Origin of the sequence: Enterococcus malodoratus ATCC 43197, assembly GCF_000407185.1 — a bacterium.
GTDB lineage: Bacteria > Bacillota > Bacilli > Lactobacillales > Enterococcaceae > Enterococcus_A > Enterococcus_A malodoratus.
The window spans coordinates 1854850-1911889 of record NZ_KE136481.1 but is presented as its reverse complement, the minus strand read 5'-3'; the positions used below and the strand labels follow the sequence as shown (position 1 = coordinate 1911889).

Here is a 57040-nt window from a genome sequence, read left to right as displayed (position 1 = left end):
CCAAACAATTGGGCATCTCTCGTTCGCTGGTTTCAAAGTATTTGAATGACGCAAAAAATGAAGGCGTTGTTGATATTTTTATAAAGAGTGAGAGCGCTTATTCAATCGAATTAGAACTGGCCTTAGAAGAGCTATTCGGGTTAAAAAAGGCCGCAGTTTTAGATACCAGCAGTTTACGAAAAGATGAAATCGAACGTTTATTGGTTCAAACGGCGATCACGGCCTTTCAAAAAGAAATTGCTAAGGCTAAAACGATTGGACTTTCTTGGGGCAAAATGCTGCGAGGAATCGTTGATGAGTATCCTTATGAAAATCATGCAGATGCCACCATTATTCCATTGATTGGCGGACTAGGATCAGAAATGGTCGATGTCCATTCCAATCAGCTGGCCTATGATCTTTCAAAAAAATTACGGGCTAAGTGTAAGTATTTGTATGCACCAGCATTGGTGGATAATGCCTTTATCAAGAAAAGTCTGGTCGAAAATGAAGGGATTCGGGATGTCTTAGAGGCGGGGAAAAATGTTGATTTCGCTTTAGTCGGAATCGCTAGTCCTTTTTCTAAAAATAATACGATGACCGAGATCGGATATGTCGATCAGCAGGATATCGACGAACTGGAAAAGCTCAATGTGATCGGGGATGTCAACTCGAAATTTATCGATTCGGCGGGTCAGGAAGTGACTTGTGAGATCAATGAAAATGTCATTGGATTAGGTGTTGAGGATGTGCGTAAAATTTCCAATGTAGCTGTTGCCTGCTATGAAGATAGTAAAAAAGATGTTCTGTACGTGGGAACGAAAACGAAAATTTTTACTCATATAACAGTGACGGATACCTTAGCTGAGTATTTATTAGAACAAGCAAAAAACGAGGCACTTTAAGTGTCTCGTTTTTTGTATAGTAGTTAACTAAAAAGATTAGTGGACATATTTCTGTACAAATTCAGTAACCTTTTTCTGATACATGTCAGGGTCTTTACTTAGTGCTTCGGCATGTTTGGCACCGTGGACCACATACTTTTCTTTCGGTCCTTTAGTTGCGTTATAAACTTCGTCCAACATTGAATAAGGCACGAAATCATCTTTGTCACCATGAATAAACAACATTGGACGATGGTTTTTATTTAGCTGTTTGATAGCATCGGCCTCACCAAAAAAGTATCCTGCGCGAACTTTTGTTACCAGACTAGTGACAGGAATCAATGGAAATGATGGCAGATTGAACATTTCTTTTAATTGGTAATTCAATTCCCCTTTGGCTGAGCTGTAGCCGCAATCTTCGACAAAGGCTTTGACATTGTCCGGCAATTTTTCACCGCTAGTCATCATAACGGTTGCTCCCCCCATACTGACACCGTGAAGGACGATTTCAGCTTGAGAATCTTTTTCGATGATGCGATCAATCCATTGCAGATAGTCTTTTCGTTCAGGCCAGCCAAAACCGATATAGTCTCCTTCACTTTTTCCGTGACCGCGAGCGTCCGGCATCAAGACATTGTAGCCAAGGTCGTGATATATTTTTGCATATTGAGGCATATCAGAAGCCTGTCCCATGTAGCCATGTGCGAGGATAGCCGTTTTATGTTGATTTTTTTCTGCCGGCAGATAATAAGCTGATAATTTCAAGCCGTCGTCTGATGTAAGTTTCCAGTCGCTGCGATTGTCTTTATTGTTGAACCAGCTTTCGGCAGTAATCAATTCGGTTGATTTTTTTGCCGAGCCATCTGCCAGAAAATCTTTTTTTGCCGGAACGACGGCATAAGAATAGAAATAATTTCCTGCCGCAATCAGTACAATAACTAAAACTAGGACGATTCCTAAAATAATTTTTGTTGTTTTGTTCATTTTGTTACTCCTTTTTTTATAGTAAGGAATTTATTTTTAAGCCGTATGCCTTTAACTATCTATTCCAATTAAACCTATTAGGTAACTGAAAAGGGCTAGCCGGCAAAACGCTATCCTACGAACGTACCCTTAAGCAGTATAAAAAAAAATTTAGTTCATAGCAAGTTCGCCAGCTGGTGTATTTACAGGGCAAGTCATTCATGAGAAAATGTAGCAGAGTTTGAAGCAGGAGAGATCAGATGAAAAATAAGAAAATTACTATTAAGGATGTTGCTAAACAATCTGGGGTTTCGATCGCCACGGTCTCCCAAATTTTAAACGGCAATGAGCAGAAATTCAGTCCGAAAACAGTCGAGAAGGTGCTGGCGGCTAAGGCTGCATTGAACTATGAGCCGGACTATTTTGCCCGCCGGATGGTCATGAAAAAAAGCAAGACGATTGGCGTGCTAGTACCTGATATCACGAATCCCTTTTTTAGCACGTTGGTTCGTGGAATCGAAGGTGTTTTGTATCGCGAAAATTTTGTAACGATGTTATGCAATGCTGATCTGGATACGAAAAAAGAGACCGATTATTTAGAAGAGTTGAGCCGCCGAGGAGTTGACGGCTATATCATCGCTAGTTCTGCGATCTCCAATCAAGCTATCAATGACAGTTTACGGAAAAAGAACCTTCCTTATATCGTATTGGATCAAAAGAAGGCAGAAGGGTATAGCGATGCTGTTTTGACCGATGACCTTTCGGGCGGGAAACTGGCTGGTGAGCATCTGAATCAATTAGGGCATCAAAAAGTAGCGGTCGTTTTACCGGAAAATGCGACAGAGAATATTCAGACGCGTCTGACTGGTTTTCAAAAGATTTATCCCAATGCTGTATTGGTTCATGCGGAGCTGTCCAAAGATGGAGGGCGTCAAGCAGCCAAAGAAATAGTTAAGGCAGATGTAACTGCGATTTTTGCCATTAATGATGAATTAGCTTTTGGTTTGTATCTTGGATTAGCGGATGTAGAGAAAAGAATTCCGCAGGATTACAGCGTGATTGGTTACGATAATATTGATATGTGTGAATATGTCACACCGCAATTGACGACGATCGCACAACCAATCTATGAATTGGGCCAAACGACAGCGAATTTATTATTAGAAAGAGTAGAGCAACCTGAGAAAAATTGGGAAGAAAAGACTCTGCCGGTTCAATTGATCAAACGATTTTCAACTGCACGCTTGAAATAGCTTTCAAGCTGTGCTATATTTTTGGTGTCGAGTTAAAACGTTTTAATAAAACGTTTTAACTTAAATCAAATGAACGAATCTGACAACTATGAATGGAGTGAATAAAATGAATACGATTACAATCATTGGGAGTATCAACCTTGATCGCACGATTCGGGTGAAGCAAATGCCAAAACCAGGTGAAACGATGCACACGAAGGAGATCTTCTCTGCTGGCGGAGGTAAGGGTGCGAATCAGGCCGTTGCAGCGAAACGTTCTGAAACAGTCACCAATTTTATTGGAGCAGTCGGAAATGATGCCGCTGGTGATATGATGCGTGAACTTTTATCAGAAGAAGGCATCGACTTATCTGGTGTGCAAACGTTAGAAAAGCAAGCCACAGGACAAGCCTACATCATTGTTGACGATCAAGGCGAAAACAGCATCATGATTCATTCAGGTGCCAACAACGCTTTCACACCGCAACAAGTAAAAGAGCATGCTGAATTGATCAAAGCCAGCGATTTTGTTATTGCGCAATTTGAAAGCACTTTAGAAAGTACGATCGAAGCTTTTACCATCGCCCGACAAGCCGGTGTAAAAACGATTTTAAATCCAGCTCCAGCATTAGAAGAAGTGCCAGAAGACTTGTTAAAAGTTACGGATATGATTATTCCGAATGAAACCGAAACAGAAATTTTAACTGGGATCAAAGTCACGGATGAAGCAAGTCTAAAAACTGCGTCAGATCATCTGCATCAATTAGGAATCGAAGCGGTAATCATTACGATCGGCAGTAAAGGGGCCTTCTATGATGTGAACGGTCGAAGCGGAATCATACCGGCATTCAAAGTAAACGCGGTGGATACAACTGCTGCGGGAGATACGTTTATCGGTGCGATGAGCAGTATCCTAGCGAAGGATTTCAGCAACTTAGAACAAGCCATCGAATATGGAAACAAAGCGTCTTCTCTTACGGTACAACGATTTGGTGCTCAACCATCTATTCCATACAAAAACGAATTGAAGTAATGAAAGGATTTTTAGCATGAAAAAAAGTAAAGTCATCAACTCAGATATTTCTCGCGTAATCGCACAAATGGGTCACTTTGATCAATTAAGTATTGGCGATGCCGGTATGCCAGTGCCAATGACAACTGAAAAAATTGATTTAGCAGTCGATAATGGTATTCCGAGTTTCATGGATGTTTTGAATAATGTGTTAGAAGAACTAGCTGTTCAACGGATTTATTTAGCAGAAGAAATCAACACGGAAAACCCTGAAATGCTGACAAAGATTCAAGAACGATTACCTGAAACCCCAGTGACATTTCTTCCTCATAGCGAGATGAAGTCGGCTCTGCACGATAGTCGAGCATTCATCCGGACAGGCGAAATGACCCCTTATGCCAATATTTTATTGGAGAGCGGCGTCGTATTTTAAGCATTTTTACGAGGAGGAAATAATATGAATACAACAGCGATCTTGATTGGATTAGGACCGTTACTTGGTTGGGGACTATACCCAACCATCGCATCAAAAATTGGCGGCCGTCCAGTAAATCAAATCTTAGGCTCGACTTTAGGCACCTTGATCTTTGCATTAGTTTTTGCCGTGTTCAACGGAATGGGTCTTCCAACAGGAATGGATTTAGTCTTTTCGATTCTTTCTGGAGTAGGCTGGGCGATTGCTCAAATCATTACCTTTCAATCATTCACATTGATTGGTTCATCTCGAGCAATGCCGATAACGACGGCGTTCCAATTGCTGGGTGCCTCGTTATGGGGTGTTTTTGCGCTAGGTGATTGGCCGGGGATGAATGCCAAATTATTGGGTGGTTTAGCCTTAGTATTAATTATTTTAGGAGCATGGATGACGGTTTGGACAGAAGAAAAAACCAAAGAAAAAGCAAGTATCCTAAAAAAAGCGGTGCTTTTACTAGCTGTTGGTGAGATCGGTTATTGGGCGTATTCAGCTGCACCGCAGGCAACCAGCATTGATGGAATGCACGCATTTCTGCCTCAAGCGATTGGCATGCTTATAGTTGCGCTGGTTTATTCAGTAATTTTAAGTGTGAAAGATAAAGAGAAATCGGCTCTTGCAGAACCTGTTTCTTATAAACATATTTTTTCTGGTTTCTTTTTCGCTTTTGCTGCGTTGACTTACTTGATCTCTGCACAACCGGATATGAACGGTTTAGCCACTGGTTTTATCCTGTCTCAAACTTCAGTAGTTTTGGCAACCTTAACGGGTATCTGGTTCTTAGGTCAAAAGAAAACTAAAAAAGAAATGACCATTACGATCGTTGGTTTGTTGCTGATTCTAGCAGCGGCTGCGATGACGGTGATGATCTAAAGCTGTCGATTTTTGACAGCTTTTTTTGTTTGAGATAAACCAAAGTAAAATTTTGTCGGTCAATGCTATAATCAAACATGGAAAGAGAATTCTGATTGAACCATAGAAGGAGTTTTCGACTTTTGAGAAAATATATTCATTAGTAGGAAGAAGGCAAAATAATGAAACTAACAATCTCATTGGATATTTTAGAAGAGGCCTTTTATTATGTGTCGCCAGTTAAGCCGGTCTCTACTGTGCCGCTGATTTATGCGACTTTTTCAGTAGAAAAAGGACAAGTGGCTTATACAACAAATAATGAGATGAAATTCGCACGAAAAGTTGAACGAGCCTTCAAATCGGCATTTCACAAAATCGTTCAAGAAAATCGAGCCTATCGTGAAATACTGGATCAAGACAAGATCTTATCGCCGCAGGAGCATTTAGCTCTGCAAAACAAATTACTCGATTCTTTAATTATGGCGATTCAAGAATATCCTGAGTTGACTTTGATTCGTGTAGAACTCACTGGGAGTTGGCCAGTATTTCAAACAGAAGCTGGACACTTGGATCTGACAGAATAAGCGAGTTGTTTTTGGAAAATGGCTGTAGATGGTACAGTTAAGTTGAAAGGGTGAAGAAAATGGATATGATTTATTTTGAAGGACAGTCAGCATTTTTAGAAGATTATAAAAAAGTCGCAAAGGCAGCAACGATCGATCAGCAGCAAGTGATCGATGAAGTAATGGAGCAATTGAATAAACCAACACCGGATGATAAACTATCGTACATTTTACCCGGTGGAGATACGATTAAAGGGCATGCAGTCAGATTCCCGTTTCGTAAAGAGTTGATCGCAATGGACAATGAGGCGACCGTTTCAACTCAATTTTTTTATGAAGGTTCACCATATGAATATGAAGTTGTGGAAGATGAACAACTATAGCGCTAAGGGACTTTCAAGTTATTAAAAACTTGAAAGTCTTTTTCTATTTGCTTTAAAATAGGTAAGCTGTTATGATGGATGTTCTACTATTTGTTATTTTTTTGAAAGAATGGGAGGTGATGGTCTTGTATGATTTGCCAGCCGCAGGGCTATTTCCTGCATATGACAATTTAAATTTGAAAGGAAGATAATAAATTGTTTATTCTTGAAAAGAAAGCGAATACAACACAGAGGGTTTGGGAACATATGAAACGAAATTATCAAGGAGAGAAAATAGCAGTTGTTGGTGTGGAAAAGCAGCTTCCGCAAACTTTTTTACGCAACAAGCAGGTTATTTTTTATGAAAGTCTGACTGAAGATGCCGTGCTAGAAGAAGGTCGGCAATTCTTAAAAAATTTCGCAAAAGATTATACGGCTTTGGTGTTCTATTTGAATTGTTCATCAGAAATCGCTGAACAGCTGATCGAAGAAGGTCGTACTTTAGGTGTCAGAGTCACTGTTACTGTGGATGAAAAGGCCGCATAGAGTTTATGTGGAAAAAAGTTATTCGACAAACGACTGTTCAAAATACTATTTTGCGGAATGGCTTACGTTTGTTTCAAGAACATTCTTGGCATCAAAATAAGGACAGCCGAACATTGCTGGAGATTTCGGGACAGCTGCACAAAGTTATGCAGCTGCATCTAAATACCAAAAATTTAGTTGTCGGCGTCCCAGGCTATGGAAAAGAAGTCACCCTATTAGAAGTATCAGAACAAGATTTTGTCCCTCATTATCATCAAATTGAGCAGGTGCATGAGTCTAATGAAGGGTATTTTATTCGATTGAAATCAATTTAAAAAGGATCGCACAGTTGTGCGGTCCTTTTATGTTAAAAAATCAAACCTGTGATGATTGCACTTAGAAAGCTGACTAGACTCGCGCTTAATAAGATTTTTAAGCCATGTTTGGCAACTAGATTGCCTTTTTCTTCGTTTAGACCTTTCATTGCACCAGAGATAATTCCAATGGAAGAGAAGTTTGCAAAAGAAACTAAGAAAACAGAGAGAATCGCTGTTGTTCGAGCTGAGAAATCCCAGCCGCCTTTAGCCAATTCAGTCATAGCAACAAATTCGTTGGTTACTAGTTTGGTAGCCATCAAGCTTCCAGCATCAACAGCCTCTTTCCAAGGAATACCGGTGATGAAGGCTAATGGTGCGAAAACATAACCTAAAATTTCTTGGAAGGTCAGACCGGTGATTTTAGCAAAAATAAAATTGATCATGGCAATCAATGCTACAAACCCGATCAGCATTGCGGCTACAGTGACCGCAACATGGAACCCGTCCAAGATATACTCTCCCAACATTTGGAAGAAGGTCTGGTCTTTATCTTCCTCGATCACTAAGTTATCATTTTCCAAGTGGTAAGGATTAACGATTGAGGCAATGATGAAGCCGCCGAATAAGTTCAGTACAAGTGCAGTAATTACATATCGCGGTTGGATCAAAGCCATATAGGAACCAACGATCGACATGGAAACGGTGGACATTGCTGAAATACTCATGGAAGTCAAACGTTGTTCCGACAAAGTAGGCAGCTCCTTTTTAATGGAGATGAATACTTCTGATTGTCCCAGAATCGCTGAAGCAATCCCATTATAAGACTCCAGCTTGCCCATCCCGTTGATCTTGCTAAGAGCTAGACCAACACCTTTCATGAAGAGCGGCAAAATTTTAACGTAACGCAAGATTCCGATGATCGCGGAAATAAAGACGATCGGCATCAAGACGTTCAGAAAAAATGGGAAGCTCTCTTTGTTAGCAATACCGCCAAAAACAAAGTCCACACCCGAACCGGCAAAGCGCAACAATGCGTCGAACACGCCAGCCAAACCGCCAACGATGGTTGTGCCTACCGTTGTACGCAATAAAATGAAACCCAATAGAAATTGCAATACTAGCATGATCACAATCGGAGAATACCGAATGTGTTTCCGGTCGCTGCTGATCAAGAAACCTAAAACTAAGACAATTATCAACCCAATAATACCTATCACAAAATGCAAAAAATCACTCCTAATTTATATATTGTTGATTTTGATTTTCATCAAGCCGATCATTCCTAAAAACGTGCGTGAATAAACAATTGGATAAAGCAGAGTCAAGGAAATGACCGTTTAAAAATAATCTGAATTAGCGTAGCTTTTTTTGGGAGGATTTGCGAAGAATAACCATTAAAATATTTCCTCTATGAACAAATTCTAAACACGAAAACACTAACAAATTCATTTTCGGCGACTTGCAATGATTACAGCTTTTCTAAAAAAAATATGCTATGCTTGAAAAGAATTCTGCAGAAAAAGAGGGATCGAAATGGAAGGGGAAAACAAGAAGCGGATCTTACTTCCGCGTTATCAGCAAGTTGCGGTAGAGATTGCTGAACGAATTGCCGACAAACGTTATCAGGTAGGAGAAAAAATCCATGCACGCTCTACTTTAGCGAGTAACTTCAATGTTTCCCCTGAGACGGCCCGTAAAGCGATCAATGTTTTGGTCGATCTAGGTATTATGGAGGTTCGGCACGGCAGCGGAGCATATGTACTTTCGCGAGAAAAAGCGCAGGTCTATTTTGAAAAATATCAAGATGTGCAAACTGTTCAAGAAATCAAAAATGAGATTCAGGCCAGTGTTGAAAAACAAAAGCAGGAATTGGACAATGTCAGTGTACTGCTGAATCAGCTATTAGCTCAAACGAAGCGTGTTCATAACGTTGCGCCTTTTGTACCTTATGAATTGACGCTGACCGAAGAGGCGGTTCATTTAGAGAGTACGGTCAATGACTTGAATATTTGGCATGAGACGGGTGCAACGATCGTGGCTATTCAACAAAAAAATGAATTGCTGCTGTCTCCTGGACCGTATGCCAAAATTTGTGCTGGTGATACTCTGTTTTTCGTCGGAAACGAGCTAGTATTACAACGAATGCAGCATTTGTTTTACCCAGATAAATAAATGTCGAAAAAAGAGAAGCTGCGGCTTTTCTTTTTTTGTTTACTGAAAATTTTCAGCATCTTTTTTGACAAAAGTGACCACATGATGTTAAGGTTGTATGGTCACTTTTTTAAGAGGAGGATATTTTTTGAGTAAAGTTAAGGTAGAACATCTGACTAAAATATTTGGTAAGAAACAGCAACAGGCCCTTGCGATGATTCAAGAGAATCGCGACAAGAATGAAATTGTAGAGCAAACAGGTGCAACTGTTGGTGTATATGATGCAAGTTTTGAAGTCAATGAAGGAGAAATTTTTGTTATCATGGGACTTTCCGGCAGCGGAAAATCTACAATGATTCGTTTATTAAATCGATTGATTGATCCAACATCTGGTGAGATTTATATTGATGGAGAAAATATTGCCCAAATGGATAAAGAAGCACTGCGGGAAGTGCGCCGCCATAAAATCAATATGGTTTTCCAAAACTTTGGACTATTTCCTCATCGTACGATTTTAGAGAATACAGAATATGGTCTTGAAGTGCGCGGTGTACCGAAAGCGGAACGTCAAGCCAAAGCAGAACAAGCATTAGACAACTCAGGATTACTGACCTTTAAGGATCAATATCCGAATCAACTATCCGGTGGGATGCAGCAGCGGGTCGGTTTGGCGCGTGCACTGGCCAATGATCCAGAAATATTATTGATGGATGAGGCATTCTCAGCATTAGATCCATTGATTCGCCGCGAGATGCAAGATGAACTGTTGGATTTGCAGTCCAATGTACAAAAAACGATTATCTTCATCACTCATGATTTGAATGAAGCCTTGCGGATCGGTGATCGGATTGCTTTGATGAAGGATGGTCAAATCATGCAGATCGGTACAGGTGAAGAGATTCTAACGCACCCAGCCAATCAATATGTTCGAGACTTTGTCGAAGACGTTGACCGTTCGAAAGTCTTGACCGCACAAAATATTATGGTCCCAGCGTTGACTACGAATATTGAAGTTGATGGCCCGAGTGTGGCCTTGAACCGGATGCGTAAAGAAGAAGTCAGCATGCTTTTAGCTGTTGACCGCAAACGTAAATTGAAAGGGAGTCTGACTGCGGATAAAGCGTTAGAGGCTCGTAAAAATAATTTAACACTGAAAGAAGTCATTGATAAAAATGTCCGCCGCATTCCTAAAGATATGCTGGTCACCGATATTTTCAATCTGATTTTTGATTCACCTGCTCCGCTGGCTGTAGTAGAAGGCGACCGTTTAGTCGGCGTCGTCATTCGCGGCAGTGTATTAGAGGCGTTGGCAGATACAGAAGCAGAAGAGGTGAAAGCACATGTCTAATATTTTACAGCAAGCATTACCCGTAGCAGATTGGGTTGAAGGATTTACTGATTGGCTGACCGGAACCTTTGCAGGATTATTCTCAGTCTTGCAGCACAGCGGCCAATTTTTGATGGATGGGATGACTAATCTCATGGCATCGATTCCGCCATTATTATTCATTCTTGTCTTAACTGTTGCCGCATTTTTCATTTCTAATAAAAAATGGGGATTGACGAGCTTTACCTTGATTGGGTTACTGTTTATTTACAATCAAGGATTGTGGCTCGATCTAATGAGCACTGTTACGCTAGTAATTTTATCTAGTGTCCTTTCGATCATCATTGGAGTACCATTAGGTATTTTAATGGCAAAAAGCGAGATAGCAAAGAAAATTATTACACCAATCTTGGACTTTATGCAGACGATGCCAGGTTTCGTGTACCTGATTCCTGCGGTTGCCTTCTTTGGTATCGGGATGGTACCGGGTGTTTTCGCATCAGTAATTTTTGCGTTGCCGCCAACGGTTCGTTTTACGAATCTTGGAATTCGCCAAATACCAAAAGAGTTGGTGGAAGCCTCTGATTCATTTGGCGGAACAGGTCGGCAAAAACTCTTTAAACTGGAATTGCCGTTAGCGAAAAGTACGATCTTAGCAGGGATTAACCAAACAACGATGCTGGCCTTATCAATGGTCGTAATCGCATCAATGATTGGTGCACCTGGTCTTGGTCGTGGTGTGTTGTCAGCCTTGCAGCGGGCACAAGTCGGGAATGGTTTTGTGAACGGGTTGGCGCTCGTTATCTTAGCAATCATCATTGACCGCTTTACACAAAACATTAACAAGCCGAAACAACAAGCGGCTGAAAAAATGCCGAAGTCGAAAAAGAAAAAAATCGGGATTGCTGCCGGTGTTGTCGCCGCAGTGGTTTTACTCGCTTCATTTGGTTTTGGCGGCAGCTCTGAAGAGAACAAAGGAACGATCAATCTTTCCTATGTGGAATGGGATACCGAAGTCGCTTCAACACACGTAGTCGGTGAAATTCTAAAAGAGATGGGCTACAACGTCAATATGACGCCGTTAGACAATGCCATCATGTGGGAATCTGTTGCAAAAGGCGAGTCTGATGCGATGGTAGCTGCTTGGCTGCCGAATACGCATAAGTCGCAATTTGCTCAGTACAAAGATCAAGTAGATGATCTTGGGGTCAATTTGAAAGGCGCAAAAGTTGGGATCGTCGTACCGGACTATATGGATGTAAATTCCATCGAAGATCTAACCGATCAAGCCAACAAAACGATCACAGGGATCGAACCTGGTGCCGGTGTAGTCAATGCTGCTGAAAATACCTTGAAGGCTTATCCGAACTTAGCAGATTGGAAAGTTTCAACGTCATCTTCTGGAGCAATGACAGTAGCACTTGGTCAAGCAATCAAAAAGAAAGAGCCGATCGTTATTACCGGTTGGTCACCGCATTGGATGTTTGCTAAATATGGATTGAAATATTTGGAAGATCCAAAGGGTGCCATGGGAACAGAGGAAGCTATCCATACGATGGCACGCAAAGGGTTGAAAAAAGATCAGCCGGAAGCATACAAAGTATTGGATAACTTTAATTGGAACCAAAAAGATATGGAAAGTGTCATGCTGGCTATTAATGAAGGTACCGATCCTTCTCAAGCAGCTAAAGATTGGATCAAAGATCATCAAAAAGAAGTTGATCAGTGGAAAAAATAGAATATAAGAAAAATTGCTGGTCATTATTGACCAGCAATTTTTTTATGTATTGGAGGCTTGTTTATTGAGATAGAATAATTTCATAAATACTTTCAAAAAAGAATAGTTACTATTAATTAGTAGTTTCATGATTAATGATGAAAAAAGGATGCCTTTAAACAATCAGGAAAATTTACTATGATGAGTATAAGAGATAGTGAAGTTGCCAGTTCAACTTTGTCAGTTCTACTAATCTTACTTTAGCAAGAGTAGTAGAAGGGTATGCGTACGAAAATCATTGGAACTTTTATGTTAGAAAAATTCTATCATTCATTTGTGAGCTAGCTTCATAATGTTGAATTGAAAAAGGAGGTGTGAAGATGGAAAAAAGTATGCGGCGGCGAAACCAGCTATTGTCCCTACTTCTTTCTGAAAGCGATTACAAAGCGACGGATTATTTTAGTGAGAAGTTAGAGGTCTCTACAAGAACAATTTTGAATGACGTCAATTTTTTAAATAAGGAACTGACCAAAAAAGAGATAGAGATTGTCAAAGTACCGCGTCATGGCATTAAGCTAGTAGGAACTGAAAAAAACGTTAGCAGAATCGGTGAACTTTCGTTGGAGAGCGATGGAGATGCCTATGATGTGTTAGGCAGAAGAGAAGCGTTGTTTCGTAAATTATTTATGTCTCCAGCAGGCCAATTACAAGAGGAACTTGAAAAGGAATTTTTTATTTCGGACTCGACTCTAAAAAAGGATCTGGATTATCTGCAACGTTATCTCCGTCATTTTGATGTCAAGATTTGTCAGAACAAGCGAAATGTCGTTCTTAAAGGAACCGAAGTCGATGTGCAGCAGTCCTATCAAAATTTTTTGATAACGAAGTTTCCGGACGCCTTGTTCGTCAATAATGAAGAGCTGCTTATCCAATTGAGTAATTACTTTCCGAAGAAGCTGATTCAGTTAGTCAAAGAGACGTTAGAGAGGTTTTCGGATATGTTTTACAGCGATATTTCTAATAAATATTTTTCAGCAATTTTTCTTACCTTTTTATGTTTGCTTACTCGAGCGGAAAACGGCTGTCATATGACGATCAAAGAAAAGAAGAAAAGTGAGTTAGAAGACCTGGCGCTCTACACTCAAACATATGAAATTTGTGCCTTTATTTCGGCTAATAGTACGATCGAACTTTGGTATCCTGACATTTATCATCTATCGGAAACGTTGTATGCCATGAATGTAAAACCATATTATAAATCAACTAAAAGCTACAGCGGCTGCTATCAAGAGGCAGTAGAAGAATTGATGGCTGACTTAGGGAATCTGTTGAATATCGATTTTTCGAGGGACCAAGAATTACATGATTCGTTAATGAGCCATATCGTGCCGATGATTTATCGTCTGCGTCGCAATATCTTGATCAAGAATCCATTTATGGAAGAAATCAAAAACCGCTATTTATTATTATATTCTATGATGTGTTATGCCACGAGTAGTTTAGCGCAGCGTTTTTCGATCGAAATTACTGGTGATGAGATTTCTTTTTTAGTGATTTATTTCCAAGTTTCATTAGAACGCAAGTATGGAGTAAGTTTCCGCAATATTTATGTTGTGCTGTCTCGAGGGTTGATCACCAGCGACTTGATCTATACAAAAATTCGGCGAATCATCCCTCATACAGATAAGGTCATTCAGTTAACGACCAAAGAATTTGAGCAGGTAACGTTAAATTCTCGGGATGTTGTTGTTACTACCGATCCGCATTTAAAGGCGCGGAATGTCGTTTATATTTCTCCGATGATCAAGGATGAAGAAATCAGCCGGATCGTCCATACCTACTACAAACGGTATTACGCAACAGCAAAAGAAAAATCACAAGTTGAACACCAATGGATCAATCCAGATCTTATTTTCCTTCAGCAGCATGTGGAGAACAAACAAGAGTGTTTGAATTTCATGATCAAAAAATATCAGGCGTTGGGGATCGCTAAAGAAAATTTTGGCGAGTCAGTTTGGGTTCGTGAAAAGTTAGGGGATACTAGTTTTTCTGTGAGTGTTGCTATTCCCCATGCGGATCCCAGCGAGGTCAATCAAACCTCGATCGGGATCATGACCTTAGATAAGAAGATAAATTGGGGAATCAATAATGTGAATGTCATTCTATTTTTTGCCATTTCAGATACGGACATTGATGCTGCGAAGAGTAAGATCACGGGATTACTTGAATTTATCGAGAGGGAGGAGAATGTTGAGCAGTTGATTCAAGTAACGGATAAACAGACGCTATTAGAATTAGTGATGGGGGAAAGGAGTGCAATCTAAGTGGCTGACTTTTGGGACGATATGTATTTAGATGAATTTTTAGTAGATTTAGAAATGGATGAACCGGACAATTTTTCGGCATTGGCGGCATTAGCCGGTTGTCTTGAGAAAAACAAATGTGTGAATGGAGAGTTTAGTCAAGCGATTCAAGAACGAGAAAAAGAATTTGCGACAGGCTTACCGCTAGAGCACATCGGGGTTGCGATCCCCCACACAGATTCAGAGTACGTTTTCAAGCAATCGATGGCGATCGGTATTCTAAAGAATCCAGTGATGTTTGAAATGATGGGCTCGCCGGAAGTTTTAGTTCCGGTAAAAATCATGTTTATGCTGGCGATCAAAGAACCTAAGAAACAATTGGATTTTCTACAGGCATTAATCGATATGTTTCAAAAAGACGAAAAGGTCTTAGCAATTATTCAAGCGAAAACGGCAACGGAGGCCGTGCAAAAAATGAAACAGAATTTAAACTAGGGACGTGGAAAAAATGAAAAATATTTTATTGGCATGTGGTTCAGGAATTGCAACATCAACGGCGGTTAACGGAAAAATCTCTAAGGTTTTAGATGATAACGGTTATAAAGGGAAGTACAAAATTACGCAATGCAAGATTTCAGAAACACCAAACAAAGCATCGAACTATGACTTTTTGATTTCTACGACGGTGATACCTAAGGATTTAGATTGCGAGTCTGTTTCGGGCGTATGTTTCTTAACAGGAGTTAACACGAAGCCTACGATCGATCGAATTTTAGAGCTGATGGAAAAGTAGCCTGCTGTAAATAGTACGAGGAATGAGGGGGAATAATCATGGATGCTATTATCAAAGTGTTTCAATTTATTCAGGGTTTAGGTGTTTCCGTTGTAATGCCAATTGTTATCTTTATCATTGGTTGTGCCTTCAGAACAGGTGTCGGGAAAAGTCTTCGAGCAGGGTTAACAGTAGGGGTCGGTTTTATCGGCTTGAACTTGGTCATTAACTCGTTATTGGGAACCAGTCTCTCGCCAGCGGTACAAGCGATGGTTGATCGCTATGGATTGAGTTTATCAACGATTGATGTGGGATGGCCGGCTTCTGCAGCAATTGCGATGGGTTCGACGGTTGGATTGATCATCATTCCGTTAGGATTATTGGTAAATATCGTGATGCTGCTGACGAATACGACGCAAACAGTGGACGTAGATATTTGGGATTACTGGCACTTTGCTTTTACCGGAGCTTTGGTAGCTATCATCACCGATACTCTATGGTTGGGAATTATTGCGGCGGTCGTTAACATGGTCATCATTATGGTTCTGGGAGACGTTACCGCTCCAGAGGTAGAAAAATCACTGGATCTGCCGGGGGTCTCACTCCCCCACGGGTTTACAACAGCTTATGCGCCGATCGCGATGGTGATTAATAAATTAATCGATATGATCCCAGGGGTAAGAGATATCAATATTAATATGGATACGGTTCAAAGACGTTTTGGTGTTTTTGGCGAACCGATTCTAGTAGGAACGTTCTTGGGAATAATTATTGGGATTATCGCAGGGTATGACGTGACAGAAGTATTGACTCTAGGGATTTCACTGGGAGCAGTTTTAGTCTTAATTCCTAAAATGGCTGCTTTGCTGATGGAAGGGTTGATTCCGATTAGTGACGCTGCCAGCGAGTTTATTCAAGGAAGATTCCAAAATCGCGGAAAAATATATATTGGCCTAGATTCTGCGGTAGGGGTTGGACATCCAGTAACATTAGCAATCTCATTCATTTTAGTTCCATTATTGATTTTCTTGGCGGTTGTCTTGCCGGGAAATACAGTGATGCCATTTGCTGATTTGGCTGTTATTCCGTGGATGTTCGTTCTGATCACGCCAATCGTAAAAGAGAATGGCTTTAGAGGCCTGATCGTAGGATTGATCGTTCTTGTTTTCGGACTATGGATCGCGACAGACTTAGCGCCGATGATCACGACGGCCGCGAACAACGTGAATTTCCAAATGCCGGAGGGGGCATCGCAAATTTCTTCTATTTGTGACGGTGCGAACCCGCTGACTTGGGCATTGGTTCGCTTAAATGGCCTCGGATATATTGGTACTGGAGTTGGTGCGTTTGTTGCTGCGGCAATGGCGATCTGGAACCGTAATCGAATCAAAAAAGAAGCGTCTCAGCTGCATGATGGAGGAGAAGCAGCTTAATTCTTTCGTATGAAAAGGGGGAAGAACAAATGAAACGGTTTGAGTACGATAAAACATTGTATTTTATAGATGTCCCTGTTACAGGAGTAGTCTCATTGATTGTTTTCCTCATAGCGCTTGTCTCAATTATTACCAATCGAATACCAGCGTTGATGTTTCTTGTTGGGATCGTCGCTTTTTACAGCTTTTGGAACGCGCTTGTAGCGAAAGTCACACCGAAAGAAATCGATGTGGATGGGGACACACTGACTTTACGTTCATTTAACCGTAGAGATGCTTACAGCCTAACGCAGCTGAAAAGTTTTAAAATTCGTGAGTTCCCGAGTGCAGGAAAAATGTTTTTGCGTATGAATGGCGGCGGAGTGCTTAAAGGACGTTATTGGTTGAACACGAAAAATTATAATGATGGTCACGAGCTGTTTCGCTTACTGCTGGATATGGAATATGAAAAGCATCCAGAGTCACTGAAGGCTCGTGCTAGAAGAGTGAATACCGAGTATAACGCTCGTGCCAAAAAGAAAAAAGAGGCCAGCTGATGTTAGAAAAAGAAAAGACAGAGATTATCGCCGCAGGAATCAAATTGGATCGTTATGGATTGATTTCCTTATCCGGCGGAAATGTCAGTGTGCGGGTGGATCAGGAAACATTATTGGTTACCCCTAGCGGCATGATGTATGAAGAGATGGTTCCAGCAGATGTTCTCGTAATGAATAGTGATGGAAAGGTCATCGAAGGTGCGCGTCGTCCGAGTGTTGATACGATCGCGATACGTTATATTTTTCAGCAGATGCCTGAAGTTAATGCAGTCATTCATACGCATCAACCCTATGCTACGGGGATTGGCTTAGTGGTTGATCGGATCGATTGCGATGTTACTACGCTTGCTAATACAGCTAAAGGACCGGTCAATGTAGCACCGTATAGTTCGGCGGCTAGTATCGACATGGGCTATGCAGTGGTCGACCATATTGGTGATCAGTTAGCGGTCGTGTTGAAAAATCATGGGGTTGTGACGATAGGCAAAAATTTAAAAGAGGCGTTGTATGCAGCTGTCTATTTAGAAGAAGCCGCTAAAACACTTTATGTCGCACATTCCTATGGAGGCGATATCGCTAAACTAAATGACGAACAGATCCGGACAGCTGTTGAAGTATTTAAGGATTATGGTCAGGTCAAACAGTAAGTTGTTTATTTAAATACTAGAAGTACTACACAAAGACCGTCTGCTAGTTTTGGCAGGCGGTCTTTGTGTTTATTCAGGTTTCAGCAATACTTTCAGTTCGTCGCCGTTCATCGCCAAGTTGAAGGCTTCCTCCCATTGAGCTAAAGGGAGAATTTTTGTAACCACGGGAGCTAAATCGATCGTGGAGGTCTGCAGCCAGTCAATTGTTTTAAGCCAAGAACTTGTTTTTTGGGTTCGCGAGCCGATGAGCTGGATCTCTTTGTTTAGGAGCAAACTCATGTCGACGGGCACAGGATTTTTTGCGAACAGTCCTTCTTGAATGACTGTTCCTTTTTTCCTAACGATCTCTAGCGCTTGCTGCAAAGCTTGCGGACTGCCGGAGCATTCAAAGACTTGATCAAAGCCTAATTGATTGGTTGCCTCGCTGAGAAATGCGGACCAATCAGTTGTTTGACTATCAATAACTTGAGAGATACCCAGTTCCTTTGCTTTGGTCAAGCGATGAGCGTCTTTAGTGATGCCGATAAGTGTGACATCTGCCTTTAATGATTTTGCGACTAACGCCAGTAAGACACCGATAGGACCAGGACCGAATACGGCGATTTTCTCATCAGGCTGAATATGAGTTTTTTCCATCGCGGCATGAATACAGCATGCGAGAGGTTCGATTAAAGCGGCGACCTCATTTGATATGGAGTCTGGTAGTTTATGACAGCGAGCAGCTTTAGCGGCAACGAAAGTCGCAAAGCTTCCATCTACCTGCGTACCCAGTCCTTTTCGCTGACTGCATAAATTAAATTCTTGTGCCAAACAGTGAACGCATTTTTCACAAACTTCATAAGTTGTCTCACTGACAACCCGCTCTCCGATCGTGAAGTTTGTTACTTTATCCCCTATCTCATAAACTATACCAATGAACTCATGCCCAAGCGTTAAGGGTATTTTTTTGTTATATTCTCCTTTTAAGGCATGAATGTCTGATCCACAAATCCCGCTGAAGACTACTTTAATTATTATTTCATCATTTTTAGGAAATGGCTTGTTTATGTCACATAATTCCATGTTACCAAAACCGCTTGCTATCTTTCTTAATGCTTCCAATGCAATGACCTCCTCAAATGTTATATATGTAAGTGTTATTAAAAATGAACCTTTTATAGTATGCCAAGCGTAGCATAGAAGCTTATTCGCTAACTAGCACAATTCTTTTGAGAAGTGAACAAAAAGGATTGGTCTTGTGAAATAATAGGGGCAAGATACAATTAAATGTGTAGAGGTGATAGTGATGAACAGAAGGATCAATAAAATTTTATTGGATATTTTGCATGAGAAAGAAGATTCATTGGCCAATTATGCAAAATTATTTAAGGTCTCCGAACAAACGATTCGCAATGACGTCAAAGAAATCAACTTTCAATTGGAAAGCAGTAATGGCAATAGAGGAATCTATTTAGAAGATGGGTGTTTACAAATACCGGAGGAGGTTGATTTAAAGGAGTTATTCAAAACCTACGCATCATTTCAACACTATCATTTAACTCTCGATGAACGGCGAACCATACTAGCTTTGCTTCTGATCACCAGTCATGATTATGTGACAACGTACTATCTCTCTGAATACCTCTTAGTTAGCCGCAATACGCTAGTCAGTGATATCGAGGAATTAAAAAAATGGTTTGCCAAAAATGATTTGATTCTGTTGTCCCACATTGGAAAAGGCTACAAAGTCGCTGGCGATGAAATAAAGATTCGAAAGGCCATGACGAAACTAATCATTTTCAATGGGCTGTTTGATTACGGCTATGATTATGCTCTAGGCTGGGAAAACAATATTTTTCAAAATCTCTTATTGGACATTATTGATTCAGACAATCGTTATCAAATGGTCAGCCAGCTGCTGATGGAGGCGGAAAAGGAAGAGAACCTGCAATTATCTGATTTCTCTTATCAAGAGATGATCTGCTACTTGATCATTTTGATCGAACGAATCAAATTTAATCACTATATTGAATTCTCTGAAAGTTTAAATAAAATGCTGGAGAGTTCAAAATCGAGCTTTGCTAAAACGATCATCAAAAAAATTGAAGAAGCTTATTCTATTGAGGCCGCCGAAGGAGAATTAGGCTACTTGACCTCGATTTTACGCAGAAAAAGCTACATCAAAAATAATGGACGCAAAATCGATTCCATCGAAATTCAAATCTTGATCAATGAGTTTATTTTTAACTTGGCGAAAGAGATGGATATCAAATATTACTTGAACAGCGATTTATTTGATCTGTTGGAAAATCATTTGAAATTGTTGATTTATCGTCTTTCTTTAAACGACAGTGTCGTCAATGTTTTGTTTGATGAAATTTATCAGTCGTATCCGGAAATGTTTGAAATAGTAAAACGAAATTTGCGGGAGATCGAAGCCTGCTTGGGACTTGAGATTCAACCGAATGAGCTATCCTTTATCGTCATGTACGCGATGGCCATTCTGGAAAACAGAAGCAATACCCAGTCAAAAGGTCAGGTCCGCTTGCGAATTGTTTGCAATTCAGGCAGCGGGACCGCTCAACTGATCAAAGTGAAACTACTATCGGCGTTTCCTCAGATCTCGGTGATTTCTGTTGACTCCTCTCACGCGCTGCAAAAGGTGCGGCCAGCTGATCAAGATTTAATCGTCAGCACGGTTCCTTTGAAGTTTGATCAGTCGCCGGTGGTTTTAGTAAATCCGATCTTAACAGAGCAAGATATTGTGCGAATTCAAAAAGCGTTGTACAAGATCAAGCCGCGCCACTTCATTGATCAGGAATACTTGATCACTAAAGAAGAATCGATGATTGAAAATTTCTTGCCGATCATTCAGAAATATATCGATGAAGGCGAATATCAAAATTTTTTAAGCGATATCGAATCGTTTAATCGCTTGAATGAGCGCTTAACAGTCGAGGCACAAGAAGTGAGTCGTTTGACGTCGATCTTGACTGTCGAACGAATTAAATTGGACCAGCCTTGTGAGAATTGGCAAGCAGCAATTGAAGAGGCGGGACAATTATTGCTGATGGATGATTTGATTACAGCTGAATATATCCAAGGAATGATCCAAATGGTCGTCGAAAATGATTCGTATATCGTTATTTCACCAGGAGTGGCGATTCCACATGCGGAATTTTCGCATGGTGCAAAAAAGATCGGGGCTAGTTTTGTTCGTTTAGCCCAGCCGATAAATTTCAATCATCAGAAAAATGATCCAGTAAAATATGTAATCGCTTTCTCTTTGCCGGAGGGTGTTTCGATCGGGACCTGTCTATATTATTTTACTGAAATCTTAGCAACGGAGAATTTTTTAGAAATAATGGATCAGTGTCGTTCCGAACAAGCGGTAATGGTTCAGTTAAGAAAATTAGAAGATAAAGTGATGGGGTTTCCTTATGAATAAACTACTGAGTAATGAAAATCAAAAATTTCTGTATTATGCATTTGATGAACAGGAGCAAGAAACACTGCTGGCTAAGATGAGCGAAGTGCTGATTGAAGCGGGTTTTGTTCACGAAAGCTACAAAAATGCGGTGATTGAGCGGGAACGAGTCTTTCCGACGGGATTGCCGACCCAAGGGATTCATGTAGCGATCCCGCATACGGATTCGATCCATGTAAAAAAAGAAGGGTTTTTAGTGGGGGTGTTAGAACGGCCGATTGCGTTTGAGATGATGGCCAGTAAGGATGTTTTCCTTGATGTCGAACTTATTTTTATGTTGGCAATTAAACGGCCGGAGGATCAATTGGTCATGCTGCAGAAATTGATGCTCTTGTGTCAGGATGAAAAAAATTTACAGTTACTAAAATCAAAAGAGAAGGTTGTTGAGGTGGAGGCGCTGCTGAAAACCATACATTAAAGGTTGGCGGTTCCTCTTGTTCCAAAAATTAGGATCAGAAAAACGTGAGAGACAGCAATAAAAATGTTAGGGATCATAAAGGAAGGTCAGACAGATGGACATAAGAGAATTTTCTCGTTTTGGGGAAATTCATTCATACAAAAAAAGGAGAAAAAACTATGTTAGATATACTTAAAGCAGGGGTAAATTATATCTTGGATCTAGGTGCGGCGGCAATGCTGCCAATTATTTTGACCGTCTTTGGTTTAGTTTTAGGGCAAAAGTTAAGTAAATCTTTTCGAGCTGGTTTAACTGTCGGGATCGGTTTTACTGGTTTGAATCTAGTGATTGGCTTGCTTTCGGATTCGATTGGGGCATCCTCTCAGGCAATGATTGAACGCTTAGGTTTGCAATTAGATATTTTAGACGTGGGTTGGCCGATTGGAGCGGCAATTACGTTCGCAACACCGATCGCAGTTATTTTGATTCCAGTCATTTTTATTTTTAATATGATCTTGCTGCGATTTAACTTAACGAAAACGATGGACGTGGATCTGTGGAATTATTGGCATCTGATTTTTCCAGGAGCGATGATCTATTATGCGACAAATTCGATTTGGATCGCCATCATTTGTTCTTTGATCAACACCTTCGTCATTTTCAAACTGGCAGATTGGACAGCGCCAGCAGTAGAACACTTCTTTGGATTGCCGGGCATTTCGCTGCCGCATGGAGAGACGGTAAACTTCGCGCCGCTGACCTATGCGCTGAATCGTGTCTGGGATAAAGTTCCAGGTATCAACAAAATCGATATTAATGCGAAGAATTTAAAGGAACGATTGGGAATTTTTGGCGAGCCAATGATGATCGGGCTGGTATTAGGGGTCGGAATGGGCTTGCTGGCCGGTTATGATTCTCAGGCAATTATTCAATTAGGGGTTCAAACCTCAGCGGTCATGATCTTGATGCCGAGAATGGTTGCGTTATTGATGGAAGGGTTATCTCCGATTGCCGAAGGCGCTAAAGCATTTATCCAAAAACGTTTCCCAGGAAAAGAGGTGTACATTGGTTTAGATGCGGCGGTCGTAACGGCACATCCAGCGATTATCACGGTAGCGTTGCTGATGGTACCAATCACGATTTTATTGGCAGCAATTCTACCATTTAACCGTCTGTTGCCATTTGCCGATTTAGCCGTATTGCCGTTTACAGTTATTTGGTCAGTAGCGGCATCGAAGGGCAATATTTTTAGAGGCTTGCTGAATTCGATTGTATCCGTTTGTATTGTTTTCTTCATCGCAACGAATTTGGGGGCACTGACAACAACAATGGCTCATGCAGTAGGTTTCGCCTTTCCTGAAGGGGCAACGATGATTTCAGGAATCGACATGAGCAGCCACATTACGTTATGGATCATGCTCAAACTGATTGATCCATCGAATCTACCGGCCTTTATGGCAGGAGCTATTGCTTTAGTTATGTACGGCGCATTGTGGTTCTGGACGCGGAATGACATTAAAAAGCAATATGGATTGCCTACCGGGAAAGGTGATTCCGACAACACAATCAAGGGAGCTGAGATGAATGAATAAAAAACATATTTTGATTGCTTGCGGAACAGGTGTGGCGACATCAACGGTCGTTTGCATGCGAGTAAAAGAAGAACTGGAAAAAAATAATATTCCAGCAACAGTGGAACAGTGCAAGGTGGCCGAGCTGCCATCAAAAATTCATGGTGCCGATTTGGTTGTGACCACAACGGCGTATGAAAGTGATGATATTCCCGTGATTCGCGCACTATCTTTTTTGACGGGAATTGGGATTGAAGAAGATGTGCAAAAGATTGTTGATATTTTGAGTTAAAGGAGCAGACCCATGAAAGGAAAAGTTGCAGTAGTTACTGGTGCGGCTAAAGGGATCGGCAAAGCGATTGCGAAGAAATTTGCAATCGCAGGAGCTCATACAGTAATTTTAGATTTCGACGAAAAAAGTGGGAAACAAACGGCCGCGAAGCTTTCCGCTGATTTCTCAGAATCAGTCTTCATTAAAACAGATGTTTCAGATCCGGAGTCATTAAAGCGGGCAAGCGAACAAGTTTTAGAAAAGTTTCAACGAGTGGATATTCTGGTGATCAACGCGGGAATCAGCTATTTGCATTCTATCGATGAGATTTCGATTGAGGAATGGCAGCGCGTATTGCATATCAACCTGGATGGTTCCTTTTATGCGTTAAAGGCTTTTTGTGATCATTTTGCCGATAATGCAGGAAAGGTCATCTTTATTACTTCCGGTTCAGCGATTACTGGAACGGGGGGCGGTATGCATTATGCTTCTTCGAAAGCTGGGCAGCACGGACTGATGCGAGCGGCTTCGAAAGAATTTGGCCCGCGAGGTATCAATGTCAACGCGATTGCTCCACGGGTCATTCAAACCGATATATTAGATACCCTTTACCCAGATGAGGCGAGTCGTGAGGAATTATTGAAAAAAATTCCGCTGCGGCGAATCGGTCAACCAGAAGACATAGCGAATCTCGCATTGTTTTTAGCAGGCCCGGAAAGCTCTTATATTCATGGACAGATTATTTTAGCGGATGGCGGACGAACTTATTAAAGGAGAAGCTATGAAGAAAATTTTAGTCGTTACCGGAACTTCAGACAACAAGCGGAAGTTTGCGGTGAATTATATTGAAACGTTTATGCGAGACAATGACGTGGAGGTCGCGGTGGTTGGTGAAAGTATCTATGACGTAACGGAAGTAGCTGAGGATATCTCAGCGATCGTCGCCATTGGGCAGCCCCAATTTACTACGGAGCGGCCGATTATCGATGGGACACCCTTCATTACGAAATTTAACATGGATGCATGCTGCCAACAGCTAATGGAGAAAATCTAAGAATGCATAAGAGCCACTGATTGAATGCTTTTGCTTCGTGCAGAGGGAAAAAATCAATGGCCTTATGCTTGCTCAAAATTTTATCCTCTATGTAAAAAAAGGCATCGCTCGATTCGTTCTTTCATGATTAATGATGAAAAAAGGATGCCTTTAAACAGGGGCTGGAATTGCTTATGATGGGTATAAGAAATAGGGAGAGACTGTGAGTTTCTGCAAGGATAAGTCCTACTAAAGAGTAGAGAAAAAAGAGTATTGCCGCAAAATAAAATTTGGATATACTCCGGCTTCTAACAGAAATTGTATAGAACTTGGAAACGTCATAGTGAAAATCCTCCTTATTGGTCTGTTAGTAAGATCCCAATAATAAATGATTTTTACTATGATATTTTTTTCGCGGGTAAATCAAAGAGATATTTTAGAGTATGTGAAACGGCGTAATATTTGTTACGGGAATCGCGTGGTTGGAACATTCTGTAAAGATGGGCTTGTGAATGAAATCATTTGCTGAAAGCGTTGACACTTAGGGCGATGCCTCTTATGATGACAGTGTGACATATGTTAAATAAAGGAACATATGGTAACAGCGAACTAAATAAGTTCATTCGCAGAAACTAGGAGGGAATAAAAATGAGTTATTCCGACGACGCACGATTACTGACAGAAATCGCTTCAATGTATTACGAAGAGGGAGCCAAACAATCAGAAGTCGCAAAAAAGTTTAATATCAGTCGCTCGCTGGTCTCTAAATATTTGGCGAAGGCACGTTCTCTAGGGTTAGTAGAAATTATTATTCATGATGATTTAGTTCATCCTTATCGTTTGCTGGAGGAAAAGCTGATCGAGAAATTTGGGTTGACAGAGGTGATCTGTATCGCACCTGCGGCAGCCGAAATGTTGAACAAACGTATCGGTATCGCTGCTGGAAAATACTTATCGCGGATTTTAAAAGGCGATGAAACAATCGGTGTCTCCGCCGGGATGGTAGTTCACGAGGCTGCTCAGAATTTTTTACCGAAAAATCAAATGGAAAATATCCGATTTATTCCATTGGTTGGCGGTTTAGGTCAAGAACATACAGCGTTGCAAGCCAACGTGGTCTGTGAAATTTTTGCCCGCAAGAGCGGCGGCTCAGTATTAGAACTACACGCGCCGATTACAGTGGATTCTGCGGAGGCAAAAAAAGTTTTTATGGCACAGTCGTTTATTAAAAACGTTTTTGATAAAGGGAAAAAAGCAGATATCGCATTAGTCGGGATCGGAGGGCTGCCAGCCTATTCCACCATGACAAAAGCATATTTGCCAAATGAAGAAGTACCACTAAGAAAGGAATTATCTGCTGGTAATGTATCGGGAGATATTTGTTACAACTTTATTGATGAGGAGGGCGAGCTAACAGATTGTACATGGAATGATCGAGTTTTGGCGATCAGTTTGAAAGAGTTGAAGCAGATCCCAAAAAGGATCGGTGTATCTGGCGGCAAAGAAAAAGTCAGTGGCATACGGGCAGCGTTAAATGGGAAATTAGTCAATGTTTTGATCACTGATGAAGAGACAGCGAAGACGTTACTAGATGAAGATAAATAAAATGGAGGCGCATAAATGATGGCAGCAACGAAAAACATCTCGATTCCAAATCGAGCAGGTTTGACGGATGAAAACTTGGTAGAGCTTTACCGCAGAATGTGGGAAATTCGTTACTTTGATGAAAAAGTCGACCAATTATTTGCAAAGGGTCTGATCCACGGAACGACTCACTTGGCAGTAGGACAAGAGTCTACGGCGGCAGGCAGCGGCGCGGTCTTAAGAAAAACGGACTGGATCACTGCGACGCACCGCGGGCATGGGCAAACGATCGCTAAAGGAACGAATATCAACGAAATGATGGCGGAATTATTTGGCCGGACGACGGGAACCAACAATGGTAAAGGCGGATCGATGCATATCGCCGATTTAGATACAGGAAACCTTGGCGCTAACGGGATTGTCGGCGGCGGATTTCCAATCGCAACAGGCGCGGCGTTGACTTCAAAATTGAAGAAAAATGATACAGTGGCGTTGGCGTATGCAGGCGATGGTTCTACAAATGAGGGAAGTTTCCATGAATCATTGAATTTGGCTTCTATTTGGGACTTGCCGGTAGTCTTCTTTATTGAAAACAATCAATACGGGATGAGCGGACCGTTTAAAACAATGATGAATGTTGAACGTTTATCTGAACGGGCGAAAGCGTATGGAATCGAAGGCATTACAATCGAAGGAAATGACATTATTGAAGTTATCAATACAACCTATGATGCCGTCGAAAAAGCACGGCGCGGTGAAGGTCCGACATTGATCGAAGCGATGACTTATCGTTGGAAAGGTCATTCAAAATCTGACGCGAAGAAATACCGTACGAAGGAAGAGGAAGAAGATTGGCGCAAGAACCGCGACCCGATCAAATTGGCGCGTGAAAAATTTGTAGCGGCGGGGATTTTTACCGAAGAGGAAGCAGAAGAGCTTCGCTTAGCAGCTAAACAAGCGATTGAGGATGCAGTTACTTTTGCGGAAGAAAGTCCGATGCCGGCGACCGAAAGTATGTACGAAGATGTTTATTCGGATTAATAGCCGCCAGCTTTACTGTCTGCTTGAGCAAGTCAGCGGATAGTACGCGTGGTGAGAGGCGAACTTATTTTTCTTTTGAAAAATAAATACTTGAGTACGAAATAGGAGGAGCGAAAAAAATGAGAGAAATCACATACGCGGAAGCGGTCAGAGAAGCAATGTCTGAAGCGATGCGAGAAGATGAAGATATTTTCATGTTAGGCGAAGACATCGGCGTTTATGGTGGCGCTTTCGGTGTGAGTCGCGGCATGGTAGAAGAATTTGGTGAAGAACGGGTTCGTTCCACGCCGATCTCTGAATCAGTGATCGCTGGAGCGGCTGTCGGTTCAGCAATGACAGGGATGCGTCCGATTTTTGAGATTCAGTTCTCGGATTTTGTGACGATCGCGTTGGATCAGATCGTTAACCAAGCAGCAAAAATCAGATACATGTACGGCGGGAAGGCGAAGATTCCATTGGTGATGCGCACGCCGGGAGGTTCGGGAACCGGTGCAGCGGCACAGCACTCGCAGAGTTTAGAAAACTGGACGGCACACGTACCTGGCTTGAAAGTCATTCAACCGGCGACCGCCTATGATGCAAAAGGTTTGCTGCATGCGGCGATTGAAGACAATAATCCTGTCATGTTTTATGAGCACAAGCTTTGCTACCGGACGAGCTCTGATGTGCCGGAAGGAAAATACACGATTCCGATTGGTGTGGCAGACATCAAACGAGATGGCTCGGATATTTCTGTCGTAGCGACTGGGATCATGGTGCACAAAGCGTTGGAAGCCGCCGATATTTTGGCAGAAGATGGCATTCAGATCGAAGTTGTCGATCCACGCACATTGGTACCACTGGATAAGCAGACAATCATTGATTCGGTTGTTAAAACGGGGAAAGCAGTCGTGGTGACGGAAGCAGTGAAACGCAGCGGCTTCAGCGCTGAATTAGCCAGTGTGATTGCAGAAGAAGAATGCTTTGATTTCTTAGATGCACCGATCATCCGTTTAGCAGGTAAAGAAATCCCGATGCCGTATCACCCAGAGCTTGAGAAAAAAGCAGTTCCTCAAGTAGAGGATATCGTTGACGCTTGTCGCGGATTAATGGCATAAGGGGGGATAGAGATGGCGAATGAAGTATTGATGCCAAAGTTAAGTTCGACGATGGATGTCGGAACGATCACAACTTGGCTAAAAAATGAAGGCGATTCCGTCGAGGTCGGCGAAGCGATTTTTGAAGTCATGACCGACAAAATCGCGATCGAAGTGGAAGCCTATGATGAAGGAATTTTACTCAAAAAATATATCGGCGACGGAGATAGTGCACCGGTGAATTCCGTGATTGCCTATATTGGTGAGGCCGGGGAAGACGTTCCTGCGGAGATGCCGGGTGCTGAAGCAGAAGCAGCGGAGGAAACGGAAGCTGAAGAAGTAGCAGAAGTCGCGGAACCAACAGAATCCAACGAAGAAACAACTGTAACAACGACAAAAGTTCGCGCAACACCAGCGGCTCGCCGCATTGCCCGCGAAAAAGGGCTCAATTTGCAGAAAGTACAAGGTTCTGGACCGAAAGGCCGGATTCAAGCACTGGACGTGAAGGAATATCAAGAGCCGACAGTAGCTGCGGCACCAAAAGCAGCGGAAGGCGAGCTAATTCCTTGGAGCGGTATGCGCAAAGCTATCGCAGACAAGATGTCGGAAAGCAAGCACACGATCCCGCATGTCACGATGAATGCCGAAGTCGATCTAACCAAAGTAATCGAGCTGCGTAAACAATTGCTGCCGATGGTAGAAGAACGCACGGACGAACGGCTATCCTTCTTGGAAATAATCGCAAAAGCAGCAATGGTAGCCCTAAAGGCTTATCCAGAATTCAATGCTAATGCCTATGCTGAAGGAATCAAACGTTTTGATCATGTAAACCTTGGTGTGGCAGTCGCGGTTTCTGATGGATTAGTCGTACCGGTCGTAGAGCAAGCAGATCAAAAAGGCTTAAGTGATTTGACCGCAGCTGTAAAAGCAGTGACGAAAAAAGCGCGGGATGGTCAATTGATGCCAGCCGAAATGAGCGGCGGCACTTTTACCATTAGTTCGTTAGGCCGCAGTAAAGTTCAAACCTTCAATCCAATCATCAACTTGCCAGAGGTTGCGATTCTAGGCGTCGGCGGAAGCTATGATAAATTGGTTGTTGCAGATACATCGGAAGGCTCACAAGTCGCAACAATCACCGCATTGAATCTATGTCTTTCTTTTGATCATCGGGTTGCTGACGGCGCTCCAGCGGCGGCATTCTTAAGTATGATCGTTGACTTGTTAGAAAATCCAATGAGCTTGTTGCTGTAGAGGAGGCTGAGTATGACGAAAAAGACAGATACAGTCGTAATTGGTGCGGGACCGGGCGGCTATGTAGCGGCGATCCGTGCCGCACAATTAGGACAAAAGGTGACCGTAGTAGAAGCTGAACATATCGGCGGAGTGTGCTTAAATGTTGGCTGCATTCCTTCAAAAGCGTTGATCACGGCTGGACATCGTTACCAAGAGGCGCAGCATTCTGACTTCCTTGGATTAAGTGTCAAAGATGCTCAGTTGGATTTTACGAAGACTCAGCAATGGAAAGATCAAAAGGTCGTTAAAACGCTGACTTCAGGTGTCGCAATGCTGTTGAAGAAGAATGGTGCTGAGGTGATTATGGGACGGGCGCAATTTACGGGTCCGCAAAATCTAACGATCACCACTAGCAAAGGCGAAGAGAAATTGCAGTTCAAGCATGCGATTATTGCTACCGGCAGTCGTCCAATCGAGATTCCCGGTTTTGCCTTTGGCGGTCGCATAGTAGATTCTACTGGCGGATTGAATTTGAAGGAAATTCCGAAGAAGCTGATTATTATCGGCGGCGGAATCGTTGGCTCTGAGCTGGGCGGCGCGTATCGCAATCTAGGATCAGAAGTAACGATCATTGAAGGAGCGGAAAACATCGTTCCGAATTTTGAAAGCGACATTCAACAATTGGTCGCGAAAAAGTTCAAGCAAAACGGGGTAGAGATCTTTACCAGTGCGAAAGCCAAAAAAGCCACTGAGACAGCGAATGGGGTAGCGGTAGAGTTTGAAGTCAAAGGGAAGACGCAAACGATCGAAGCGGATTACGTGATGGTGACAGTCGGCCGCAGACCGAATACCGAAAACCTAGGATTGGAAAAGGCTGGCGTCAAGCTGACAGAACGCGGCTTGATTCAAGTGGATGAGCAATACCGCACATCACAGAAAACTATTTTTGCTATCGGCGATATCGTTCCCGGTCTAGCATTGGCTCATAAGGCCAGCTATGAAGCGAAAGTAGCGGCAGAAGTGATCGGTGGCAAGAATGTTGCGAAAGATTATCGTGCGATTCCAGCAATTTGTTTCACCGATCCAGAAGTGGCGACAGTCGGGTATACGTTGGCGGAGGCGAAAGCGGAGGGGATCAAGGCTAAGACAGCGAATTTCCCGATGCAAGCCAATGGACGTGCCTTATCATTGAATGCAACGGAAGGCTTTGTTCGTTTAGTCTTTGAAGCGGAAACGGAATTAATCTTAGGTGCTCAGATTGTCGGAGTCAACGCAAGTGATTTAGTGGCTGAGATCACTTTGGCGATCGAATCCTATCTGACGCTGGAGGATATTTCTCTGACGATCCATGGTCATCCAACACTATCTGAAATGGTGATGGATGCCTGTGAAGTCGGGTTGGGAATGCCGATTCATATGTAAAAAAAGAAGGTTATGCCGATTATCAGGCATAACCTTCTTTTGCTATTTCTTTCCTAACTCTTCGTCTTTTCGGATCGTTGCATCAATACCTTTGATCACGGTTGAGATAAAGGCGTTGTCTTCTAATTCCACGATTCCGGCGACGGTCGTTCCACCCGGTGAACTTACACGATCGATTAAGGTCCACGGATTTTCTTTACTGTGGGCTAATGTTTCTGCACTGCCTAAAACAGCTTGGGTCGCCATTTCCAGAGCGATGTCTTTTGGTAAGCCGTTTTTCACCGCAGCCCGAGCGATGGAATCGATAAATAAGAATGTATAAGCAGGTGAGCTCCCAGCGATCGCTGTGAAGATCGAGAAATATTTTTCTTCTAATGGCCAAGCTTTGCCGACTGCATTAAATAGATCGATGATCGTTGCGAGATCTTCCTTCGTTGCGCTGGCATTTCCGCATACGGCGGCAGCACCTTCGCCGACCATTGCGTTCATGTTCGGCATTACGCGGACGATTCGAATTGGCTGATCGGTTTCAAAGACGTCATAGATGGCTTCCGTACTGGTTCCGGCAGCGATCGAGACGATTAATGGATCATTTTGCAAGATGGCGTCTTTGGCTTCCAACAATACTCCCTTGATGACATTTGGTTTGACTGCCAAGATCAATGTATCGACTGTTTTGATGACCTCTTGGGGATCATTCAACGCGTGAGCCCCAACTTTTTCAGCGAAGGCTTGAACCTTCTCTGTTGAAATATCATATAAATAGATGTCCTCCGGGTTACTGAATCCTTTCTGAACAATTCCTTCAACGATTGCGGATGCCATATTTCCAGCACCGATAAAACCAATTTTCATAGTAAATCCTCCTTATAAGTGTTTGAATCAAATGTATTAATTTTCAAAAGGTGATACAATCAATAAAGAAATTATATGCTGATAGAGACTTATTTAAAATAGTGTAGATAAAGAATAAAGTGTTCGATTCTAAGGTGGTGAGAAAATGGATGTTACAGCAGTACAATATGCCAGCTTCTATCAATTTTTAAAAACGCTGGATTGTTATCTAGGCGATGATGGGCAAATGATTGGCGAGGTTCAGCATTTTTCCGAGAACCCACGCCGGGAGATCGCTGCTTTTGTGACTAGAGAAACGACGGAGCTGATTGAGGTCCCGTCCGATTTTATTCGAATGCTGTATATTATGAAGGGGTCTGTCAGAGTTGCGATCGATGGCTCGGAAAGTTGTTTGAGTGAGGGTGGGCTGATTTTAACGAATGCGGCTACGAAGCTTTCTTATAACGGCGATGCCGAAGCTGAAGTGATCGCATTCTATTTCAAGCCGGGCTATTTCACGGAGTCGCTGCTGGGTCAATTCTTCGAAGAGCCGCAGCTGTATCGTTTCTTTGTGGAGGCGTTGAGTGAGGAGTCCAGGGGAATCAGCCGCTATTTGATTTATGATTTTGCGGCGGTGACGGATGTTCATTTTTATACGCTGCTGCTGTTAAAACAAGTCGTCAAGATGGCGTACTTCAACAATAAGGTTACCAAATCGGCGTTTGTACTTTTAATTGTCGAGATCAGTCAGGCTGAGCCGGAACGCTTGATTGCCAAAGATAATTTTGTATCGAATGGACAACTGACAGAAGAGCTGTTGGCGTATATCGATGCGCGTTTGGAGCAGGTGACGTTGGAGGAGGTTGCGCGGAAATTCCATTTTCACCCGAATTATTTATCGAGTTTGTTGAAGGAAAAAACGGGGCACTCCTTCACAGAAATCGTCTTATTACGCAAAATTGAACGTTGTAAACAATATTTGGAACAGACGGATCTGACTGCTCAGGCGATCGTGGAGCGCTTAGGCTATAAAGATAAAGCCTTTTTTTATAAGCGGTTCAAACAGATCGAAGGCGTTACGCCACGTCAGTACCGAAAAATGCGAGAGGAAGAAAACTAATGTATGAAGATATTTTTGCCGAGGTTCAGCTAACCGTTGTGGAACAGCCAATCGAATGGGTGAATGATTTACCGCTTTATCGTGGACACATTAAAGAGCTGCCGTTTCTTGTCGGAGAAGGGCCCTCGAAAAAAGCGATGTACCGCCAATTGGCGGAGCAGTATCAGGAATATGCCGCGTTGAACCAGGTGGAAGACAAAGAAGAAGAGATGACCTCTTCATTATTAACGGCCGATCAGCTGCTGAAGTATTATGATGGTGAAACCTTCGATGGTTTTTCTTTAGGCGATATGCTGAAGGATGAGTAGAGCAAGTTTGTATACCTTTTCAGTGATTTCCGCTAGACTAAAAAGAAAAAAGGGTGTGAAGCGATGTCACCGATCGAACAATATATCAACGAGGCTGAAAAAGACCAGCAGCCAATGTTGAAAGAAATTTATCAAGTCATCAAAGAAATGGTCCCGGTAGAAACAACGGAAAAACTTTCATACGGAATGCCGACATTTTATTTAACGGAGAATCTAGTTCACTTTGGCGCGATGAAGAAACATTTAGGTTTTTATCCAACTCCGAGTGCGATGACTGCTTTCCATGAACAATTGAAAGAGTATAAAACCTCAAAAGGCGCCTTGCAGATTCCTTATAAGAAAGAACTACCGGTCGACTTGATCAAAGAGATGGTTCGTTTTCGTCTGAACGAGGTGGTGGAGAAAAATGCTTAAAGGGATTGAGATCATGCTGTATGTCGATGATGTCGCCGGTTCAGCGGCCTTTTGGCAAGAAGGATTAGGCGGAAAGATCGTCTCTCAGCAAACGATGCCGGATGAATCGCTGCAAGTCACAGTTGAGTTATTTGATTCAGTGCAGATGGTTTTGTTTGATCGTAATTTTATTAAACGTGTTTCTCCAGAAGTGGTGGATAATTTCCCTTCACTATTATTGAAGGTTTCGGACTTAGAGCAATATCATGAGCAGCTGCAAAAGCTTAGTCCTAAAGTCAATCCGATTATGGAGCAAGGCGGGAAACGGCTGTTTAATTTCGCGGATCCCGAAAATAATTATTTTGTTTTGAGTGAATGACCTTCAAGTAATTGAAGGTTATTTTTTTGCTTTTGGAGAAAACTCATAGAATCCTCTAATGATTATTGGACGGCTATCATCAAACTGTTAGTGGATTTAAGTCAAAATACTTGTGAATTGTTGTATTATCTTAAAAGGAAAAAGAGCTTTCATTGATTAATTTATTTAGAGGAGAAAAAGTATGGTACAAATTTTGTTGGGACTGCTAGCGGTTCTATTGGTTTATTATCTTTTTTATTTTGTTCGCGATTTGATCGCAGAACGCGGAAACTGGGGCGGCGGGAACTTTCTTGTTTCTGGTGTGATTGGTTTTATTACAGACGCGATGGATACGTTGGGGATCGGGAGCTTTGCGCCGACGACGATGTTGTTAGAAACGACTAAACAATTAGACAACGACCGTCAATTGCCAGGAACGTTGAATGTTTCACACACGGTTCCGGTAATTATTGAAGCATTTATTTTTATCACAGTAGTAAAAGTAGCACCGTTAACACTATTCTCATTAGTACTCGCAGCGATCGTGGGTTCATACATCGGATCAAAAACGGTCAGCAAACTGCCTGAGAAAAAAGTGCAATTTTACATGGGGATCGCATTGATCATCACTGCGGCACTGATGGCATTGAAACAATTGGGCTTACTTGATCTATTGGGAACGGGCAATCATTTAACTAGTTTGACTGGAATAAAATTGATCATCGGTATCGTCGGCAACTTTATTTTGGGGGCTTTGATGACGATCGGTGTTGGGCTATATGCGCCTTGTATGGCGATGGTTTACATGTTAGGTCTGAGTCCTTTGGTCGCTTTTCCCATCATGATGGCTTCATGTGCCGGTCTGATGCCGGTTGCTGGAACAAACTTCATTAAATCTGGCGATTATTCTCGGAAAGTCAGCTTGGCGATTACAGTCGGCGGGATTCTTGGAGTGATCGTTGCAACCCGCTTCGTTACTGGCTTAAACATGAACGTATTGACTTGGGTCGTGATCGCAGTGGTTCTTTATTCAGGCTTCACTTATATCCGTAAAGGGATGCACGAATTTTCAGGTAATTTGAAAAAGTCTTAGAGAAATTCTCTAGGCTTTTTTTTTCGGGGGAAATTGCCTAACTTTTGTACAAAACTTCAATATTGATGCGATTTTGTTATTCATTTTTTATAAATTTTTTTGCAAAAAATTCCTGTTCATTGGTTGTGTTATGGCAGATAATGAGTGAAATGGGCTATTTGACAGGAGAAATTATGGATCAGGAGTTATTAATCATCGAATTGCTTTCGGCGGCAGAGCCGATTTATAAAAGAGTGCAGAAAAATCGGCGAAAGAACTTGGTTGCGGCCTTTCTATTTTTGATCGTCGCATGTGTGCTGTTTTTCGGCATCGGAAGTTTTGTTTATCAACGGTTAGAAATGCGCGTACGCTCTTTTGATACCGGGTATTGGTTGCGGGACTTTTATCATTTTTCTCTCGTGCTGGGCATGATCAGTGTTGCGGCGGTAGTCATTTTCTTCATCGTGAATGGGATTCAAGGAATTCGATTGCGGCGCTCGTTTCAACGATTTTTGGAACGAGCGGTTAAGAAGGCTGCCAAGTATCCAGTGGTTTATCAGGATCGCGACGCCTATTATCTAGCGGAGGAAGCGCGAAAACCGAAGATTCGTTTGCTGAAAATGGATTGTATCGAGTTGACCACGACTTTTGACGGTGCCACGATTTATTTAGGCATTCGCCAAGAGTTCAGGGGCTTTTCTGGTACTCAGTTGTTTGTCTTAAATGGGGAACCGCCAGTTTTGCCGGAGCGGTCGGAGTGTTTGTTTATGATGGAATGACCCGGCAGCAAAATCTTTATGGCGGTAATTCTGAGCCTGCACATTCGACCCCTTCAAGTGAAGCTACACCGTTGACGAGTGATGAGTTGTTAGCGCAGCAAGGAACGGCTCCGGATATGAAAGCAAATCAAACGAACCAGTTGGATTTGAATCAACAGACGCAGGAACTTTACCTGACGACCAATGGCGGAACAAATTGGTCATTTGTTCCATTGAAACCGGAATGGCTGCGATCAGGCAGTTATCTGCTGACCAACGGCGAAATTCCAATGGGGTATTGGATGGATAAAACTTACAGTATTTCGAAAGAATTCTCTTGGTTTATTTATTCTGAGAATCAAAAGGAGCTGTTTTTCTTATTCTCCACAGACAATGGCAAGACTTGGCAAAAATCGCTCGTTTCCGATACGGCTCAACGAATTCGTTACCGCAAGGCGCAGTTTTTCGCTGATGGCAGCGGAGTATTGGTTTATTCCAGCGCCTCACCGGAGGTCTCTTCAGAAGGGTTGGAGATTTTTCAGACCAATGATCATGGAAAAACGTGGCACAGAAATAACGGAACGACGATCGGCCAACCGGTGCAAAATGTCAGCTTCGTGAATCCGACATTAGGCTTTGTTTCAACAAGAGAAAATCTGTATTACACCAATAACAGCAGCGGCTCCTTCAAAGAAGCGGTGGTGACGATCCCAGCGGATTATCAGACTGGCGGCTTGGATCTTTTCCAATCGCCGAACGAAGTCACGCAAGTCAGCACCAATCAACTGGAAACCAAATTCTATTTGTTAAAAATGAGCGGCATTGATCAGGGCAAGATGTTCGCCTGCCTGTATCGTTCTTCCGATAATGGTGAGACGTGGCAGTTTGCGGAGCAGCTGTCGGAAGTGAAACCGACCGAATAATTTTACATGCAGCATGGTTGCTGTTAGACTACTCAGTTACAGAAAAACGGTAATGGAGTGATTCGATGAAGGAAGTATTGGATGAGGGCCCGTTCTACCACGGGACAAAAGCTGAGTTGAACGCAGGGGATTTGCTTGAAGCGGGCAAAAATTCCAATTATGGCAAACAAGCCAAAGCGAATTTTGTTTATTTTTCGGCGACATTGGAGGCAGCGATCTGGGGCGCAGAATTAGCATTAGGAGACAAGCCGCAGCGAATCTATCAAGTCGAACCGACAGGAACCTTCGAAAATGATCCTAACTTGACGGATAAAAAATTTCCTGGCAATCCTACGCGGTCGTATCGAACGCGGCAGCCACTGAAAATAGTCGGTGAAGTACCGAACTGGAAGGGACATTCGTTGGAACAGGTGCAAACGATGCTGGAGCATCTCGAAAAGATGAAGCAGCAAGGAATCGAGGCCATCAACGAATAGGAAATTTAATTGATTTCGAGACACCTTCTTCCAACGAGAAGGTGTCTTTTTGTAGAGGGACTTCGTTTGAATAAATCATAATAGCTGATTACAATAAGAACGAGTGAATGAGAAGAGGCGAGGTTATGGAAGTAACAAGCGATGATTTCCAATTGTTTGATCGGAAGCCATTTGCCTTTAAGCAATTAAAGGAACAGTATTCCAGTGAAGAAATCGAACAGATTAAGCAAGACTATCAAGCGCACTGGCAAAAGTGGAAAGCGTTGCAGCAAGCGGTTGCAAAGTCGCTGCCGAAAGAATATCGGATGGAAAAACCAAAGATTGAAAGCTGGACCAACGGCTGGAATTTGCGCAATCATTTTTGGAGTGCCTATCGTGATCCGCAGCATGAGAATCAAAATGCCTGTCTGGCGGTGCTGCTGAACAAGAAGCAGCTTCAAGTGTATTTGATGTTTCAGCATTATAAAAGCGAAGAACGAGCAGGAAGTTTAACGGAGTATAATACCCTGTTGGCCATGCTAAATGAGTGGCGTAAGGGTAAAGATATCAAGGATTACTATATCTGGCCGCAGGTCGAACATGAATTAGCGGACCATCTTCCGCTGGCTGAATTTCTGGCAGATGATGCACAGCCAGAAAAGCTGATGAAGGCGATGCAGGGTCGCAGTTTTCAATTGGGAAAATTATTTTTCAAAGAAACCAGCATATCAAATACGGAACAAGTCATACGACAGACAATGAAGGAACTTGCGCCTTTGTATTTTGCGTTAAATTAGTCGAACGAAAGAAAAAACCTTGATCAATTTGAGATCAAGGCTTTTTTCTATTATTCAAAGGCTTTGTTGACGTCATCCAGCATCATTTTAACGGATTCTAATCCGCCGCCGCTTAGGTACCAAACATCTGGCTGCAGCGAGATGACCTTTTTGTTTTTGCCGGCAGTCGTTTGAGCGACTAACTCATTGTCGGCAACATTGTTGTTGCTGTCGTCTCCGCCGATTGCTTTCGTCCGATCGACTACGAAGAGAACATCCGGATTTTTATCTAAAACATATTCATAAGAAACACTTTGACCATGGGTAGAGGCCTTGATGGCATCATCGGATTCCGCAAAACCAAAGGTATCATAAACGATTCCGAAGCGTGAATCTTTGCCATACGTAGACAATTGTCCCTCATTGACCAAGACAGTCAAAGCTTTGTCTTTGCTTTCTTCCGCTTTTGCTTTGGTTTCTTTGATGCTGGTCTCTAATTCGGCTAATTGCTTTTTAGCTGCTTTTTCTTTGCCGAAGATTTGGCCTAGTGTTTCAACATTTTGTTTGATTGAGTTCCATGTATTTGAAGTATCTACTGCTAGGTACATCGTTGGTGCGATCTCTTTTAATTGATCTAGAAAATCGCTTTGACGACCGGAAATAATGATCAAATCTGGTTTCATTTGATTGATCTTTTCTAGATCCGGTTCTTTGATTCCGCCAGCGGAGTCTACTTTTTTGTATTCTTTTAGATAAGCGGGCAAGTTATCCGTTGCTGCGCCGACGATTGTATCACCAACCCCTAAAGCATCCAAGGTATCCAAAGAACCATTATCGAAAACGACGACCTTCTTCGGATTCTTTGGTACGGTCACCTTGCCGTTGGAGTCCTTCACTTCGAGTGTTTCATCCTTAACGGTGCTGCTTGTTGCCGCTTTGCCGGATGAATCACTGCTGCTTTCATTCGTCGTTGAACCGCAGCCGGCCAATCCTAAACCAAGTAAAACCAGCGATAAGCCTACTATATATTTTTTCATTCCTAATTCCCCCTAATTTATAATTAAAGCCTTCATTTTGAGGCTAAATACCTGTTTTTAATTGAAATACATACAAAATCGTTTGCCGTCTAGTTCGCAAATTTTGATATCCATTTCGTATAGCGCGTTCAATATCTGCGGCTGGATCATCTCATTCGTTGTTCCGTGAGCGAAAATCTGTCCGGCTTTCATCGCAACGATCTCGTCCGCGTAGCTTGCCGCGAAATTGATATCGTGAATGACTAGAAGAATCGTTTTATGTTCTTCTTCGACCAAGCGGCGCAGAGTCTGCATCAGCTGTACCGAATGATTCATATCCAAATTATTCAGCGGTTCATCCAATAGGATATAGTCGGTGTCCTGCGCTAAGATCATCGCGATATATGCCCGCTGCAATTGACCGCCAGATAAGGTATCGATTTGATCTTCCGCCATTTCCACTAATCCAAGCTTCTCTAGCGCATAGTCGATCAAGTCTTGATCCATGCTGGTCAAACGGCCTTTCGAATATGGAAAACGTCCAAAGCTGACCAGCTCACGAACCGTAATTCGCAGATTCACGCCGTTGCTTTGCTTTAAGATCGATAATTTTTTGGCTAGTTCATTAGAACGCCAAGCCTTGACCTCGTTGTGATCGAGATAAATCTGTCCCGCGTCGATTGTGATCAAGCGGCTGATCATCGACAACAGGGTACTTTTTCCTGCGCCGTTTGGTCCGATAAACGCGGTCAGCTGCTCCTCCTTGATTGGCAAACAGACTTCGGAAACGACCTTCTTTGCACCGTATTTTTTTGAGACCTCTTTGAGATCGATCATCTTTGCCGCCTCCTTTCATAAATAATTTTCCCGATAAAGTACAGACCACCGACAAACTGAGTAACGACGCTGACCGTAGTCTTTAAATGGAAAACTTGTTCGACTAAAAATTGACTGCCGACTAAAAAGATAATGCCCAGCAAGATCGCGGTTGGAAATAAATAGCTGTGGCGATAGGTCGGCATCAGCTGGTAACTGATATTCGCAACGATAAATCCTAAGAAGGTGATCGGACCGACTAGTGCGGTCGCTGTTCCGGTCAGCAGACTGACTAAAAAAAGCAGAAGGATCTGGAACGTATTCAGCGAAATACCTAAGTTCGTCGCTTGATCCCCACCTAGATGCAAAACATCTAAATAGCGATTGACCGCGAATAAAATGAAGGAGCCTAGTAAAATAATTCCGGCAGCCAATCCTAAATGGGTAGTGTTGATATTGCTGAAGCTGGCAAAAAGCCGCCCCTGCAGCAAATCATATTCATTCGGGTCCATCATGACTTGCAAAAAGTTGCTGGTGCTGCTGAATAGGGTCCCGAAGATCATTCCCAGCATCAGCAGAATAAATCGATCATTTTGCCGCCTTTTTAGTAAAACCTTGGCTAATAGCAAACTCGATAAGGCCATCAATAGAATGCTGAGCAAAAAGATCGAAGTCTGTTCCTGCGACAGCATGTTGACTCCGCCTATGACAAAAAATAAAATCGTTTGAATCAGCACATACATGGAGTCTAAGCCGAGAATGTTTGGCGTCAAAAATTGGTTTTGGGTCATGGTTTGGAAACTGACTGTCGCCATCCCCGTTGCCAAGGCGACCAGCACGAAGGCAGCTACTTTTTTCCCTCGCAGCATCAACGCAAATTGGATGTTGCCGTAGGTGTTGTAAGTCAGATAAAGTCCGCAAAGGAGCAGTGCCAGGATCGAAAGACTAATCAGCAGCAGCTCTTTTTTTGGCAGAGAGAACTTCATGCGCGGTTCCTCCTAACCAATAAATAGATAAAGATCAGACTGCCTAAAATACCGACCGTCAAGCTGACCGGCACCTCATACGGCGCGATGACGATCCGCGAGATAATATCACAGGCCATTAAAAATAGACTGCCGCACAGCGCGGTAATCCATAGATTTTGTTTTACGTGATCGCCATAGATCAGAGAAACGATATTCGGTACGATCACGCCTAAAAAGGGAACCGTTCCCACCATAATTAGGACTAATCCGCTAGCCGCAGCCACTAAACCGATGCCTAATGTTTGAGTCAGGCGATAATTGACACCCAAGTTGACAGCGACATCTTCGCCTAAACCAACGATTGTGAAGAAATAGGCAAAAAAATAAATAATAAAAAATAGCGGGATCGTCAGATAGAGCAGCTCATAGCTGCCTTTTGCGACTAAGGAAAAATTTCCCTGCAGCCAAGAAGACATGTTTTGAATCAATTGAAATTGATAGGCAAAAAAGGTAGCCACAGAGCCCACGATATTGCCGAACATCACGCCTAACAGCGGCAGAAAGATCGGGTCCTTCGTTGGAAGCAGGCGGCTTAAGCCTAGGAAAACCATCGTCCCGAAAAAGGCAAAAATAAACGCCGCAAGCGTTCGGGCTGCGGTGGAGGCATTAGGCAAGAAAAGCATGACCAGCAAAATACCCAGACGGGCACTATCCATTGTCCCGGCAGTTGTTGGTGAAACAAATTTATTTTGAGTGAGATGCTGCATAATCAGTCCACAAATGCTCATCGTCGCACCAGCCAAGATCAAGCTGATTGTTCGCGGCAGACGAGTGGTCGCCACGATCAGCCATTGCTGCGAATCGCCGTGGAGCAGAGCTTGCACCATCAAATCTTTTACTCCGATAAAAATAGAGAGAGCGCTTAATAAAAGCAAAACAAGAAAAAGTCCTTTTCTTCTCAACGACTCACCCCTTAATAAATGATAATGATTCTCATTCTCTCTAAATATAAAGTTTAGGTGAAAAACAAAACAAATGCAAGTTATTTTTAAACAATTTTTTAATTAAAAATGACAATAATAAAAGTAATGACCAGTCAATTAACTTAATCTCATAGGGTTTATATCAACGAGGCAGGCAACAGAAGCTATTGTAAATACTTGTGAAGAATTGAAGAAATCAAAACCACAAAAAAAGACTGAGGATTTTTCCCCAGTCTTTAGCGAATACAGCTTTATTTTTCTTTTCTAAAGGTGACTAGAATCGCGCTTCTCGTCGCGATGACATTAGCCATATAGGAATGTGTCACAAATTCCCAACCCTCAGCCGCACGACTGTTGATCAAGTCATCTAACCGCTCCAAATCCTCCACACTGGCGCTATCCTTAAACCATTTCACGGATGTCTCTAAAACCTCGCTATTGTAAACCCACATTATTAACTCCTCCTTTTCTATGATTATAAGCTGTTCCAGCAGGAGAAGGAGCAAACTGAAATGATTGTTTCGCAAATCGCGGCGAGCACAGAGATTACTCGATTTTTTTGATGGATTGGAAACTATAGTTTCTGAAGAATCAGCGGTCTCTGTCGGCGAGCAGTTTTTTATAGGTCGCCTGTTTACTTTCCAGAAAGGCTAAATGATCGTCAATTTTTCTTTTTTCCGCTAACAAACGATTTCTTTGTGTAGCCAATAGCTTCATTCGTTTTTCGATTGTTTGATCACCTTGGCTTCTCAGCTGGGAATACTTTTGGATTGTCTTTAGGTCCATATCCGTTTGCTTTAAGCGATGGATGAAACGCAGCCACTCGATATCTGCTTCGTTATATTCGCGATAGCCGTTTTTATCTTTCGCAGGAGTAATAATTCCTAATTCTTCATAATACCGCAATGTCGGAACGCTGAAGCCGATCAAATCGGCAACTTCACTGATTTTATACATCCCATTTCTCCTTATCAAAATATATTTCAATTGGTTTATGAATATCAGACACTAAAAATTTCTGCCTTGCTATAAAGTCTACTTGATAGTTTATAGTACTGTACCATAAAGGAGGCAGGAACTGCTATGAGTAAAAAAAGATTTGAACAGGGAAGTAAAAATTTACAAATGATTGATGGGGAGGCCGGTGAACGGGTGATCCAAGCACTGCAAGACATTGCTCCTGATGTCGGGCGTTATATTTTGGAATTCGCCTTTGGGGATATTTATGAGAATGATGTTTTGTCCTTTAGGGAGCGGGAAATCGTCACGATCACCAGCTTACTGACGCAGGGCGATACTAAGAGCCAATTAATTGTTCATATCAACGGGTCATTAAATGTCGGGCTCACGGAAAGGGAGATCATTGAAGTGTTTACCCACTGTATCCCATATGTGGGTTTTCCCAAAGTCTTAAATGCGATCACAATCGCTAAAGAGGTTTTTGAGACGAGAAATCAGGCTTAAACGACTGAGGGCAACTCTTTTTTTCACAAGCTATTGACATTCCCCTACCATCTTAGGTACCGTTAATAGTGTAGGAGTGAATGCGCTAACAATAAAGGAGGAGTTGGATTCTATGTTTGATTTAAATGGAAAAGTAGCAGTGGTAACAGGTGCGAGCAGCGGTTTAGGCCGAGATGCGGCGATTGCATATGCGGAAGCCGGAGCAGATGTGGTCTTGTTGGCTAGACGTTTGGAACGTTTAGAAGAAGTCGCAGAAGAGATCAAGAAAATGGGTCGTGATGTTTTAGCGATCAAAATGGACGTGACAGATGAAGAAAACGTCAAGGCCGGTATCCAAACAGCTTATGATCATTTTGGTCATCTGGATATTCTATTGAACAATGCAGGTATTGCGGTGCGCGGCGGCGTGGATTCGTTGACTGTGGAAGACTTTGATAAATCAATGGATGTGAATGTGAAGGGGATCTTCTTAGTTAGCAAATACGTTGTGAAGCATATGATGGATAACAACTACGGAAGAATCGTCAATGTGGCATCAATCAACGCGATCATGGCCGACAAAGAAGACGTCTTTATCCGCCATTCATACAATGCCAGCAAAGCAGCAGTCTTAGGATTAACTAAAGGTATGGCAGCTAGCTACGGAAAATACAATATTACCACCAATGCAATCGGACCAGGTCTGTTTGAATCTGAGATGACGGAAGATACATTGTTTAAATCAGATGATTTCTTGAACCTATATCAAGGTCTGAATCCAATGAGCCGTCCAGGCAAGCATGGGGAATTGAATGGGACAATTCTTTACTTCTCAAGCGATGCTTCAAGCTATACAAATGGTCAGTTCATCGTGGTTGATGGCGGAATGTCGATCGTCTAAACAAATATACAGAGGCACTTTCTCAATAGGAGAGAGTGCCTTTTTGATTTGCAAAAAATAATAGCCTCTTTGATTGTTATATTTGCTACAATCAATAGGTAGAATCAAACGAATGAATCGGGAGGATATCAATGAAAAATTGCCCTAATTGCGGTCATGAAAATTTGGCGGAGGCTCATTTTTGCGAAGAATGCGGTCAGGCATTCGCAGTGGACATTCCTGTAGAACCAGAAATTTTAGCAGAGGAAGAAAAGAAAAAGGAGCCCAAAGAGCAGCATTTCTGTCCCCATTGCGGCGAAGTGCTTCCGGCAGACGCTGAATTTTGTCCTAATTGCGGCCAGCCGTTAAAAGCAGCGGTGAGACCGGCAGTTCCCACAAAAAAATCATTATCAAAGAACCAAAAAATTGGCATCGGAGCAGGTTTGGCGATCGTGGTATTACTAGTCGGTGGACTGCTGTTTGGCCGTTACTATTATAGTTATCCGCAACAGTTGAGCCGGTTGGAACAGACGTTTAAAACGCAGGACCCTGAAAAAATGGCGGAGGTTGTCATCTCGGAAGATCCTAATTATGAAGTGTCCGCCGCGAATCTGAAAAAATTTATCAGCTATTATCAAGCGGACGGACATAAAAAGGACTACGCCGACTTCTTAAGGGATTTAAAGCACAACCCGAGTCAATTAGTCGACTTTTCAATTCATGAAAAAGGAAAATACTTAGGCTTGTTCCCACGTTACCGATTAGTGATTCAGCCGGTCTACGTAACGGTCACGACGGATCAGTCAGACATGCAACTGACCTTAGATGATAAAAAACTAGCGACCTCTAAAGGCAGTAATTACGAAACGACTTGGGGACCAATGACACCGGGCAGCTATCAAGTCGCGGGAAAATTAGACAATGAAGAATCTTCATTTACACAAGACTTGGTTCGCTACCATAATCCTGACTTTGAGGCCAATAGTCATATCACAATCAACTTGCATAAGATTTCCTTCAAGGTCATGTCGAATATCGACGGCGCGAAGGTTTTACTGAATAACAAGGAAGTTGGAACGATCAAAAATGAGGAAGCAGAGATCAAAGATGTGATCTGGCACCAAGGGATGAAGGTGCAGCTAACTTATAAAACAGCGGCCGATCAGTTGACTAGCGACACGTATCAAATTGCGGCTACGCAATTTATGGCTGACGAATATGAATCGGATAGTTATGATTCAGTGATCCATTTGAATTTTATGAATGTTCAATCACAGGCGGATGTTCAAAGTTTTTTAGACAGTTTGTACAGAAGCCTATCCAGCTATACTAGTAAATTCAGCGACTTTGGTACGAGGGGAAGAAACGATTTGGCGAAGTACTTTGTTGACGGCTTGAAAAATCCGGATGAGCAAGACTTCGAGAAATTTATCAATGAACTTCGAACAAGTGATAAAAGATCAGGGGTTGATGCTAAAGCCGAAGTGGAATCAGTGACCATGACGGGCAAGGATGTTTATACCGTTCAATACTTGATTAATTACAACACGGCCTATTCGGATGACACGGACGGTGTGAATGAAGTCTTTCGTTACAAGAAAGCCACGCTGCGCTACAACGAAGACGAGGATAAATTCCAGATCGATAATCTTGGCGGAGCCGAGAATTTTGAGCCGGTTAAAGAATAAAAAGAGAGGAATGCCAATTTTGGCATTCCTCTTTTAAATTAAAAACATTTCGAACACGGCTCTAATCCGCGCCCTTGTGCTTCTTCTAGTGTAGCTGGTGTGTACGTACCGTTCCCGCATTTGTGGGTATGGTACTTGCTGCCAGTGGGTGTGACATAAACCGTCTGCCCTTGAGCAGGCTCGGCGGCTGCTTGCTGCTGTGCTTCGGCCTCAGCTTGTGCCTGTGCTGCCGCTGCTTGCTGAACGGCAGCTTCTTGGGCGACTCGAGCTTCTTCGGCCTTTCTAGCCGCTTCTGCTTGTTCCGCGGCCCGCTTTTCTTCGGCTTTTCTGTCAGCCTCGGCCTGTTCCGCAGCGCGTTTTTCTTCTGCAGCTTTGGCTTCTTGTTCTTTTTTCAGCCGCTCTGCTTCCGCTTTTTTAGCGGCCTCTGCTTCTTTGAGTGCTTTTTTATGAGCATCAACGGCGGCTTGACTGTAGCCTTTACCAGCCTGCGCGTAATTCTTGATACTCCAAATATTTTGCTTTTGTTCTTTGGCTTTTTTCTCCGCAGTTTGAATTTGATCAAGGTACTTTTTATTTTTCCCCTTCGTGTCTCGGGCTACTGCCAGCCCTTCATTAGCGAGTGTTTCTTGAACCAGCTTGCCATCGGCCCAAACATAAACCAGCTCTCTTTTTTGCTTGTCGCGTTTGCTTCCTTTGTCGTACTCGATCTGGATTTTTTTCGCATTTTTAAGCAGTTCTCTCGAACGATCCTTAGCCTCTTGTGCGTAAGGATAATCCTTTTTGATTTCAGGCGTTTCGATCAATAAATACTGTGCAGTAACGTTCTTGCCGTTTTTCAATTTGAAGCGCGTCGTATCCCCATCAATATACTTTTTCACTTTAACAGTGATTTTTTTGTTGGCCGTTCGTTTGATGGTAGCTTTCTTCTCCGTTTTCGTCTTTGCGGCTTCGACTTGATAACTTTGCGTCGGTGCAGCGAATAAGAAACTGACCAATACCGCGAACGTGACCCCAAGCTGAACCCCAAGCTTCCTTTTCATTTTTACTCTCCTTCTTTCAATCCATTATAGAAAAATAATTATTAAAGAATATGTGTGTACTTAAATAATACTATATTTTGCGAAAAAAAGTGATTATAAACAAAGAAAGTAACTTTACTAAACATTTATAGCTACAAGAAGCCAATTTGAAAATAAATTCTGGGGACTGATGTGGTTGTTCCATCCGCAAAACCGTCTAATTCGTATTCATGTAGGCCATTTTTTTCAAAACTCAAACTGTTAGATGACTAATTGTTAGGTAGCGAATGTTTTTGATTGACATTCTTTTTCGCGACGTGTATATTCTTTTCGAACAGTTAGATATCTAATTATTAGCGAGGAGGGAATTCTTTTGGATAGAATGGTCGTTTCAAATTTATTGCGTTCGATCATGAATAAGTCTCGTGAATCGATGGAGCAGCGTGTTAAGGATATGGATGTCAGCCCGCAGCAAGGACGGATGATCTCATATATCGCGCAAAACGAAGACAAAGGTTTGATCCAAAAAGATCTGGCGGAAGTGTTTCAACGCCGCGGAGCCAGCATCACAAGTATGCTACAAGGCTTAGAGAAAAAAGGCTATATCGAACGGCGAATCCCAGAGAACAATGAGCGGCAAAAGAATATCTACGCATTACCCAAAGGGAAGGCCTTGGTTGCTGAGACCAACGAAGCCTTTTATGCGGCGGAGAAGGAATTGGTCCACGCCTTGAGCGAAGAGGAAGTCCAACAATTGACAGAGCTGCTCAGAAAAATTGATCACAGCCTCTAAAATGACAAGCAGCGATTGCCTGCTTGCAGCTGAATAGTTAGAATTCTAACATTTATAAATCTAATAGAAGAAGGAATTATCATGGAAGAACTTGAAGTCAATGAATCAAATATTTACTACTTAAAAGAAAGCCCGATCCGCAAAGCGATTGCCCATCTATCGATTCCTATGATGGTTGGGATTTCAGCTACGACGATCTACAATTTAATCAACGCCTATTTTATCGGCTTGATTCATGATACGAATATGATGTCCGCTATTACTTTGGCGATGCCGATCACGATCATTTTAATGGCGGTTGGAAATATGTTTGGTGTCGGCGGCGGAACATTTATTACCCGTCTGTTAGGCAGCGGGGACACGAAAAAAGGCAAGCAGGTCGCTGGTTATTCCTTTTATACGAGCATTATTCTTGGTGTGATTATCGGAATCGCAGCGATCATCTTCATGAATCCATTTGTACATTTACTTGGTGCGGATGGTCAGACACTGCTTTACACGAAACAATATTCGACGATTTTGTTTGCCGGCGGCTTCGCCTTTGTCTTGAACTTTGCGTTAGAACAACTGGTTCGTTCAGAAGGTGCCTCAAAGGAATCGATGCACGGGATGTTTATCAGTGTTGCGGTTAGTATCGCGCTGGATGCGCTATTGATCTTAGTTTTCAACATGCATGTGATCGGTGCCGGTATTTCGACGGTAGTAGCGAACTTGGCCGCAACCGCGTACTATGTTTGGTTTTTAGAAAATAAAAGCGAATCGTTAAAAGGCTTTTTAAAACACTTCAAACTTTCCATCAAAGATCAATTAGAAGTCTACAAAATTGGTGTTTCTGAATTGTTTAAATCAGCCTTTATGATCGTGACAACGTTATTATTGAATAACTTTTCTGTTCAATACGGCGACAATGTCGTTGCCAGCTTTGGGATCGCGGTTCGGATCACACAATTGCCAGAATTTTTGACGATGGGGCTGTTTTTAGGGGCAATGCCGTTATTCGCTTACAGCTTTTCTGCCCATAACACGAAACGCCTAAAAGAAGCGTTGAAAGAAGTCTCTTTATGGATCGGCGGTATCTCCATTCTCTTTGCACTCGCTGTTTATCTATTCCGCGTACCTGTATTGGGTCTGTTTACGAGCGATCCGCGCGTGATACAAGTGGGATTGACGATTCTGGCTGCACAATTAGTATCTTCAGTCTTTAACGGATTTTCTGGACTCTTCACCGGAATCTTCCAGGCCTCTGGTTTCGGTGCTCAAACCGGCGTTATGTCAACGATTCAAGGGACATTCTTTATTCCAGTCGTGCTGTTATTGCACCATTTCTATGGCCTGAATGGCTTGATCTGGTCCATGACGATTACAGAAGGAATCGCATTTGCGGCTGGCGCAATTATGATGGTTCCGTACTTGAATAAATTGAATAAGAACGAATTGCCAGCGATGCAAGAACAATAAAAATGTTGATTTAGTTGCTGCTGAGAACGACCTCAAATTTTTGAGGTTGTTTTTTTATAGACTCAAAGGGGTGGATAAGACGGTATATACTCAGATTTATTCATTATGATTAAAAGATAGAGTATTTCTAAGGCTATTTTTAGTTTATTCTGATGTATCATAAAAGTGGATTTAAAAACAGAGATCAAAAAATAAAATAATAACTTTAAAATAGAAGGAGAGCACTCTTATGCCAAAAACATTGTCGCAAATCACACTTTTTACCATGGGAAAAACGAATCTTGAGAAACGTATTTTGAAAGCGCACACAGAATCGCCGGATGCAGATACCACCATTCAATACCTTGTGGCTGTGCTGATTCGTCAATGTTTGTGCGTAAGTGACTTTGCAGGGATCTGCAACGATTTAATCAGAGAGATATTTCTATTTGCGGAGCCAACAGAGATGTTGCGCAAATTTTGTCCGCTATTTCGCGATGCTTTTGAAAACGAAAAGGAATGGAACAAAGTCCTCAAACGTTTCTACAAAAATTCAAAACAAATCCACCGGTACAATAACCGTTTAGGCGACAGCAAAAGATATTTGCTTGAAAAAACGACACCTATCGAAGCATTAGAAGGTCAACAATATAAAATTCTTTCGACCTTTGAAGATGCAATGGGCAAGGTGCACACGTGGAGTTTGCGCGATGCCGATCCGAATTCTTCAGCAACCAAAATTGATTCCGTACTAGAATTGATGTCCACTTTGACTATTTTCGAAAAGGATGACGTTCGACGTTTTGTTAAATTGGAAAACTCCGAAATCGACAACTGTACCCGCGATATCAAGATCAGAAAAGGAAAAATTGTGGAGGACACGAATCCAATTGAGGAACTTCAACCAGAAATGGGCGTGTCCCCAGAAGTTGATTTGGATGATTTAACGGAGGAAGAAAAGCTGGAAATAGTAAAATTACTTCTGCCTGAGGGCATTGTTCTGACTGATACCCGCATGGAAGAACTCAAAAAAGAAGACTCGGTAAATGATTCGGACATTAATTCACCAGAAAAGTCGATCGCTGCTACAGCTCAAAAAGCTGAACCAATCATTGGTTCAACCGCATCCGCTCTCAAAGAACCGCCAAAAGCCGAAGCCAAGAAAACCGCTGCACAGAAACCGATGGCACTTTCCGCAACAGAGAAAAGCCCCTATGTAGATTATAAAAAACCGAAAAGTAAGAAGCAAAAGCAGGTAGAATCCCAAGCTGAACTGTTTAAAAAGACCCCAGAAGGCAAACGCGCCTCGCGGAAAAGGAAGAAAAAGTAAGGGCGAGTTTAGGATAAGTTGATATGTTTCTTTAGTGTACCAAGCAGTTAAAATCGCATCGACAGTAGGTTTATTTGTTGTGGGTAAAATATTTTTGAATAGTTGAGAGACCATACATTTCTTTAAAAGTGAGTGTATGGTTATTTGGCTTTCAATTAGGTAATTTCGCCGGTGGAAACTTCATTATAACGGGTATATTAACAAGGAAACTAGAGTACAATATGATATGTGGATTGTCGATTTAAAAAGGAGAAAAAGCAATGGGCGAAGAACAGAATCTTGAAAAGCAAAAAGTGGTCTATCTTTTACCGACAACGGCAGTGAGTTCTCCTATGAGCCGGATGTATGTTTTGTCTCATTATCGTGAGCCTGTCAAAAGAATGCAGGCTTGTTTTGGGGACCCTTATTTAGTGAAGTCGGATTTCGTGGATAATATAAAAAAATTTGAAGATGAGACTATCTATTTAGTACCTGAGCAATTTAGAAAGGTGCTAAATATGGATAAAATTGCTAAACATATTATGGTACCCTCGAATATTTTCTCTGATAAAGTTTTGGATGACTTGCGTCGAGAAGTCGCTGTTTTTCAAATGCGCAAGCTACTTTAAAACAGTGGCGGAACAGTAAATTAATCGAAATGAATAGTTGAATACAATCACTTCAGAACACGTTCCTTTACTGGAAGGTGTTTTTCTTTTGTTTTTATTTATTCCTAAACCAAGGAAGTTTCGTCCGAAAGTGGGGTGAACTTTGCTAGAATTAAGAAGAGAATAATTATTTTTTACGAGGAGAAGGACGATGCAAGAGAAAATCAAGGTATTGATCATTGATGATGATCAGGAGCTTTGTTCGATTATTGACAAGTATTTGAAAAATGCTGATTATGCTGCCGAGTTTGCCCACACGGGTGCGGGTGGACTGAAGTTGGCGCTGACAGGCGATTATCATTTGATCGTGTTGGATATCATGCTGCCGCAGATTGATGGACTGAGTATTTTGACCGAGATTCGCAAGGAGAGTGTGGTGCCGGTCTTGATGCTGACAGCTAAGAATGAAGAGGCGGACAAGATTCGCGGACTGCAATTGGGGGCGGATGATTATTTGACCAAGCCGTTTAGTATGGCGGAGCTGATGGCGCGAATCGAATCCTTGGTTCGACGCTATACCCAATTCAATCAAGCGGATCGTTTGGCAAAAACATTAACGTTAAATCACTTATCGATTGATGTGCAGAACCGATTAGTCTTGTTACATGGTATATACCTAGAATTAACAGTAAAAGAGTTTGATCTTTTATATTTTCTAGCTTCTCATAAAGGCCAGATTTTTACGAAACGGCAAATCTATCAACAGGTCTGGGGTGAAGCCTATGCCTACGATGACAACAATATCATGTCGTTCATCAGCAAGCTGCGGAGGAAGATCGAGCCGAAAGCGTTGCCCGCTCCTTTCTTTATTCAAACAATCCGTGGTGTCGGCTATCGTTTTAATCCGAGGGGGTAAGAAATGATCGGGTTGAGTAGTATTTGTGTGCTTTTGGGGTTGGCCTGTCTCTACCTTTTTGGAAAACTTCGCAAAAATAAACAGCAGCTGGCCCAAGCGTTGGTTGTTATAGAGGATGTCGGTCAAGGCAATCTTGATCGGAAAATTATCGCGGATGAAACTTCGGATGTTGCGGCGCTTTGTTTTCGACTCAATACGATCGTAGCGGAAATCAAGCAGCAGCTTAGTGGCTTGCAGGTGTCGGAGAATGAATATCGCAAACTGATTACGAGTTTGTCGCATGATGTTCGTACGCCGCTAGCTTCATTGATAGGTTATTTAGAGGCAATTAACGATGGGTTAGTAACCGAAGATGAGCAGCAGCATTATTTGCAGGCGGCTCAGGAAAAAGCGTTCGAATTAGAAAAATATATCGATACTCTTTTTGAGTGGGTCAAACTTGAATCGGGGGAACGGCGCTATCATTTTGAAAGGATTGATGTTTGCGAATTGCTGCGAGCCGGCGTTAGCGACTGGATCCCGCGAATGGAACCGCAGTTTAGTTATGAAATTGAGATTCCTGAAAAAGAGCTCTTTTATAAAGCAGATGCAGCGGCATTTCGCAGGATCATTGATAACTTATTGGAAAACAGTTTGAAACATAGTAATGGCGATAAAATTACGATCAAACTGACGGAACAAGATGAGCATCTTCAGCTTGAAATCGCGGATAATGGTCAAGGAATCGCGGAACAAAATTTGCCGCATATATTCGAACGGCTCTATAAAGCAGATGAAGCTCGGGGGACAAAGGGCAACGGATTAGGTTTAGCGATTGTTCAGGAATTAGCAGCGGCCCATCACGGAGAAATCACTGTTCGCAGCGAACTTGGCGAGGGGACTAGATTTTTCCTAACACTGCCCAAATAAACCAGAGAAAAACAAGGATTCGGCAAGGTTAGGGCAAGGTGGCACTGCTAAGCTATAAGTATAGAAAGGATGGTCGCTATGGAAAAATTGATTATTAAAACCGCAGCCTTGTCGAAGCACTACAATGATCAGATTGTAGTAAAAGACGTTTCAATGACAATTCCCAAAGGAAAAATTTATGGGCTGTTGGGACGGAACGGTGCGGGAAAAACGACGATCATGAAAATGCTTTTAGGCTTAGCGGAAGCCAGTTCCGGCGAGATCGTATTATTTGGTCAAGCGCCTAAAAAGAATCCGTCAGTATACTCGCGAATCGGCAATATTATTGAGACACCGAGTTTTTATCCGTATTTATCGGGACCGGAAAACCTCAAAGTGTTCTCTAAATTAAAAGGTCAAACCCAAAGAAATAGTGTGGAGAAGGCGTTGAAACTGGTTGATCTGACACATGCTGAGCATAAACGGTTTGCGAATTATTCATTGGGAATGAAACAGCGGCTAGGGATCGCCAACGCCTTAATGAACGATCCGGAATTGTTGATCTTAGATGAGCCGACCAATGGATTGGACCCGATCGGGATTGTCGAAATCCGTAAACTGTTAAAAGAGCTGGCGGAGGTTCATGGAAAAACAATTTTGATTTCCAGCCATCAGTTGTCAGAAATCGAGCAAATCGCGGATATTATTGGCATTTTACATGATGGCGAGCTGCTGGAGGAATGTGATCTGGAAAAGATCGCGCAGCACAATCAGCGCTATATCAGTATCACTGTATCAGACGTGCATCAAGCCACGCGCTTGCTGGAAGAAGAGCTGAAGCTGACGAACTATACGGTAGACGAAGGGAACACGATCAAGATTTTTGATTTTACCTTTGAGCCGCAAACGATCAATCATTTATTGGGACAAAAAGGGATCGAAGTTTCCAGTCTGTTTATCGGTTCTGGCAATTTGGAAGAACACTTTCGGACGATTACAGGAGGTGTTGGCATTGCTTAATGTAATTTCTGCTGAGTGGATGAAACTCAAACGCAACCGGATTTTTGCAGTCTGCTCGTTGCTGACGCTGTTTGCCTCGGCTTTCATAGTATTTAAAGATTTAGTTATCGTAGAGAATCCGCCAGAGAATTATCAGACTTGGCTGATGAGTATTTACATAATTGTCGGTGCGCTTCTCTCGATCATGAGCGGTTTTATCATTACTTTTTTGATGCAGCGGGAATATGAAGACCGCACAATCAATAATGTTTTGACTGCTCCGACCTCGCGAATTAGATTTCTTTTAGGAAAATTAGCGATCTGGTTTATCTGGTATCTCGGAACCTTAGTCGGTGTCGTCATCATTTATGCAATCGGCGGCTGGCTGATCTATCCTGATACCTTCGGCTTTGCCGGAATGAAAAGCCTAGTAGTTACCATGCTTAAGTATTGTCTGTTGGGATTTGTGGCTGCGCTGCCGCTATTAACAGTGAGTGTGATGCAGCGAAAATTATTCTATCCCACAATCATGGTGGCATTGGCCTTTACTGGGATCGAAATGTTCGCGATGAACATGCCCTTCAAATTTGCCCGAGTTATTCCATGGTCGGCGGTGGTCGTTCAAAGCTTGGTCGAATTGCCCTTCAAAGAGGATCTATTAACCTTAGGAAGTATCTTTTTGACGGGGATCATTGGTTTCGTGGCGGCTTATTGGTTGTTTAAGAAACAGGATCTGTAATATTGGTTTTCGACATCAAAATAGCAAGAGACGCCAATAAATTTTGACGTCTCTTTTTTAGTTAAACTATTCCTGCTTGTTTCATTGCCTGCTGACCTGCTTGATTCAACAGATTCCAAGGGGTATTGAACAGCGGTTGGAAGAAGAAGTCTGTGTAGGCCAGCTGTTCAATGGTAAAACCTGCTTGGATCGCTAAAGAGACCGTATTGATATAGGCGGTCAAGTCTTTTTTCGAGAGAATCTGTGCACCTAAAATTTTCAATGTTTTTGGATCGTAAAATAATTTGAACAGCACCTCTGCATTGACTGGTGCAGAGAGATGATTGTCCAAAATCTTTTGCTTAAGGAAAACGGATCCTACCTCGGTACCGAATCGCTCACTAGCCGGCGTGTTCAGCCCAGTCGAAGCAAACATGTAATCGAATAATTTCAAGCCGGACGATCCTTGTACCCCTTCAAAGGGATGTAGCTTTTCCGTTAGATTGCGCACAGCAAAGCGCCCTTGACGAACGGCATTAGTCGCTAATTGAATCGTCAGTTCTTGTTTGGCAGCGTTGGAATAAACCGTTGTGGCATCGCCAATCGCAAAAATATCTGGTTCACTCGTTTGCATATAGTCGTCGGTTTTAATCATTCCGTTTGGTAGCAATGTAATTGCATCTTTTAGCCAAGCAGTATTAGGACGAGCCCCTGCCGATAATACGACAAGCTCTGCGGAAAAAGTTGCTTGGTCGGTTACGACTTCTTTAACAGTTCCTTCACCGACAAATTTTTCAACCCGCTGGCCGAGAGCGAGAGTGACACCGTGCTCAGTCATTTCTTTTGCTAAAACAGCAGTCAGTTCTGAATCTAAGTAGGTTGCTAAAGGGTGATCGAAAACATCGATCACAGTGACTTTCTTCCCAGCAGCGGCAAAAATCTCGACCGCTCCAATCCCAATGTAGCCTGCTCCGATTACAACGACGTGGTTGATTTCTGGGTCAAGTGCAGCTTGGCGCAAACCGTTCATATCTTGGCGGTTGCGCAATGTTTTGATCTTCGCTAATTGATTACCGGGAACAGGTAATTTCGCAGCCATTGCTCCAACGCCAAGAATCAACTTGTCATAGCTTTCTTGTAAGCTCTTGCCTCCAGCTTGCACTTCGATCATGTGTTTTTTCGGGTCGACATTGGTTACTTTACTATGGCTGAAGAGCTTGATTCTTTCAACAGGGATGTTTTTAAGCTCTGATCCGACTAAGGCTGGAATATCTCTTTGGTCAATCCATACTATTTCTGTAACATCGGTTCTTTCTGTTAAAGCCGCGACTGCTTCTAAACCGCCATGTGAGGCGCCGATAACGATAACTTTCATCATACATTCTCCTTTTTCAATTTGATGCCTTCATTCTTTGAATGTATCGAATTGATTTTAAGTACATTGCGTATCTTAAACTGAAAATATCATACATCTCGTCTCTTAAATATTCAATAAAAAACAACGTGTATCTTACTTTTTTTAAGGCACGTTTTAACCTATAATGACTCTAAAGGAATAGAGGCGAACATAATGGAGAAAAAAAAGCTTCAACGCAGACGAGGTGACCGCCTGGATGCGGAGATTTTTCGTGTGACATATCAATTGTTAGAAAACGAAGGCTATCAGGCGGTGACTTTTGCACGAATCGCTCGTGAAGCAGAAACGAGCCGCTCAGTCTTATATCGTCATTGGGATACGCCGTTTGATTTAGTGTTTGAGGCAGTTCATGATCGTAATCGTTCAGTGGAATTTGATATGCATGATCTGGACTTTGATCAGGGAAGTTTAGAGGAGGATCTTTACTATGTGGGTGATAATTTTTTGACGTGGCTGACCAGTGTTCCGACTTCTTTTAATCAGATGATGTTGCTAGAGATTCAAAATCAACCGAAACGAATCAAACAAATCATGCAAGAAGCGAGGATCTACAATATTTCGGTAATGGAACACGTATTAAAAAATGCGCGAAGACGAGGCGAGCTGACTAAATTTCCGCCTGAAGAAACTAAGCTTGCACTATTTCAGATCATTCGATGCAAGGTCATTATTGAAAGTGCGGATGTTACAAAAAAAGAATTGCGGGTTTTGGTGAGGTCGGTGGTCAAGCCAGCAATCCAACATTTTGACTATTAAAGGAGGAGTTATGGAAAATTCAGTAATGCAAAAACGTATCGAAACGTTTAAGGCGTTCGGTGAAACGTTAAAAGGCGCGAAAGTCTATTTTCGCGAAGATTGGGAAGTGCTCTATTTTGATTTGCAGGGCAAGATGTTTGGGATGATGAGTGATCAGGCTAGCGAGGATGCTATCATTACATTGAAAAATCTGCCGGAGAAAAACGAGGAGCTGCGGGAAATCTATGCGGGAACGGTGATACCAGGCT

At 42.3% G+C, this 57040-nt stretch carries 63 protein-coding genes (2 of these 63 running past the window's edge); 51 read left to right on the top strand and 12 right to left on the bottom strand.

The window, feature by feature from the left end:
• Positions 1-884, top strand: the 3' portion of a protein-coding gene (locus I585_RS09385; protein WP_034708740.1) for a sugar-binding transcriptional regulator. Its footprint begins 79 nt before the window's first position; the window shows 884 of its 963 coding nt (coding positions 80-963); its start codon lies off the left edge, out of view; it ends in the stop codon at positions 882-884.
• A 36-nt stretch (positions 885-920) separates the two neighbouring features.
• Here the strand turns inward: I585_RS09385 and I585_RS09380 are convergent, their stop codons facing one another.
• Positions 921-1847 (bottom strand): alpha/beta hydrolase, encoded by a 927-nt coding sequence (locus I585_RS09380; RefSeq protein ID WP_010742609.1) that lies wholly within the window; start codon positions 1845-1847, stop codon positions 921-923.
• A 239-nt stretch (positions 1848-2086) separates the two neighbouring features.
• Between I585_RS09380 and rbsR the strand changes: the two genes are divergently transcribed.
• The 8 genes from rbsR to I585_RS09340 all read left to right on the top strand — a co-directional run bounded on the left by rbsR (position 2087) and on the right by I585_RS09340 (position 7179).
• Positions 2087-3079, top strand: a complete 993-nt coding sequence (rbsR, locus tag I585_RS09375) for a ribose utilization transcriptional repressor RbsR (protein ID WP_010742610.1) — start codon at positions 2087-2089, stop codon at positions 3077-3079.
• 106 nt (positions 3080-3185) lie between these two features.
• The gene (gene rbsK, locus I585_RS09370; protein WP_010742611.1) at positions 3186-4091 is read left to right on the top strand and encodes a ribokinase; all 906 of its coding nucleotides are present in this window, start codon (positions 3186-3188) and stop codon (positions 4089-4091) included.
• 16 nt (positions 4092-4107) lie between these two features.
• The gene (gene rbsD, locus I585_RS09365; protein WP_010742612.1) at positions 4108-4503 is read left to right on the top strand and encodes a D-ribose pyranase; all 396 of its coding nucleotides are present in this window, start codon (positions 4108-4110) and stop codon (positions 4501-4503) included.
• Positions 4504-4527: 24 nt separating this feature from the next.
• A complete protein-coding gene (gene rbsU, locus I585_RS09360; protein ID WP_010742613.1) occupies positions 4528-5415 on the top strand; it encodes a ribose/proton symporter RbsU in 888 nt (295 codons plus the stop codon).
• 161 nt (positions 5416-5576) lie between these two features.
• A complete protein-coding gene (locus I585_RS09355; RefSeq protein ID WP_010742614.1) occupies positions 5577-5978 on the top strand; it encodes a hypothetical protein in 402 nt (133 codons plus the stop codon).
• A 59-nt stretch (positions 5979-6037) separates the two neighbouring features.
• Entirely contained in the window at positions 6038-6340 is a 303-nt protein-coding gene (locus I585_RS09350) for a DUF5960 family protein (RefSeq protein WP_010742615.1), read from the top strand.
• Between the two features lie 246 nt (positions 6341-6586).
• The gene (locus I585_RS09345; protein ID WP_232089390.1) at positions 6587-6865 is read left to right on the top strand and encodes a type 1 periplasmic-binding domain-containing protein; all 279 of its coding nucleotides are present in this window, start codon (positions 6587-6589) and stop codon (positions 6863-6865) included.
• A 5-nt stretch (positions 6866-6870) separates the two neighbouring features.
• Positions 6871-7179, top strand: coding sequence for a hypothetical protein (locus I585_RS09340; RefSeq protein WP_010742618.1), 309 nt, complete (start codon positions 6871-6873; stop codon positions 7177-7179).
• Between the two features lie 32 nt (positions 7180-7211).
• Here I585_RS09340 and I585_RS09335 read toward each other — a convergent pair whose 3' ends face one another.
• Positions 7212-8387, bottom strand: coding sequence for a NupC/NupG family nucleoside CNT transporter (locus tag I585_RS09335; protein WP_010742619.1), 1176 nt, complete (start codon positions 8385-8387; stop codon positions 7212-7214).
• A 307-nt stretch (positions 8388-8694) separates the two neighbouring features.
• Here I585_RS09335 and I585_RS09330 point away from each other — a divergent pair, with 307 nt between their 5' ends.
• From I585_RS09330 to I585_RS09290, 9 genes are all read left to right on the top strand, one after another.
• Complete coding sequence (locus tag I585_RS09330) at positions 8695-9333, top strand: GntR family transcriptional regulator (protein WP_010742620.1); 639 nt, start codon at positions 8695-8697, stop codon at positions 9331-9333.
• Between the two features lie 127 nt (positions 9334-9460).
• Positions 9461-10660 carry a quaternary amine ABC transporter ATP-binding protein gene (locus tag I585_RS09325; RefSeq protein ID WP_010742621.1) on the top strand — a complete coding sequence of 400 codons (1200 nt, stop codon included), beginning with the start codon at positions 9461-9463 and terminating at the stop codon, positions 10658-10660.
• Positions 10653-12377, top strand: coding sequence for an ABC transporter permease/substrate binding protein (locus I585_RS09320; protein WP_010742622.1), 1725 nt, complete (start codon positions 10653-10655; stop codon positions 12375-12377). The genes I585_RS09325 and I585_RS09320 overlap by 8 nt, the downstream gene beginning before the upstream one ends.
• A gap of 359 nt (positions 12378-12736) precedes the next feature.
• A complete protein-coding gene (locus I585_RS09315; RefSeq protein ID WP_010742623.1) occupies positions 12737-14680 on the top strand; it encodes a BglG family transcription antiterminator in 1944 nt (647 codons plus the stop codon).
• Positions 14681-15154, top strand: a complete 474-nt coding sequence (locus I585_RS09310; RefSeq protein WP_010742624.1) for a PTS sugar transporter subunit IIA — start codon at positions 14681-14683, stop codon at positions 15152-15154.
• A gap of 13 nt (positions 15155-15167) precedes the next feature.
• Positions 15168-15452, top strand: a complete 285-nt coding sequence (locus I585_RS09305) for a PTS sugar transporter subunit IIB (RefSeq protein WP_010742625.1) — start codon at positions 15168-15170, stop codon at positions 15450-15452.
• Between the two features lie 38 nt (positions 15453-15490).
• Positions 15491-16864: a PTS galactitol transporter subunit IIC gene (locus I585_RS09300; RefSeq protein ID WP_010742626.1), complete on the top strand. Its 1374-nt coding sequence runs from the start codon at positions 15491-15493 to the stop codon at positions 16862-16864.
• Positions 16865-16893: 29 nt separating this feature from the next.
• The gene (locus tag I585_RS09295) at positions 16894-17400 is read left to right on the top strand and encodes a hypothetical protein (protein WP_010742627.1); all 507 of its coding nucleotides are present in this window, start codon (positions 16894-16896) and stop codon (positions 17398-17400) included.
• The gene (locus tag I585_RS09290; RefSeq protein WP_010742628.1) at positions 17400-18047 is read left to right on the top strand and encodes a class II aldolase/adducin family protein; all 648 of its coding nucleotides are present in this window, start codon (positions 17400-17402) and stop codon (positions 18045-18047) included. Before I585_RS09295 ends, I585_RS09290 begins: the two co-directional genes overlap by 1 nt.
• Positions 18048-18116: 69 nt before the next feature.
• On the opposite strand, the gene I585_RS09285 is transcribed toward I585_RS09290, so the two are convergent.
• The gene (locus tag I585_RS09285) at positions 18117-19148 is read right to left on the bottom strand and encodes a zinc-binding dehydrogenase (protein ID WP_010742629.1); all 1032 of its coding nucleotides are present in this window, start codon (positions 19146-19148) and stop codon (positions 18117-18119) included.
• Between the two features lie 184 nt (positions 19149-19332).
• Between I585_RS09285 and I585_RS09280 the strand changes: the two genes are divergently transcribed.
• From I585_RS09280 to lpdA, 11 genes are all read left to right on the top strand, one after another.
• Entirely contained in the window at positions 19333-21474 is a 2142-nt protein-coding gene (locus tag I585_RS09280) for a BglG family transcription antiterminator (protein WP_010742630.1), read from the top strand.
• Positions 21467-21931, top strand: a complete 465-nt coding sequence (locus tag I585_RS09275; RefSeq protein ID WP_010742631.1) for a PTS sugar transporter subunit IIA — start codon at positions 21467-21469, stop codon at positions 21929-21931. Before I585_RS09280 ends, I585_RS09275 begins: the two co-directional genes overlap by 8 nt.
• 158 nt (positions 21932-22089) lie before the next feature.
• Positions 22090-23502 carry a PTS galactitol transporter subunit IIC gene (locus tag I585_RS09270; protein WP_010742632.1) on the top strand — a complete coding sequence of 471 codons (1413 nt, stop codon included), beginning with the start codon at positions 22090-22092 and terminating at the stop codon, positions 23500-23502.
• Positions 23495-23773, top strand: coding sequence for a PTS sugar transporter subunit IIB (locus I585_RS09265; RefSeq protein WP_010742633.1), 279 nt, complete (start codon positions 23495-23497; stop codon positions 23771-23773). Before I585_RS09270 ends, I585_RS09265 begins: the two co-directional genes overlap by 8 nt.
• 12 nt (positions 23774-23785) lie before the next feature.
• Positions 23786-24523, top strand: coding sequence for an SDR family NAD(P)-dependent oxidoreductase (locus I585_RS09260; RefSeq protein ID WP_010742634.1), 738 nt, complete (start codon positions 23786-23788; stop codon positions 24521-24523).
• A gap of 10 nt (positions 24524-24533) precedes the next feature.
• Positions 24534-24806, top strand: a complete 273-nt coding sequence (locus I585_RS09255) for a PTS sugar transporter subunit IIB (RefSeq protein ID WP_010742635.1) — start codon at positions 24534-24536, stop codon at positions 24804-24806.
• Positions 24807-25433: 627 nt separating this feature from the next.
• Positions 25434-26390 carry a sugar-binding transcriptional regulator gene (locus I585_RS09250; protein WP_010742636.1) on the top strand — a complete coding sequence of 319 codons (957 nt, stop codon included), beginning with the start codon at positions 25434-25436 and terminating at the stop codon, positions 26388-26390.
• A 15-nt stretch (positions 26391-26405) separates the two neighbouring features.
• Entirely contained in the window at positions 26406-27410 is a 1005-nt protein-coding gene (locus tag I585_RS09245; protein WP_010742637.1) for a thiamine pyrophosphate-dependent dehydrogenase E1 component subunit alpha, read from the top strand.
• Between the two features lie 119 nt (positions 27411-27529).
• Positions 27530-28507 carry an alpha-ketoacid dehydrogenase subunit beta gene (locus tag I585_RS09240; protein ID WP_010742638.1) on the top strand — a complete coding sequence of 326 codons (978 nt, stop codon included), beginning with the start codon at positions 27530-27532 and terminating at the stop codon, positions 28505-28507.
• Between the two features lie 12 nt (positions 28508-28519).
• On the top strand, positions 28520-29737 hold the full coding sequence (locus tag I585_RS09235) for a dihydrolipoamide acetyltransferase family protein (RefSeq protein WP_010742639.1): 1218 nt from the start codon (positions 28520-28522) through the stop codon (positions 29735-29737).
• A gap of 12 nt (positions 29738-29749) precedes the next feature.
• Positions 29750-31141: a dihydrolipoyl dehydrogenase gene (gene lpdA / locus I585_RS09230; protein ID WP_010742640.1), complete on the top strand. Its 1392-nt coding sequence runs from the start codon at positions 29750-29752 to the stop codon at positions 31139-31141.
• A 42-nt stretch (positions 31142-31183) separates the two neighbouring features.
• Here the strand turns inward: lpdA and proC are convergent, their stop codons facing one another.
• Complete coding sequence (gene proC, locus I585_RS09225; RefSeq protein WP_010742641.1) at positions 31184-31996, bottom strand: pyrroline-5-carboxylate reductase; 813 nt, start codon at positions 31994-31996, stop codon at positions 31184-31186.
• A gap of 145 nt (positions 31997-32141) precedes the next feature.
• On the opposite strand from proC, the gene I585_RS09220 reads away from it, so the two are divergent.
• The 9 genes from I585_RS09220 (at position 32142) to I585_RS09180 (ending at position 38159) form a co-directional block, all read left to right on the top strand.
• Positions 32142-33095, top strand: coding sequence for a helix-turn-helix domain-containing protein (locus I585_RS09220; RefSeq protein ID WP_010742642.1), 954 nt, complete (start codon positions 32142-32144; stop codon positions 33093-33095).
• Positions 33095-33403, top strand: a complete 309-nt coding sequence (locus I585_RS09215; RefSeq protein WP_010742643.1) for a hypothetical protein — start codon at positions 33095-33097, stop codon at positions 33401-33403. Before I585_RS09220 ends, I585_RS09215 begins: the two co-directional genes overlap by 1 nt.
• A gap of 63 nt (positions 33404-33466) precedes the next feature.
• Positions 33467-33817 carry an iron chaperone gene (locus I585_RS09210; protein WP_010742644.1) on the top strand — a complete coding sequence of 117 codons (351 nt, stop codon included), beginning with the start codon at positions 33467-33469 and terminating at the stop codon, positions 33815-33817.
• Entirely contained in the window at positions 33810-34175 is a 366-nt protein-coding gene (locus I585_RS09205; protein WP_010742645.1) for a VOC family protein, read from the top strand. Before I585_RS09210 ends, I585_RS09205 begins: the two co-directional genes overlap by 8 nt.
• Before the next feature lie 181 nt (positions 34176-34356).
• Entirely contained in the window at positions 34357-35247 is an 891-nt protein-coding gene (locus I585_RS09200) for a sulfite exporter TauE/SafE family protein (protein ID WP_010742646.1), read from the top strand.
• Between the two features lie 173 nt (positions 35248-35420).
• Entirely contained in the window at positions 35421-36005 is a 585-nt protein-coding gene (locus tag I585_RS23640; RefSeq protein WP_010742647.1) for a hypothetical protein, read from the top strand.
• A complete protein-coding gene (locus I585_RS23635) occupies positions 35984-36907 on the top strand; it encodes a WD40/YVTN/BNR-like repeat-containing protein (protein ID WP_010742648.1) in 924 nt (307 codons plus the stop codon). The genes I585_RS23640 and I585_RS23635 overlap by 22 nt, the downstream gene beginning before the upstream one ends.
• Before the next feature lie 65 nt (positions 36908-36972).
• Positions 36973-37383: an NAD(+)--rifampin ADP-ribosyltransferase gene (gene arr / locus I585_RS09185; protein WP_010742649.1), complete on the top strand. Its 411-nt coding sequence runs from the start codon at positions 36973-36975 to the stop codon at positions 37381-37383.
• Between the two features lie 125 nt (positions 37384-37508).
• Positions 37509-38159, top strand: coding sequence for an HI_0552 family protein (locus I585_RS09180; RefSeq protein WP_010742650.1), 651 nt, complete (start codon positions 37509-37511; stop codon positions 38157-38159).
• A 50-nt stretch (positions 38160-38209) separates the two neighbouring features.
• Here the strand turns inward: I585_RS09180 and I585_RS09175 are convergent, their stop codons facing one another.
• The 6 genes from I585_RS09175 to I585_RS09150 all read right to left on the bottom strand — a co-directional run bounded on the left by I585_RS09175 (position 38210) and on the right by I585_RS09150 (position 42878).
• Complete coding sequence (locus I585_RS09175) at positions 38210-39175, bottom strand: siderophore ABC transporter substrate-binding protein (RefSeq protein ID WP_010742651.1); 966 nt, start codon at positions 39173-39175, stop codon at positions 38210-38212.
• A gap of 57 nt (positions 39176-39232) precedes the next feature.
• Positions 39233-39991 carry an iron ABC transporter ATP-binding protein gene (locus I585_RS09170; RefSeq protein ID WP_010742652.1) on the bottom strand — a complete coding sequence of 253 codons (759 nt, stop codon included), beginning with the start codon at positions 39989-39991 and terminating at the stop codon, positions 39233-39235.
• Positions 39988-40956 (bottom strand): iron chelate uptake ABC transporter family permease subunit, encoded by a 969-nt coding sequence (locus I585_RS09165; RefSeq protein ID WP_010742653.1) that lies wholly within the window; start codon positions 40954-40956, stop codon positions 39988-39990. Before I585_RS09165 ends, I585_RS09170 begins: the two co-directional genes overlap by 4 nt.
• Positions 40953-41900 carry an ABC transporter permease gene (locus I585_RS09160; protein WP_034708543.1) on the bottom strand — a complete coding sequence of 316 codons (948 nt, stop codon included), beginning with the start codon at positions 41898-41900 and terminating at the stop codon, positions 40953-40955. The genes I585_RS09165 and I585_RS09160 overlap by 4 nt, the downstream gene beginning before the upstream one ends.
• Before the next feature lie 272 nt (positions 41901-42172).
• Positions 42173-42373: a DUF4177 domain-containing protein gene (locus I585_RS09155; protein ID WP_010742655.1), complete on the bottom strand. Its 201-nt coding sequence runs from the start codon at positions 42371-42373 to the stop codon at positions 42173-42175.
• A gap of 139 nt (positions 42374-42512) precedes the next feature.
• A complete protein-coding gene (locus I585_RS09150) occupies positions 42513-42878 on the bottom strand; it encodes a MerR family transcriptional regulator (RefSeq protein ID WP_010742656.1) in 366 nt (121 codons plus the stop codon).
• 126 nt (positions 42879-43004) lie between these two features.
• Between I585_RS09150 and I585_RS09145 the strand changes: the two genes are divergently transcribed.
• The 3 genes from I585_RS09145 to I585_RS09135 all read left to right on the top strand — a co-directional run bounded on the left by I585_RS09145 (position 43005) and on the right by I585_RS09135 (position 45932).
• Positions 43005-43385, top strand: coding sequence for a carboxymuconolactone decarboxylase family protein (locus I585_RS09145; RefSeq protein ID WP_010742657.1), 381 nt, complete (start codon positions 43005-43007; stop codon positions 43383-43385).
• A 112-nt stretch (positions 43386-43497) separates the two neighbouring features.
• Positions 43498-44265 (top strand): SDR family NAD(P)-dependent oxidoreductase, encoded by a 768-nt coding sequence (locus I585_RS09140; protein ID WP_010742658.1) that lies wholly within the window; start codon positions 43498-43500, stop codon positions 44263-44265.
• 131 nt (positions 44266-44396) lie between these two features.
• Positions 44397-45932, top strand: a complete 1536-nt coding sequence (locus I585_RS09135) for a zinc ribbon domain-containing protein (RefSeq protein WP_010742659.1) — start codon at positions 44397-44399, stop codon at positions 45930-45932.
• Positions 45933-45970: 38 nt separating this feature from the next.
• Here the strand turns inward: I585_RS09135 and I585_RS09130 are convergent, their stop codons facing one another.
• On the bottom strand, positions 45971-46972 hold the full coding sequence (locus I585_RS09130) for a thermonuclease family protein (protein ID WP_010742660.1): 1002 nt from the start codon (positions 46970-46972) through the stop codon (positions 45971-45973).
• A gap of 352 nt (positions 46973-47324) precedes the next feature.
• Here I585_RS09130 and I585_RS09125 point away from each other — a divergent pair, with 352 nt between their 5' ends.
• The 8 genes from I585_RS09125 (at position 47325) to I585_RS09090 (ending at position 54640) form a co-directional block, all read left to right on the top strand.
• Complete coding sequence (locus tag I585_RS09125; RefSeq protein WP_010742661.1) at positions 47325-47744, top strand: MarR family winged helix-turn-helix transcriptional regulator; 420 nt, start codon at positions 47325-47327, stop codon at positions 47742-47744.
• A gap of 81 nt (positions 47745-47825) precedes the next feature.
• Positions 47826-49202, top strand: a complete 1377-nt coding sequence (locus I585_RS09120) for an MATE family efflux transporter (RefSeq protein ID WP_010742662.1) — start codon at positions 47826-47828, stop codon at positions 49200-49202.
• Between the two features lie 229 nt (positions 49203-49431).
• Complete coding sequence (locus I585_RS09115; protein WP_010742663.1) at positions 49432-50511, top strand: hypothetical protein; 1080 nt, start codon at positions 49432-49434, stop codon at positions 50509-50511.
• A 260-nt stretch (positions 50512-50771) separates the two neighbouring features.
• Positions 50772-51119: a hypothetical protein gene (locus I585_RS09110; protein ID WP_010742664.1), complete on the top strand. Its 348-nt coding sequence runs from the start codon at positions 50772-50774 to the stop codon at positions 51117-51119.
• A 190-nt stretch (positions 51120-51309) separates the two neighbouring features.
• A complete protein-coding gene (locus I585_RS09105) occupies positions 51310-52014 on the top strand; it encodes a response regulator transcription factor (protein WP_010742665.1) in 705 nt (234 codons plus the stop codon).
• 3 nt (positions 52015-52017) lie between these two features.
• Positions 52018-52923 carry a sensor histidine kinase gene (locus tag I585_RS09100; RefSeq protein ID WP_010742666.1) on the top strand — a complete coding sequence of 302 codons (906 nt, stop codon included), beginning with the start codon at positions 52018-52020 and terminating at the stop codon, positions 52921-52923.
• A gap of 78 nt (positions 52924-53001) precedes the next feature.
• The gene (locus tag I585_RS09095) at positions 53002-53922 is read left to right on the top strand and encodes an ABC transporter ATP-binding protein (RefSeq protein ID WP_010742667.1); all 921 of its coding nucleotides are present in this window, start codon (positions 53002-53004) and stop codon (positions 53920-53922) included.
• The gene (locus I585_RS09090; RefSeq protein ID WP_010742668.1) at positions 53915-54640 is read left to right on the top strand and encodes an ABC transporter permease; all 726 of its coding nucleotides are present in this window, start codon (positions 53915-53917) and stop codon (positions 54638-54640) included. Before I585_RS09095 ends, I585_RS09090 begins: the two co-directional genes overlap by 8 nt.
• 61 nt (positions 54641-54701) lie before the next feature.
• Here I585_RS09090 and I585_RS09085 read toward each other — a convergent pair whose 3' ends face one another.
• Positions 54702-55994 carry an FAD-dependent oxidoreductase gene (locus I585_RS09085; protein ID WP_010742669.1) on the bottom strand — a complete coding sequence of 431 codons (1293 nt, stop codon included), beginning with the start codon at positions 55992-55994 and terminating at the stop codon, positions 54702-54704.
• A gap of 195 nt (positions 55995-56189) precedes the next feature.
• Between I585_RS09085 and I585_RS09080 the strand changes: the two genes are divergently transcribed.
• Both I585_RS09080 and I585_RS09075 read left to right on the top strand, forming a co-directional pair.
• Positions 56190-56792 carry a TetR/AcrR family transcriptional regulator gene (locus tag I585_RS09080; protein WP_010742670.1) on the top strand — a complete coding sequence of 201 codons (603 nt, stop codon included), beginning with the start codon at positions 56190-56192 and terminating at the stop codon, positions 56790-56792.
• Positions 56793-56802: 10 nt separating this feature from the next.
• Positions 56803-57040, top strand: partial view of an MmcQ/YjbR family DNA-binding protein gene (locus I585_RS09075; RefSeq protein WP_010742671.1) — the 5' portion only. 146 nt of this gene lie beyond the right edge of the window; the window shows 238 of its 384 coding nt (coding positions 1-238); it begins with the start codon at positions 56803-56805; its stop codon lies beyond the right edge, outside the window.

Coding starts and splice junctions, on each gene's coding strand:
- I585_RS09270 (WP_010742632.1), top strand. CDS start 22,090: ATGTTAGATATACTTAAAGCAGGGGTAAATTATATCTTGGATCTAGGT.
- I585_RS09350 (WP_010742615.1), top strand. CDS start 6,038: ATGGATATGATTTATTTTGAAGGACAGTCAGCATTTTTAGAAGATTAT.
- I585_RS09255 (WP_010742635.1), top strand. CDS start 24,534: ATGAAGAAAATTTTAGTCGTTACCGGAACTTCAGACAACAAGCGGAAG.
- I585_RS09130 (WP_010742660.1), bottom strand. CDS start 46,972: ATGAAAAGGAAGCTTGGGGTTCAGCTTGGGGTCACGTTCGCGGTATTG.
- I585_RS09135 (WP_010742659.1), top strand. CDS start 44,397: ATGAAAAATTGCCCTAATTGCGGTCATGAAAATTTGGCGGAGGCTCAT.
- I585_RS09315 (WP_010742623.1), top strand. CDS start 12,737: ATGGAAAAAAGTATGCGGCGGCGAAACCAGCTATTGTCCCTACTTCTT.
- I585_RS09085 (WP_010742669.1), bottom strand. CDS start 55,994: ATGAAAGTTATCGTTATCGGCGCCTCACATGGCGGTTTAGAAGCAGTC.
- I585_RS09145 (WP_010742657.1), top strand. CDS start 43,005: ATGAGTAAAAAAAGATTTGAACAGGGAAGTAAAAATTTACAAATGATT.
- rbsR (WP_010742610.1), top strand. CDS start 2,087: ATGAAAAATAAGAAAATTACTATTAAGGATGTTGCTAAACAATCTGGG.
- I585_RS09345 (WP_232089390.1), top strand. CDS start 6,587: ATGAAACGAAATTATCAAGGAGAGAAAATAGCAGTTGTTGGTGTGGAA.
- rbsK (WP_010742611.1), top strand. CDS start 3,186: ATGAATACGATTACAATCATTGGGAGTATCAACCTTGATCGCACGATT.
- arr (WP_010742649.1), top strand. CDS start 36,973: ATGAAGGAAGTATTGGATGAGGGCCCGTTCTACCACGGGACAAAAGCT.
- I585_RS09210 (WP_010742644.1), top strand. CDS start 33,467: ATGTCACCGATCGAACAATATATCAACGAGGCTGAAAAAGACCAGCAG.
- I585_RS09215 (WP_010742643.1), top strand. CDS start 33,095: ATGTATGAAGATATTTTTGCCGAGGTTCAGCTAACCGTTGTGGAACAG.
- I585_RS09095 (WP_010742667.1), top strand. CDS start 53,002: ATGGAAAAATTGATTATTAAAACCGCAGCCTTGTCGAAGCACTACAAT.
- I585_RS09140 (WP_010742658.1), top strand. CDS start 43,498: ATGTTTGATTTAAATGGAAAAGTAGCAGTGGTAACAGGTGCGAGCAGC.
- I585_RS09180 (WP_010742650.1), top strand. CDS start 37,509: ATGGAAGTAACAAGCGATGATTTCCAATTGTTTGATCGGAAGCCATTT.
- I585_RS09155 (WP_010742655.1), bottom strand. CDS start 42,373: ATGTGGGTTTACAATAGCGAGGTTTTAGAGACATCCGTGAAATGGTTT.
- proC (WP_010742641.1), bottom strand. CDS start 31,996: ATGAAAATTGGTTTTATCGGTGCTGGAAATATGGCATCCGCAATCGTT.
- rbsU (WP_010742613.1), top strand. CDS start 4,528: ATGAATACAACAGCGATCTTGATTGGATTAGGACCGTTACTTGGTTGG.
- I585_RS09305 (WP_010742625.1), top strand. CDS start 15,168: ATGAAAAATATTTTATTGGCATGTGGTTCAGGAATTGCAACATCAACG.
- I585_RS09320 (WP_010742622.1), top strand. CDS start 10,653: ATGTCTAATATTTTACAGCAAGCATTACCCGTAGCAGATTGGGTTGAA.
- I585_RS09205 (WP_010742645.1), top strand. CDS start 33,810: ATGCTTAAAGGGATTGAGATCATGCTGTATGTCGATGATGTCGCCGGT.
- lpdA (WP_010742640.1), top strand. CDS start 29,750: ATGACGAAAAAGACAGATACAGTCGTAATTGGTGCGGGACCGGGCGGC.
- I585_RS09260 (WP_010742634.1), top strand. CDS start 23,786: ATGAAAGGAAAAGTTGCAGTAGTTACTGGTGCGGCTAAAGGGATCGGC.
- I585_RS09175 (WP_010742651.1), bottom strand. CDS start 39,175: ATGAAAAAATATATAGTAGGCTTATCGCTGGTTTTACTTGGTTTAGGA.
- I585_RS09250 (WP_010742636.1), top strand. CDS start 25,434: ATGAGTTATTCCGACGACGCACGATTACTGACAGAAATCGCTTCAATG.
- I585_RS09235 (WP_010742639.1), top strand. CDS start 28,520: ATGGCGAATGAAGTATTGATGCCAAAGTTAAGTTCGACGATGGATGTC.
- I585_RS09110 (WP_010742664.1), top strand. CDS start 50,772: ATGGGCGAAGAACAGAATCTTGAAAAGCAAAAAGTGGTCTATCTTTTA.
- rbsD (WP_010742612.1), top strand. CDS start 4,108: ATGAAAAAAAGTAAAGTCATCAACTCAGATATTTCTCGCGTAATCGCA.
- I585_RS09080 (WP_010742670.1), top strand. CDS start 56,190: ATGGAGAAAAAAAAGCTTCAACGCAGACGAGGTGACCGCCTGGATGCG.
- I585_RS09200 (WP_010742646.1), top strand. CDS start 34,357: ATGGTACAAATTTTGTTGGGACTGCTAGCGGTTCTATTGGTTTATTAT.
- I585_RS09355 (WP_010742614.1), top strand. CDS start 5,577: ATGAAACTAACAATCTCATTGGATATTTTAGAAGAGGCCTTTTATTAT.
- I585_RS09290 (WP_010742628.1), top strand. CDS start 17,400: ATGTTAGAAAAAGAAAAGACAGAGATTATCGCCGCAGGAATCAAATTG.
- I585_RS09300 (WP_010742626.1), top strand. CDS start 15,491: ATGGATGCTATTATCAAAGTGTTTCAATTTATTCAGGGTTTAGGTGTT.
- I585_RS09240 (WP_010742638.1), top strand. CDS start 27,530: ATGAGAGAAATCACATACGCGGAAGCGGTCAGAGAAGCAATGTCTGAA.
- I585_RS09150 (WP_010742656.1), bottom strand. CDS start 42,878: ATGTATAAAATCAGTGAAGTTGCCGATTTGATCGGCTTCAGCGTTCCG.
- I585_RS09340 (WP_010742618.1), top strand. CDS start 6,871: ATGTGGAAAAAAGTTATTCGACAAACGACTGTTCAAAATACTATTTTG.
- I585_RS09380 (WP_010742609.1), bottom strand. CDS start 1,847: ATGAACAAAACAACAAAAATTATTTTAGGAATCGTCCTAGTTTTAGTT.
- I585_RS09330 (WP_010742620.1), top strand. CDS start 8,695: ATGGAAGGGGAAAACAAGAAGCGGATCTTACTTCCGCGTTATCAGCAA.
- I585_RS09265 (WP_010742633.1), top strand. CDS start 23,495: ATGAATAAAAAACATATTTTGATTGCTTGCGGAACAGGTGTGGCGACA.
- I585_RS09120 (WP_010742662.1), top strand. CDS start 47,826: ATGGAAGAACTTGAAGTCAATGAATCAAATATTTACTACTTAAAAGAA.
- I585_RS09280 (WP_010742630.1), top strand. CDS start 19,333: ATGAACAGAAGGATCAATAAAATTTTATTGGATATTTTGCATGAGAAA.
- I585_RS09100 (WP_010742666.1), top strand. CDS start 52,018: ATGATCGGGTTGAGTAGTATTTGTGTGCTTTTGGGGTTGGCCTGTCTC.
- I585_RS09165 (WP_010742653.1), bottom strand. CDS start 40,956: ATGAAGTTCTCTCTGCCAAAAAAAGAGCTGCTGCTGATTAGTCTTTCG.
- I585_RS09245 (WP_010742637.1), top strand. CDS start 26,406: ATGATGGCAGCAACGAAAAACATCTCGATTCCAAATCGAGCAGGTTTG.
- I585_RS09170 (WP_010742652.1), bottom strand. CDS start 39,991: ATGATCGATCTCAAAGAGGTCTCAAAAAAATACGGTGCAAAGAAGGTC.
- I585_RS09295 (WP_010742627.1), top strand. CDS start 16,894: ATGAAACGGTTTGAGTACGATAAAACATTGTATTTTATAGATGTCCCT.
- I585_RS23640 (WP_010742647.1), top strand. CDS start 35,421: ATGGATCAGGAGTTATTAATCATCGAATTGCTTTCGGCGGCAGAGCCG.
- I585_RS09220 (WP_010742642.1), top strand. CDS start 32,142: ATGGATGTTACAGCAGTACAATATGCCAGCTTCTATCAATTTTTAAAA.
- I585_RS09275 (WP_010742631.1), top strand. CDS start 21,467: ATGAATAAACTACTGAGTAATGAAAATCAAAAATTTCTGTATTATGCA.
- I585_RS09115 (WP_010742663.1), top strand. CDS start 49,432: ATGCCAAAAACATTGTCGCAAATCACACTTTTTACCATGGGAAAAACG.
- I585_RS09105 (WP_010742665.1), top strand. CDS start 51,310: ATGCAAGAGAAAATCAAGGTATTGATCATTGATGATGATCAGGAGCTT.